Source organism: Rheinheimera sp. (assembly GCF_036782235.1).
Taxonomy (GTDB): Bacteria; Pseudomonadota; Gammaproteobacteria; order Enterobacterales; family Alteromonadaceae; genus Pararheinheimera.
Map to the genome: position 1 here is coordinate 1 of NZ_DAIPZL010000006.1, position 57,671 is coordinate 57,671.

The window sequence follows — 57,671 nt, forward strand, 5'->3', positions numbered from 1 at the left end:
CCGTCGGCATGGCGCGCATTATAGGGCGTTTTTGAAATGGCGCAAGCGTGAATTTGTAGTTTTTTGCAGATTTCAACTCGTTTGCTTATAAAACGCACGTTATGCGCATTTTTGCTGCAAAAACCATTGGTTTTTCTGAGTTTTATCTGTTGGCGAAGTGATAGTGACTGGTTAAGATAGCTTTTGACTACTATAAGTAGTTTGTTTTTCTCAGTATCTTTTCACTCTCATGTATTTAGGAATCACTTATGTCATCAAGTTTAAGCCGTTCTTTACCTTTTACCCTGGCACTTGCCATCCTTGTATACCTTGTTACTTATTTTCTTCCTGCTGATCTATTGCCCGCTGCCGGTGTAGCAATGACGATCGGTGTCATTATTGCCGGTATTCTGGTTCCCATCCTGGTTGAAACCAAACCTTTAGCTGCTACATCCGAAAACAAAACGAATAACAAAGCTGCTGTTGTAACCGCAACAGGCGACACTGCCACTTTATATGTAGGTAATTTACCTTACCGTGCAAATGAAGAAGCCGTGCGTGAGTTGTTTCAGCAATCAGGTCAGGTGGTCAATGTTCGTTTGATGAAAGACAGACAAACAGGCCGGCGCCGTGGTTTTGGTTTTGTTGAAGTGTCGGCGAAGGATGCCAACAAAATGATCCAAAAGCTGAATGACTTCGAATTTGAAGGCCGCACTTTAAAAGTGCGCGAAGCCAAAGAACGTCAGGATAACGAAGACGGCGAAGAATAAGCTACAACGAAATCGGCATTGGCCAGCACTGTTGCTGGTCAAAGCCGAGCTTTTTGAGCCTCTCGCTTTGCACTTCATTAAGCGCTCTGGTACTGATAAAACAATGCTGATACTGCGTATCGGCCAAAGACTGCCCCCCAACTAACTGCTTTACCCGTCTTGCTATCGCTTCACCTGTATCCAGCAACACTGTTGCGCGCGGCAAAGCCTGCTTAATTTCTTCCGCCAGAAAGGGAAAATGAGTACAACCTAACACCACAATGTCAGCCTCCTGATCGGCAATAGGGCTAACCGACAAAATGTCACTGACTTGCTGACTTACATCCTGCTGATACCAGACTTTGTCTTCGGCTAAACGCACCAGTTCACTGCTGCCAAATTTAATCACGCTGTCATTGGGGGCAAATTGACGGATCAAACCTGCCATATATTCCCCATTGGCCGTTGCCGGTGTGGCCAGTACTGCAAAACCTTTGCCCTGACTTAACACAGCCGCAGGTTTAATAGCGGGCACAACACCAACAAAAGGGATGGAAAAGTGTTGGCGCAGAAATTCAACTGCCTGAGTGGTTGCGGTATTACAGGCTATCACTATCAACTCAGCACCCAGCTCTATCAGATGTTGTGACAACTGATACAGACGCTGCTGAATAAAACTTTCGCTTTTTTCGCCATAGGGCAGATATTTGTTATCCATCAGATAGATGTAGTCGGCCGGCACCTGCTGCTGTACCTGCTGGTAAACACTTAAGCCACCAACACCACTATCGATAAAACCAATCCGCATTTGATCCCCTCCGGCTACAAGCCATTATTTTGCCAGAAGCCAGAGCGCAGAGCAGCAAATTAAATTGCGCCTGATGAAGCGGGACTACATATATATAGTGGCACTTCATTGGATCTTGAGGCAAAACCTCTTAGAATGGCCGCTTTTTTCAGCGAGGGGCATATTATGCAATTAGGCCAGGTTTTTCCGGAACAATATCAGACATTGCTGTCGGAGAAAGCAGATTCCATGCAACAGCTGTTCGCCCCTTTTGGTGTTGAGCAAGCCGAAGTTTTTCCCTCAGCGCCCGCGCATTACCGCTTAAGAGCTGAGTTCCGGATCTGGCACGAAGGCGATGACATGTTTCACATCATGTTTGATCCAGAGACCAAAACCAAACAACGGATTGATTATTTTCCGATAGCCTGTAACACCATTGCTGATTTTATGCCGGTGCTGCTTAAGGCATTAAAACAACGTCCCCTGTTGCGTAACCGTTTATACCAGATTGACTACCTGGCCACTTTAAGTGGTGAACTGGTGGTGTCACTTATTTATAAAAAGCCGATCCCGCCAGAATGGGCAGCCGAAGCTGCCGCACTGAAAGCTGAATTTGCTGCTTTATATAAGGTGGATTTTATTGGCAGAGCGCGAAAGCAAAAAATCCTGGTTGATCGTGACTTTGTGATTGAAAGCTTGCAGGTACAACAGCAACAACTGCACTACCAACAAATTGAAAACAGCTTTACCCAGCCCAACGGCGAAGTGAATCAGAAAATGCTGGGGTGGGCTTGTGATATTGCCAAAAACCTGCGCGGTGATTTACTGGAACTCTATTGTGGCAATGGCAATTTTTCGCTGGCGCTGGCTCCTTATTTTGATCAGGTGGTTGCCACTGAAATTGCCAGATCTTCCATTCGCTGCGCTGAATACAATATTGCACTCAACCAGATCAACAATGTGCGGGTGTTACAGATGTCTGCCGAAGATGTCAGTGCGGCCCTGTCTCAGGGGCTGCAGTTAAAAAACATCGATTTAGCAGGCCTGCAGCTTAATACCATTCTGGTGGACCCACCGCGCGCCGGTCTGGATCCGGCCACAGAGCAACTGGTCAGCCGTTTTGACGATATCCTGTATATTTCCTGCAACCCGGAAACGCTGGCGCACAATCTGCAAACTCTGTGTAAAACCCATCAGGTACAGAAGTTTGCGCTGTTTGACCAGTTCCCCTACACCCACCACATTGAATGTGGTGTCTGGCTTAGGAAAATTATTCTTTAGGCCTGCGGCCATAACCCGCTGCGCCGTGCGCCAGCCAGCGCAGTTGGGTTATGGTTTTATGGGTAATTTGCAAGCGTAAATCCGGGCTGGCATCCAGCGCATCTGCGCCGGCATGGAACACCAGCGTCACCATCGCCTCCGCCTGCACCTGGGCAAACTCATCCGGACAAGCTGTTTCCTTTCTAAGGTAATCCGCAAGTTCTGCACAAAAGTGCTGGATTTCGCGGGCAACAGCACGACGAAAGGGCGCTGAAGTCCCAGAGCGCTCGCGCAATAACAACCGGAACACATTACTGTTGCCGACCACAAACTCCATAAAAGTCTCAATAGAAGTGCGAATGACACTGCCATTTTTTTCGATACGATGCCTGGCCTGACGCAATAACTGCCGTAACATTAAACCGGCTTCATCAACCAGAGTTAAACCCAGCTCGTCCATATCGGCAAAATGACGGTAAAAAGAAGTTGGTGCTATACCGGCTTCGCGTGCAACTTCGCGTAAACTCAGGCTGGAAAAACCTTTATCCGGACTTAACTGCGCAAAAGCAGCATCAATAATAGCGCGGCGGGTGCGTTCTTTTTGTTGAGCTCTGGTCACAATGCCTCCCTGTATCTGATGTTTGGCATTTTATACCTTGACCCGCTGCAATTGCACAGTAAAATTAGCTTACAGATGTAAGCCAAATGTACCTATAAATGCAAAAACCACCTATTATCTGGACCAATGTCCTGCTGTTTAGTATTACTTTTTTAATTTCAGCTATTGCTGTGCCCTATTACGCCCTGACCGTTGGTTTTACCACCCTGGAAATAGTTGCCACTATTTTGTGCCTCGGTTACTGCGGTATGTCTATTACTGCCGGTTATCACAGGCTCTGGGCGCACAAAACTTATGAAGCCCATCCGGTTTTACAGTGGTTTTTTGCCATTGGCGGTGCTTTTGCACTGCAAAACAGCGCCTTACACTGGTCTTCCGATCACAGGGTGCATCATAAGTTTGTCGACCAGAATGACAAAGACCCCTACTCAGCCCAACGTGGTTTCTGGTTTAGTCATATCGGCTGGATGCTCAGGGAATATCAAAGCCAGCGTTACAGCGACTACAGCAATGTGCGGGACTTACAAAACAACAGCATCGTCATGTTTCAGCACAAACATTATTTATTACTGACTATTGTGACCAACTTTGGCATTCCGCTGTTGTTAGGTTTTTTAACCGACAGCTACCTCGGCATGTTGTTAAGTGTGGGTGTGCTGCGTTTGGTGCTGAGCCATCACTTTACGTTTTTTATTAATTCGTTGGCGCATATCTGGGGCAAACAGCCTTATACGGATGAAAACAGCGCCCGCGATAACGGTGTGTTGGCATTTTTAACTTATGGTGAGGGTTACCATAACTTCCACCATATTTTTGAATATGACTATCGCAATGGCATTCGCTGGTGGCAGTTTGACCCAACCAAGTGGCTGATTAAAAGTTGTTCCTGGCTGGGGTTAACCCGCAATCTGAAAGTTTGCCCTGAAGACCGTATTATGAAAGCAAAAGCACTGATGCAATTAAAAAGAGCCCAGGCCAAAGCCAAACTCTTGCCGGATGCAGAGCTGTTGCTGGCGAAAATGGAACAGGAATATGCTTTATTACTGGAGCGGATGCAGGCGTATTATTCAGTGCAAAAGCAGTTATACCAGCAGAAAAAAGATCAACTGCAACAGAAAAAGGCGCAACTGCTGCAACAATACAATGACTTTGATATCCGCCAGCAATACCAGGAAATGAAACAAAACTGGTTACAACAACAACGCCAGTGGCAAAGTTTTATTCAGCAATACGCATAAGTCGGCCAGAGCGCTGATTTTCCTGATGAAAAGGCAACGCAAGTTGCCTTTTCTGCTTCAACATCTGTAAACGATGCTGCTATCATCAAAGCTCAGATAATTAGACCAGAATAGGGATCTGCTGTGCCTGCCAAATCAAGCTCTGTCAAACCTCAAGCACAATATCAGTATGACGCCATCATTATCGGCACAGGCCCTGGTGGTGAAGGTGCAGCCATGAACCTGGCCAAAAGTGGTAAAAGAGTGGCGGTGGTGGAACGCCATGAACAAGTTGGCGGCGGCTGCACTCATTGGGGCACTATTCCTTCCAAAGCCCTGCGTCATTCGGTCAGCCGTTTTATTGAATACAATGAAAACCCGCTGTTTCAGATGGAAAATCAGTCCGCGAACCTGACTTTTCCACAAATATTAAAACATGCGGCTGGTGTCATTCGTAAACAGGTGCGGCTACGCAGCAGTTTTTATGATCGCAACAGAGTCGAAGTGTTTTCCGGTGAAGCTTCATTTATTGATACCCACACTATTAATATCAAACCAGCCAACGGCCCTGATCGGCAAATCACTGCCGAAACTATCATTCTGGCGACAGGTTCGAGACCCTACCGGCCAGCCAATGTAGACTTTAACCATCCGCATATTTTTGACAGCGATACCATTTTGTCGCTGAAAGACGACCCAAGGCACATCATTATTTTTGGTGCCGGTGTAATTGGTTGTGAATATGCCTCCATTTTCCGTGGTTTGGGCGTCCGGGTCGATTTGGTGAATACCCGCGACCGCCTGTTATCTTTTATGGATACCGAAATTTCTGATGCCCTGAGTTATCACTTCTGGAACTCAGGTGTGACCATTCGCCACGGTGAAGAGTTTGAATCTATTGAAGGTTTGGAAGATGGTGTGATTCTGCATTTACAGTCAGGTAAAAAGATGAAAGCGGACTGTATTTTGTTTGCTAATGGCCGCACCGGGAACACAGACACTCTGAACCTGGCCGCTGTTGGTTTAAAAGCCGACAGCCGTGGTCAGCTGAAAGTGAACCACAATTATCAGACTGAAGTGCCGAATATTTACGCTGTGGGTGATGTGATTGGTTATCCAAGCCTGGCCAGTGCCGCTTATGATCAGGGCCGAATTGCCGGTAACGCTATTATCCATGGCCATTGTCCGATGCAGCTGATAGAAGACATTCCGGTTGGCATTTACACCATACCGGAAATGAGCTCAGTGGGTAAAACCGAACAGCAACTGACTGCCGCCAGAATTCCTTATGAGGTGGGCCGCGCCCAGTTTAAACATCTGGCACGCGCGCAAATTGCCAACACTAATGTGGGCAGTTTGAAATTATTGTTTCACCGCGATACCAAAGAAATTCTCGGCATTCACTGTTTTGGTGAAAGAGCAGCCGAAATTGTCCACATTGGTCAGGCCATTATGATGCAAACCAATGGCGGCAATAATGTCGAGTATTTTGTACACACTACCTTTAACTACCCGACCATGGCAGAGGCTTACCGCGTGGCCGCAATGAACGGTTTAAACCGTTTGTTCTAAAACCATAGCTTTCAGCAACATATTGCTAAAAACGGCGCAAAATTGCGCCGTTTTTGTTTTGTTTTGTCGAATAAACCGTTGTACACTCGAAAAAAACACCATAAAAAATTCCAGGGAGTTCGGGCATGTTTCTGATGCGTTTATGCTGTTATCTGCTTGCTGTCGGGTTCAGTAGTTCAGCCCTCGCCGATTTTGGCAGTGCTTACAAACTGTTTCAGGATAAAAACTACGAACAGGCGATGCCACAGCTACAAGTTCTGGCGCAACTCGGCCATCCGCAGGCACAGCTTCTGCTGGCTCAATGTTATGAAGAAGGTTTAGGCACCGAAGCTGACTTAAATAAAGCTTATGCCTGGGCACTGACGGCCAAGGGGTTGTCTCAGCCTGGCGCTGCTGAAAAATATGTCGAACTGCGCGGTAAGTTAGAATCACGCCGTGCCGGTAAACAGGCTTTTACTGAGATTAACGGTCAGTACGGTGCTCTGGCACTCAAAAGTAACCTGTATCCAACTATCCACCAGGTGTATCGCCAGCCCACAGTGGTAAAGCCACTGAAGCAGGATAAACCAGATTATCCTAACCACTTCCCGCGCAGTGGTATTGCTGCCTGGTCTGTTGTCACTTACGACATTAATGAAAACGGCCGGGTTGAAAACGCCAAAGTTGCATTGTCTTTCCCGGCGGGCGCTATTGATAAATACGCACTGGATGCGATGAAAAACTGGACCTTTACCCCACCACGCAATTCATATGGGGATGCCATCCGGCTGGATCATCAAATTCATGTATTCAATCTGGATAAACTGGTCACAGCATCTCGTAAATTTGAACGCGAAAACAACGAATATATCGCTGCCATTCGGGAAGCCGCAGAAGCAGACTCAGCAGCCAACCAGTATAAATTTGGCCTGATCGCTCAGGCAGGACTGGTGAAAGGCCAGAAAGCACTGCCATGGTATTTAAAAGCCGCTATTAATGGATATGCACCGGCACAGTTTACCGTAGCCCAATGTCTGCTTACCGGCAGCCTGTGTGATAAAGACAGCAACAAAGCCATTAACTGGCTGACTTATGCAGCTGCAGACGGCGACCCGCAAGCCAGTTATTTGTTGTCGCACCAATTGCTCGACAGCGACAATATTCAGTTTGACCCGGAGCGCGCAGCCCGTTATCTGGAAAGCGCTGCTGCTAAAAATTATGTGCCCGCTATAGTGGAATACGCCTCCTTACTGGCCATGTCGGATAATCCTAAACTGCGTAATGCTGAGCGTGCTATTCAATTGGCAGAACAAGGGCTGGAACAAGACGAAGATAATCCAAAATTGCTGTCGACTATTGGTATCGCCCTGATTGAACAAGGCAAACAGGAACGTGGTGAAGAAATGCTGGAACAGGCCGTTGCTGCGGCAGAAGCACGGAACTGGGCCACTGAAAACTACCGTGAGTTGTTAAACGATTACCGGGGCCAGGTGCAAGCTGACACTAAATAAGCAGCACAATGACTAGTCCTGAAATAAGTTGACCCTTAGGTCATTAAAACGCCCGATGCACTTCATCGGGCGTTTTGTATTTTAGTACAAGGGGGTGGATACGAACGGACTCGTCGACCACTCGCATCGCTTGTTCAATATTTTCCGGTTTCACCAACAGATATTCGTTCTTCAGAATACTATTTATCCGCTATGCCAACACATTTTGATAACCATCATAACCATCCGCCATCGAACACGTGACGCCATAACGTGTGTGCAGCGCTTGATACGGGGACGAACAATACTGAATGCCGCGGTCTGCATGATGTATCAGTGGCTGTTGCTTTTGCTGTCGTTGTTTCGGTGCCTGGCGATATGCCTGCATCACGCTCTCTGCCTGAAGGTTGTTATGCACGTGATATCCGATGATTTTTCTCGAGCATACATCGGTAATTAAGCTCAGATAAGCTTCACCTTTGGCCACTGATAAATAGGTAATGTCCGCAACCCACACCTGCTCAGGTCCTGAAGGCGTGATTTTGTCCGGTCCGGCTTTGAATAACAGTGAAAGCGGTGATGCCTTTGGGTTGTTTTGTGATAAGCACCTTTAGTCGGAACCAACAGCCGGTGTTCTCTGAATAAGCTGAACAGTTTATCGCGGCCAATCTGAAGTTAATGGCATTGTTGCAACAGATATTGCAACTTGCACTTACCAATCCTCGGTTGCAACACCCGCTCCGCTTTTACTAACATCAGCACCTGATGTTCAGTCACGGCAACACACTTATCGCGCTATCGCTGCTGGTAATACGCCTGCTTACTCAGGTGCAAATACCGGCAACATGGTCTGGCTGTGAAGCCATCTAACCGTTTTTCTTCGATGACTTGCCTCGAGGCTTTTTTACCAGGCTGACTCCATATTCGCGTTTAAGCACTTCAACCACAGCTTCAAAGAACTCTGCATCTTGTTTTGTATCTGCAAGTTATTGTTCCAACTCTTTAATTCGCTGCTCTGACGTAAGTGGTGAAGGTTCTGACATAGAAATGCCCCAGGGATGAAAAGGCGATATACCTGCACTCCAATCTAACTTACCCCACTTACGAAGCCAAACCAACACGGTACTTTTACCCGGACTACCTTAACGGTCTTGTGCTTGTTTGTAGGTCAACTCGCCTTTTTTCAACTTGCATCACCATCGCTAATTTAAAGGCAAGGGAAGAATCTTTTTGTGTACGCTTTGTTGTTGAATTCATGACACTCTCCATGGTTCAGAATAAAAAGCGTCAACGTTATTTAGGGCGGGGCACAAACAACAATAAAGGCGCCGTTGGCGCCTTTATTTTTTTACTGTATGCACACTCAAATTAGCATCAGACAATATCAGTATTCATATGATAAGTACGGCTGAATGATTGCACAGCTTCAATAAAAATACCGGCTTTTTCCGGGTCTACGTCCGGCGTAATACCATGACCCAGGTTAAACACATGACCTGACCCCTGGCCATAGCCGTCCAGAATGGCCTGTACTTCCAGCCGGATACGTTCGGGTGAGCCCAACAGAATGGCGGGGTCCATATTGCCTTGCAGTGCAACTTTATCGCCAATGCGGTTACGCGCATGGCGAATATCGATGGTCCAATCCAAACCTACAGCGTCGCAGCCAGTGGCAGCAATATCTTCCAGCCACAAACCGCCGTTTTTGGTGAATAAAGTCACGGGCACAGGACGGCCATCGGCCTGACGGGTCAAACCTTCAACAATTTGCTGCATATAACTTAACGAATATTCGCGGTAGGCATTAGGTGTTAACACCCCACCCCAGGTGTCAAAAATCATCACCGACTGGGCACCGGCGGCAATTTGCGCATTCAGATACAACACCACACTTTGTGCCAGTTTATCGAGCAGAATGTGCACAACTTCAGGTTCGCTGTACATCAACTTTTTGATTTTTGAGAAGGTTTTGCTGCTGCCGCCTTCAATCATATAAGTGGCTAAAGTCCATGGGCTACCGGAGAAACCAATCAGCGGAACTTCACCTTTTAATTCACGGCGAATGGTGCGCACAGCATCCATTACATACTTTAATTCGACTTCAGGGTCCGGCACAGGCAACTGCACTACATCCATAAAATCGTTCAGCTGTTTGGTAAATTTAGGGCCTTCACCTTCACCAAAATACAACCCCATGCCCATCGCATCCGGAATGGTCAGAATATCGCTGAACAGAATGGCAGCGTCCAGCGGATAACGGCGCAGTGGTTGTAAAGTGACTTCACAAGCCAGCTCAGGGTTTTTACACAATGACATAAAATCGCCGGCTTTGGCTCTGATCTCCCGGTATTCAGGCAAATAACGGCCAGCCTGGCGCATCATCCAGATTGGGGTGCGGTCAACCGGTTGTTTTAACAGGGCGCGCAGGTAACGATCGTTTTTTAATTCCATCTTGGCTCTACCATTAAGCTGTGTTGAGTTATTTTAACAGCATAGTGAAGATGACACTATGTTTGCTGTTTAATGAATTTTTCTGCATTTATCTGCACATTTACTCTTGCGGCGTGAAAAAGCTTCTGTTATAAAATCGTCGCGCTAGTGAAGAAATCTAAAAATAAGAGCTCGCACCTACGGGCCCATAAACAACTACTTAAGCCACTTATGTGGCTTTTTTATTTGTTATTTTTCAGCTGTATTATTAGCCGCAAAATACCCGCATGCGCAGCCTATTGTGATTATTTATTCATCCGCTGAAGTTTCCGCCTGCAACTGACGAATCATCCGGCCAGACAAAGTTTGTACCGGCGGTATGTCCGGCAACGCAGCAAAATCAAACCAGCCCGCGTCTTCAATTTCATCTTCCTGACACACAATATCACCACTGTGATAATCGGCCAGAAAACCTGTCATCAATGAATGCGGAAAAGGCCAGGGCTGACTGCCAGCATAACGCAGATTATGGATCCGGATCCCCACTTCTTCATACACTTCGCGCATTGCAGCCTGTTCCAGCGTTTCACCGGATTCAACAAAACCGGCCAAAATGGAAAAAAAGCCCGGTTTATGCCGCTTTGAGCGTGCCAACAGAATTTGTTGTCCTTTACAGATAGCAACCAGCACACAAGGTGAAATCCGTGGATAACAACGATGGCCACATTTATGGCATAACATCGCAAGCTCCCAGCTCACCAGCTGCATTTTGCTGCCACACTGACCACAATACCTATGTGTCTGTAAAAACAGCGCTAATTGCACAGCTCTGGAAGCCAGCTCAAACCACACTGACTCTGGCTGCTCCAATAAAGCGCGGGGACTATGCCATTGTTCTGACTCTGGTTGCTGGTCGTTGCTGACCACCAGATAACAGGGTTGTTGTTGCCACTGCCCTATATGACAAATCATCTCAGGATCGTTCACCTGCTGCTGTTGCCAGGCGCCAAAGGGAATACTGAGGGACTCTGTGGTCAATTTCAGTTTGCCGCGATTCACCACAAACCAATAGCCCTGATCATGATGTTTCAGCTGCAGACTATGACTTTTCATTGTGCTTGTACCAATACAACTTCCGGATGCTGGCTGTCATCATAAAGGGAAATACTGAGCCGACCAATCAAAAAGTAGTTGATCTTTAGTGCGGAATTCTTTTTATTAGCGGTATAAGCCGAATTTAATTAAGCAAGGATATGGTTATGTATACCCGTCTGCAAACAGCTCGACAACAATGGGGCGGTACTTCAACCGCTATTGATAACTGGCTGGAAGAGCGGCAACAACTGATCGTATCTTATTGTAAATTGGCGGCTTTACCGCCCTTTGATAAACAGCAGGACAATCAGTTACCGTCTCAGGACGCTATTCTGGGGTTTTGTCAGTTGTTGATGGATTATCTTTCAGCTGGCCATTTTGAAGTATATGACCAGATAGTGTCACAATGTCAGGAAAACGGCAGCGACAGTAAATCACTGGCAAAAGCCTTATACCCGAAAATTGCTGCCTCTACAGATGTAGCGTTGGAATTTAATGACAAATATGCTGAAACTGGCTCAGACCATCACTTCAGTGGTTTTGATGCCGACCTGTCAACTTTGGGTCAGGCGTTGGAAGAACGCTTTGGTCTGGAAGACGAATTAATTCAAACCTTGCACAATAAACACAGCAAAGGTTCGGTATCGGCCTGAACAGCAGCAGATAGCCGATAAAAAAACCGCCGGTGAAGGCGGTTTTTTTTGTGTCTACTAATCCGTTTTATACGGGGTGGCAATCACTACTTTTTTGCAGCTTCGCCGGCTGGAGCAGCTTCGTCAGCCACAATGCCTAACAGCTCAACTTCAAATTGCAGAACGCTGTTTGCCGGGATAGGGCCAACATCACGGTCTCCGTAACCTAAAGCAGCAGGAATGGTAAATTTGAATTTAGAACCAACGCCCATTAACTGTACGCCTTCAGTCCAACCTGGAATCACCTGATTTAACTGGAACTCAACTGGCTCGCCGCCATTTGATTTGTCCGTGCTGTCAAATTCTGCGCCGTCAATAAAAGTACCTTTGTATTTCACCCGTACTTTTTCTTCAGCTTTTGGTTTTGGACCGTCAGCCGCAGTGATGACTTCATACTGCAGACCCGATTCAGTCACTTTGACGCCTTCTTTTTTGGCGTTCTCAGCCAGGAAAGCTTCACCTTTGGCAATAGTTTCAGCAGCTTTAGCTTTGGCTACTTCAGCTTGTTTTGCACGGAACTGTTCGTCCAGAGCAGTCATGATTTTCTGCACATCTTCATCAGTCAGCGCAGCTTTACCAGCCAGAGAGTCCTGTACACCACGAACCATAGTGTCAGCAGCTAATGGCAGGCCTAACTTTTTGTGTTCTTCTACAGCGCTGTTCAGGTACTTACCTACTGAAACACCCATAGCGTAAGATTGTTTTGCAGCGTCTGTATCCAGTACTGGTGCAGCTGGCGCAGCAGCTTCTTTCTGACAGGCAGACAGTGAAATCATGGCGGCGGCAATCAGCGACACCTTGGTCAATAAGCGCATTTGTTTCTCCAATAAACTGCAGACTTCGCTGCAAAAGTGTGTTGTTATAGTAATAAAGGACTAACCTTTAACCATGCCTATACTACAGATTTGTGCTGATGACGTTAACACATAGAATGAAATATCTAGGCATTTTTCTCAGCCTTTGGCTGGTCGCCTGCTCAGAAGTTCAAAACAAAGCCATTTCAAGCACTGAACATGCATCTCATGGCACTGTAGCTGCCGCTATCTCAACCTCAGCTGAACTGGCTGCAGTGTCCAGCCTGACCTCAGGTGTGGTGGTCTGGGATTTAACAACCCAAACAGCCAAATACCGCTTAAGTCAGCAAAGTCCAACTGAAAACTTTATCAGTTATCTGGCGTTCAGCCCGGATGGCCAGCATCTGCTTACCGCAGACGACAAAAACCTGTCGTTGTGGCAAATGACGGATGGAAAAAACATCGGTTTCTGGTCCTTACCTACCTCTATAGTGCGGGATATTGCGGTTTCTCAGGGCGGCACTCAGCTGTTAATTGCCCAGAGCGACAGCAAAGTACAACACATCACATTAAAAACCGGTCGCCGGCTGGAGTTTTTAGGCCATAGCGAAAAAGTAAATACTGTGGCCTTATCACCGAATGGCCGTTATGCACTGACCGGCGGCAACGATTTAAAAGCTTATTTGTGGGACACCCAGACTGCACAAATTCTGCAGACTTTTGTCCATCCAACCCGTGTAACTAAAGTGGCGCTGGACCAGAAGGGCACCCTGGCTTTTACCGCCGACAGCCAAAAACAAGCCAGTATCTGGGACTTAACCACCGGCAAACTAAAACAAAAACTGGAACTGGGCCGAGGCCGGGTTTTTACCACAGCCCGTTTTAGCGACGACGGTCGTTATCTGGTCGCAGGCTCGGCGTCTCGCCGTGTTACTGTCTGGGATGTCAACACCGGCAAAGTGGTGAAAGATTGGCAAGTCAGCGCTTTTCCGGGTAGCAAACCACCCAGCGCCGTGGTATATGATGCCGTTTTTATGGCACCCGACCGGATCCTGACGGAAAGTTCCAGTGGTCTGGCGGAACTATGGGAGTTTTAACCATGAGTGCACTGACACCCACTGAACAACAACTGCAAACGCAAATTTTTGATTTAGAGAGCAAACTGGCGTTTCAGGATGATGCATTACATCAACTGCATACCGAATTATTAGAACACCAGAAGCGGATAGAAAAACTGCAGCGGCAGGTGCTGATGCTGGCGGAAAAACTGCAGGGCGGCCCGGACAGCGGTATATTAAGACCACACGAAGAGCCACCACCACCACACTATTAATTGGCGCAGCTAATGGATGCAGCCCACAATGGAGGTAGCGCCTTGCAGGCTATTAAAGCCGCCGGGCGCCCGCTGCGGCCACCCAGAGCGAACTGGCCGGTAGCACTTTATTCAGGTTTAAACACCCCAATTACAGTTTCATTTTCCCGCGCCAGCCGTTCCACCTGAGATTCAGGCTGCGCCATCTGATAACCACAGCTGACACATTCCACTTTTTCCACATTATGCTCAAGAAACAGCGACATGGTATCCACTGCCTTACATTTGGGGCAGGTGGCTCCTGCGATAAAACGTTTTTTCTTCCGGGTGGTCATGGTTTTTACATCCTCGAAACAGGCAAAAATCAGCGAAACTCTTGGTTTGTGTGGCCGATCGGATTACATTAGCAGCCCAAATCGTCTGGCCTGATGTCCGGGCCACACTGCTACAGGTACTGCTATCAATGATCCAACTGCAACAAGTCGAATTACGCCGCGGCATTTTATGTTTGCTGCAACAGGCCGATCTTACCGTATTCCCGGGCCAAAAGGTCGGAATTATCGGTGCCAACGGCTGTGGCAAATCGACTTTGTTTGCCTTGTTGCAGGGCAAACTGCAAGCCGACGCCGGTACTGTCAGCATTCCGGCCAGCTGGACCATTGCCACTGTTGCGCAGGAAACCCCAGCCGTTGAAATCAGCGCTATGGATTATGTGCTGCAGGGCGACGAAGCTTTATATCCGCTGCTGATGCAGGTGCGTCAGGCCCATGAAGACACCGACCTGATTGCCGTGCATCACCAGATTGAAGCGCTGGACGGTTACCGCGCCGAAGCCAAAGCTGGTACCTTGCTGGACGGTCTGGGTTTTACCGGTGCCATGCAGCAACAACAGGTGAAATCATTTTCCGGTGGCTGGCGTATGCGCCTTAATCTGGCGCGCGCTTTAATGCAAAGAGCCGAATTATTACTGCTGGACGAACCGACCAACCACCTCGATTTAGACGCGGTGTTATGGCTGGAAAAATACCTCGCCAACTTCGAAGGCACCATGCTGCTGATCAGCCACGACCGCGATTTCCTTGACGCCGTGGTCGATAATATAGTGCATATCGAAAATCAGCAGCTGACGCTTTACCGCGGCAACTACAGCCAGTTTGAACGCCAGCGTGCCGAACATCTGGCGCAGCAACAGTCCACTTATGAAAAACAACAACGCCAGGTCGCCCACCTGCAGAAATTTATCGACAGGTTCCGCGCCCAGGCCACCAAAGCCAAACAAGCGCAAAGCCGGATTAAAGCATTAGAACGGATGACTTTATTGGCGCCAGCTCATGTTGATTCGCCCTTTCAGTTTGAGTTTCTCGAGCCACGGGCTTTACCCAACCCACTGCTGAAAATGGAAAACGTGCGCGCCGGTTATGGCGATCACAGTATTTTGCAACAAATTAACTTTCAGCTGCTACCAGGCAGCCGTATTGGTTTACTTGGCCGTAACGGTGCCGGTAAATCCACACTAATCAAACTGTTATCCGGCAGTCTGCAACCACAAAGTGGTGACATCTGGTACGCCGCTGGTGTGGCTATTGGTTATTTTGCCCAGCATCAGCTGGAAACCTTAAGACCGGAAGACTCACCACTGCAGCATATGGTGCGGCTGGCACCACAGGCCACTGAACAAAGCCTGCGCGACTTTTTAGGTGGTTTTGGTTTTCATGGTGACAAAGCTTTAGCCGCCTGTGCGCCCTTTTCCGGCGGTGAAAAAGCGCGGCTGGTGCTGGCACTGCTGGTGTATCAACGTCCTAACCTGCTGTTACTGGACGAACCAACCAACCACCTCGACTTAGAAATGCGCGAAGCCATAGTGATGGCGCTGCAAAGTTTTGAAGGTGCCATAGTGGTGGTGTCGCACGATCGGCATTTATTATCCAGCACCACAGACGAGTTTTATCTGGTGGCCCATGGCAAAGTGGCGCCTTTTGCCGGTGATTTAAATGATTATTACCAGTGGCTGCAAAATGACAGCAAAGCGCAGCAGATCAGCACCGAGCCCGCCAGCAGTGGTGCTAATGTGCGTAAAGATCAAAAACGCTTAGAAGCAGATTTACGCAACTTAACGCGCAAATTAAAACAAAACATCGAAAAGCTGGAACAACAGCAGCAACAACTGGAAGCCAAACTGGCGCAACTGGAAGAAAAACTCACCGACACCGGCTTGTATGATCAAAGCCGCAAAGCTGAGCTGACGCAGGTGCTGGCAGAACAAACTCAATTCAAAGCTGAGCTGGCCACAGTGGAAGAGCAGTGGTTTGAAGCGCAGGAACAGCTGGAACAACAAACCAACGATTTCTGGCAGAAAAATGGCGGTTAACAGCAAAACGCTGCCGGATGCGGCCTTATTCTGGCAATTTAGCCTGGCGCTCTACCCCGGCATCCAACCTTTGTGCCTGCAATGGCAAGACAGTTATGGTGCCAATGTAAACCTGTTGCTGCTGCTGTTGTATCTGCAAAAACAGCAGCTGCAGTGTGAACTCAGCGATATCAGGCTGCTGCAACAAAGTCTGAATGCAGAGCAGCAGTTTACGCTGGCGCTCAGACAACTTAGAAAAAGCTTACCGGCTGGCCTCAATGCCAAAGCTGCTGCACAAATGAAACAGGCGCTGCTCAAGGCTGAACTTTGTGCCGAGCAACTGGAACAAGAACAGCTGATAGCCACTTTGCCACAATGCCGCCTGAGTCAGGTGCAGCCCGCCATCAAAGCGGCCAGTTTATTAACTTTGTATCTGCAGTTGCTTGGTGTGGCACTCACCGACAAGCTGCAGGCGCAGATCCTTGATCTGGATCAACAGGCTATGCAACAGGATTTCCCCCCCTCCAAAAGCTTGATCTAAGTCAGGATCCAGCCGCCGGCACCAACCTACACTGCCTTTATCAACCAGATGGAGGCAACACCATGAACCTGTGGCAAGAATTTTTAAATGACCCGGTAATTTTTATTTCTTTTACTGGCCTGGCAATTGTGATTGGCCTCTGCCTGTTTTACGCCGTGTATTTCTTTTACAAAATTGGCCATGACGACGTGAAAAACTAACAGCTTTTTTGTTTATTGTTCCTGTCAATTGTTCCTGTATGGGTTGCTGCCGGGTAAACCGCCAGAAGGTAGCAACCAACTTGCTGTGTAAGTGCCTGCTGATACCGTATTGGTATAACCGCCGGAAGCCTTAGGCTACCGGCTTTTTTATCTGTCTGTTTTTTGGCTCTTGTTGATTGGGGTTTGCTGCTTTTGGCTTTGCTTAACCACGCAGCCGCGCCGCCAGTAAATCGCTGTTACGCCAGGCCAGCGCATACAGCGTTAATTGTGGGTTAGCACCTAGGCTGCTTGGCAGTACTGAACCATCAATCACCGATAAATTTTGCAGCTGATAATGACTGCCATTGGCATCTACCACCCCTTTGGCCGCATCGGCACTCATATTACAACCGCCCATCACATGAGCCGATGCCAGCGCCGCGCGGTAGGTTTTGAGCGGTAAACCGGCAATAGCGGTTTTAGCCTGTTGCCAGCTGCTGTATAACATGGCGTCCTGATGCACCGGCATCACGGCCTCGGCTCCGGCGGCAAATTGTAACTCGGCCATGGCCAGATAAGCCTGTTGCACACCCCGCCATAAATAATCGGTCAACGGATAATCCAGCACAGGCTCACCATGGGCATCCAGCTGCACCTCCCCGCCCTGAGCATCCGGGTGAAAACCATCGCGCAGCAGCGCAATCATCACCTGCAAATGATTAAATTTTTGCATCATACCGGCATGCAGCTCGGCCATACCTGTGAGTTTGGACGCCATTAATACCGGATGCACCGGCGGCACTTCCAGTTTAAAACCGGCTTCATCGCCTTTTGACCAGACAAACTGGTCGGAATAAATCGACTGCGGCGCACCGGCATGGCCCGACACTGCATCGTGAAACAAAGCACCGGAAATCACACTGGGGTGCAGATACGTATGTTTACCCAAGCGGCCTGACGGGTTGGGCACCTTAGAGCGCAACAACAAAGCCGGCGAGTTAATAGCCCCGCCCGCCAGCACATAATGCCGTGCTTTAAACCGCAGTTTTATCGAAGGGGTTGGCTGATAATGCTGATCAACAGGCACAGCATCCAGCTGCAGAATGTGCTCACCCCGCCACTGAAACTGCCGGGCCGACACTCTGCTCACCAACAAGGCACCGGCCTCAAGCGCAGCCGGAATAGTGGTCACCAGCATCGACTGTTTGGCATTAAGTGGACATCCCATGCCGCAATAACCCAAATTGGCACAGCCATGCACATTGCGTTCAATCACAGTGTATTGCCAGCCCAGGTTTTCGCAGCCGCGTTTTAACGCCGCGTTATTGGGGTTTGGTGGCACCTGCCACTCGGAAATATGCAGCCGGCCGGCTGCTTTGGCAAAATAAGGGTCAAGGCTGTGTTCAGCGCTAAAATCTAGGCCAAACTCAGCTTGCCAATAATCCAGTGTTGGTTTGGGCGTGCGGATAGAAGTGGTCCAGTTAACGGTGGTAGAGCCGCCCACAGTGCGGCCCTGCAAAATGGCAATAGCCTGATCTTTGGTTTTACGGCCGGCACCATCCTGATATAAATGTGGATAAGCCCAGCGTTCCTGCTGGCGAAAATCGCTGCTGCTCCACAGTGCCCCCTGCTCCAGCATAATCACCGACAAACCCGCCTGGGTCAGAATTTCGGCTGTCATGCCACCACCGGCACCAGTGCCAATAATGACTACGTCCGCCTCAAACTGCTGATCTTCCGTTAGAGTTGCAGCATCAATATGGTGCCAGCCGTTGGCCAGGCCGGTTTTAATCGGATCATTCATAAGCGCGAAACTCCGGCGCCGTATAAGCAAGCGCCTGCCAATGGGCCGGTTGGCCATAATAAGCCGCCAGCAATAATTCCCGCAGGCCGTGATAAGCTTGTTGTAACAACTGAAGATAACTGTCGCGCCAGCTGCTGAGTAGCTGCAGCCGCTGCTCCAGCGACAATTCACCGAGCGTCAGCACATGGCCGGTCAGCGCCAGCCGCGTCAGCTGCTGTGACAATAAAAAAAACAGCTGTTGTAATTCCGCCTGCTGGCGTTTTGGTAAAAAGGGTAAATAGTCCAGCACCGCCTGACGGGTGCTTCGCAGCGCTTGTTGTTGCTCTGCTTCGGCTGTGGGCAAAGCACCAAGCAAAATGGCCGGTAACAAGGCATCCAGTACCAGACGGGCGTCCTGCTGCTGTTGGTTTTTATCGGCTCCGGCCAACATCGGATACAACGTCAGGCCTGTGGCTAAAGTAGCACCAGCGGCCAGGCCAAGCATGATAAACTGTCGTCTTTGCATCTGCGGTACACTCCGCCTGCTGATTCTGGCAAGCCGGCTCTGATTAGACCAGTAGTAAAAAGCATTGTTAATGAGGAACTTCTAAATTGCAAGCACGGCAAAAATCAGAGCAAATCGCTGATTTACCTGAATTTAAACCAGCCTGGTGGCTGAAAAACTGCCATCTGCAAACCATTATGGCGAAATACCTGGCGCCGAAACAGCCACTGCCACACAGTACCGAGCTGCTGGCGCTGCCAGATGGTGACGAGCTGATGTTATGTTTTGGCCAAACCCCACCTGCCAAAGCGCAGGCGCTGGTGGTGCTGCTGCATGGCCTGGAAGGCAATATTCACAGCCATTATGTGCGCGGTATGCTGCACAGTTTGCAGCAACAGGGTTTTGCCGCTGTGTTAATGCATTTTCGCGGTTGCCATGGGCAGGCTAATAAACTGCCACGGGCTTATCATTCGGGCGACACCGAAGATTTACGTTTTGTGCTGCATACTTTAAAGGCACGTTATCCAAACCTGCCACTGGCCGCAGTCGGCTTTTCGCTGGGGGGGAATGTGCTGATGAAATATTGTGGTGAAACTGCAAAGCAGTGCCCGCTTTATGCCGCTGCAGCTGTGTCGGCACCGCTGCAGTTATCCGCCAGCGCCGATCGTATTAACCGTGGTTTTAGCAAAGTGTATCAGCGTTATTTATTAAACCGGCTGAAAGCCACCATGCAGCGCAAACTAGACCACTATACCGACTTCCCGCTCGCTATCAAAGCAGATGATATTCAGCGCCTGCAAAGCATCCGCGAATTTGACCAGCAGCTGACAGCGCCCTTACATGGTTTTACCGACGCCGAAGATTATTACCGCCGCTCCAGCGCCAAGGCTTATTTGCGCACTATTGCACGGCCACATCTGCTGATCCACGCCAAAGATGACCCATTTCTGGCTGCTGAAGCCATCCCAACGGCTGACGAGCTTGGCCCTTATAGCAGGCTGCTGCTCAGTGAACATGGGGGTCATGTTGGTTTTGTCAGCGGGGCTATACCAGGGCAACCACGTTATTGGCTGGATCAGGTGATACCGGCATTTTTCCAACAACATTTACCTTAAGGATTTTCTCAGATGCTGATCCCTTATCAACAACTGAACCCCGACACACTGCAGGCGCTGGTGGAGGCTTTTGTGCTGCGCGAAGGCACCGACTATGGCGACTTTGAAACCAGCCTGGCCGACAAAGTGGCCATGGTGTTGACGCAAATCCAGCAGGGCAAGGTGCTTATTGTGTATTCTGAGCAGGAAGAATCCGTCGATTTAGTGACAGAGCGGGATTATCGCCAGCTGCTGGCCGCCGGGCAAAGCTGACAGCCGTTATAACTGCGGCAACTCACGGCCGGAATGATGGGCAGTGATCAACTGGGGCCAGCCAACACTGGACTGGCCTATTACCATAAAATCAGGATTGGCCAGAGTTTCACGCTGGTTATAACTTAGCGGATAAAACTGGCTGTCGAGAATTTTGCCGCCGGCTTCTTCCACAATAATATGCACGGCACCCGTGTCCCACTCGCCGGTGGGGCCAAGGCGCAAATAACAGTCGGCGCCCCCTTCGGCCACTAAACAGCTTTTTAAACTGCAGCTGCCAAGGGGCACAAATTCCACATCCTGACCTGTAGCCAGCAAAGCATGAATACGTTCCAGCGGCTGGCGACGGCTCACCGCAATACGCAGCGGCAAACCGGCATGATGCTGGCGCACCTTGATATGGTTAATTAAATTGCGTTGTTGTTTAAAAGCGCCGTGGCCGCGGGTGGCGTAATAACAAATTTGCTCTTTGGGCCAATAAATCACGCCAAGTGCCGGCCAGCCATGTTCAACCAGCGCGATACTGACGGCAAAGTCGCCGCTTCTGGCAACAAATTCCTGGGTGCCGTCCATTGGGTCAATCAGCCAATAACGCGGCCAGTGCTGACGCTGCGCCAGCGGCACTAAATTGCTTTCTTCAGAGATAATAGGAATGTCCGGCGTCAGGCTGCTGAGCCGGTCGATAATGATCTGGTTAGCGGCATAATCTGCACTGGTCACAGGGCTGTTGTCGTCTTTGGCGTTATGCTCGTAGTCACCACTTTGGTACATCTGCCAGAGCACAGCGCCGGCTTCAGCAGCAGCTGCTTTGACCGGTTCTAACAGTTTACTTAAAAACATCCTGATGACTTTCCAGATACTTTTTCGCCAGAAACAAGGCCGCAATACTGCGGGCTTCGGTAAAATCGGCTTGTAGTAATAACTCGTCGAAGTCCTGCCAGCGCCATTTCACCAGTTCAAGCGGCTCAGGCTCGTCGCCCGGCAGGCTTTGCGGGTAAAGACCAGTGGCAAGAACTATCTGCATTGTAGCATTAAAATATCCCGGAGCCAGCGCCACACTTTTCAGTGGTACTAAAGTATTAGCACCAAAACCTGCTTCTTCTTTCAGCTCACGGTTGGCGGCGTCCAGCACTTCCTCACCCGGGTCGACTAAACCTTTGGGAAAACCCAGCTGATAGTCGTGGGTGCCGGCGCTGTATTCACGGATCAGGTAAAAATGTTCCGCATCAGGGCAAGCCACCACCATCACGGCGCCACGGCCCGAACCGCGCATCCGTTCAAATAAACGTTGTTCACCATTACTAAATTGCAGCTGGATTTGCTCAATTTTAAACAAGCGGCTTTGCGCCACTATTTCCTGACTGAGAATTTGCGGTTTTTGTTTGTCGTCCTGACGTTCAGCCATACCACTGCCTCTGCTACAATGCCTGTTCTGCGCTCTACTATAAATCGAACAGATGGAAAAACCTATGCTGGACTGGGCGAATATCGACACTGTGTTACTGGATATGGACGGCACCCTGCTGGACCTACATTTTGACAATTATTTCTGGCTGGAACATTTGCCGAAGCGCTGGAGTGAAATCAGCGGCATTAGCACTGAAGAGGCCAAAGCACAACTCAAAGCCGAGTATGATGTGCTGCAGGGCAAGCTGGAGTGGTATTGCCTGGATTATTGGGGCAAAAGGCTACAACTGCCTATTACCGAATTAAAACGTGAAGTGATGCACAAAATTGCCATGCGTGCCGACGTGCCTGACTTTTTAACGGCGCTGAAAAAAAGTGGCCGCAGCATTGTGCTAGTGACCAATGCGCACCCTGGTAGTTTGTCGTTAAAAATTGAGCGTACTGAGCTCAGTAACTATATCAGCGAGCTGATTTCGACCCACGAATTTGGCGTGACCAAAGAAAGTCAGGCGCTGTGGCATAAACTGCAAGCCCGCCTGGGTTTTGACCCCAAACGCACTTTGTTTGTTGACGACAGCCTGCCCATTTTGCACGCCGCCAAAGAGTTTGGTATTGCACATTTGCTGGCTGTTGCCAACCCCGACAGCCAGCTGCCGGTGCGCAGTATTACCGAATTCCCGGCTATTACCGACTATACGGTATTGGAGGATGAAATTTTGTTAGCCAGCCGGCTGGCCTAACTAAGCTCAGGCCAGCAAATAACCCACACTTATCGGTTTTGTTGTGACTAAAGCCCTACAAAAGCCTGCACCCTTGATGTTGCAGGCTTTTTTATGCCCACTTACATATGCTGTTTCAGCACACTCAACACTTTGCGGGTAAGTAGCGCCACGGCCAAAGCCAGAATGGCGGCGGCCGGCACTATCCACCAGCCCATCACCTCGGGCATCGCCATAGGCGGCACCGACACAAAACCCACCACTATGCTGTTGCCATGGGGCGTAGACCAAACCCCCACCGACTCTGGCAGCAGAAATTTGGCACCGGCGACAAACAGCAAACACATGGCCGTGCTAAAACCAAACACTGCCATGGCAAAATACAGCGTGGCCGTCACACTTTTTTTCATACTTTGAATGGCTTTAAAACCCCGTGGCGGCGGCGCCCCTTCTTCAATATGGGCAATATATTGTGCCGCCAGCTGCCGCGGTTCACCAAAACCTCGCAAAATAGCCGCAACATCAGCGCTGTTGCCAGTGGCTTCCTGCTGCTCTATCACATCAAACAAATGGCTTTCAATTTCGCGGATCACTTCCTGGCTTTCATGGGGAGCGAGGCGTGCCAGATAACGGCGTAAATCATTCAGGTAACGATGAATGCTGTCGTTGTTGTTTAATGCTGACTGTTGCATCTCAGACTCCTTTCATTTGCAGGGGTTGTGGGCCGGGGTTGGCCAGCAAAAATTCAATATCGGTGACCGACTGACGCCAAAGCTGGGTTAAATCTGTCAGCTTTTGTGCACCCAAGGCCGTCAGCTGGTAATACTTGCGCGGCCTGCTGTCACCTTCCTGCACCCACTGTGCGTCCACCAGTTCGTCACGTTTGAGCCTGTCCATCAGCGGATACAGCGTACCTTCGGTAATGGTGGTCGACGGCAGGCTTTGTAATAACTTCAGCAGTTCCAGCCCATATAAAGTGCGCTGTTGTAAAGCCGCCAGAATGGCCAGTTCCAGGGTGCCTTTGCGCAGCTGCACTTCCCATTTTTCCATCAGAGCGTCGTTCGGGTTCATCTGTCACCTTATGAGGCCAGGGGGCTGGCCTTGCTATGTATTGAATTATACCTTGTAATACAAGGTATAATGTTGAGCATAGTGATGGGGGTTTAAAAGATCAAGTTTATTTTTTAAGCAGCACTGCTTTTTAGTTTTCAGCTTGCAGCAGAGCGGGCTGCTCATACTGATAGGTGACGCTTTTATTCAATCACATAGGTAACACTTTTTGTGTTTGTGTTCTTTATGGCTTGGTTTTTTGATTGATGCTTTCGGCTTGGCATATTGTGGTTTTCAGCTTGCAGCTGAGGGTGTTATGCCGGGTTTCGCCCCGGCAGGCGAGTCACTTTTTGTGTCGACAAAAAGTGACGGAAAAAACGACCCCGGGATCGTTCGAAAGCCCGCTGTTTTGACTCGCTTTTGAGGCACCGCCAAAACTCGACGGCTGCTAGCGTCAGCCGTCTCAAACAGTTGGCGGCTTAAAACCTCAAAACCGGCCAAAACAACGGCTCACTAAACGGGGGAGAAAAGCGCTGGCTTGGGGAATTGGTTTTTGGTTCGGATGCCTTTGGTTGGCAAAACTGAAATTTTGCAGAACTTATTGTTAGCCGTGTTTTTAGTTCCCAAAAAGTGCTTGGTGTTTTATCAAAGCTGATTTAACTTAGGTAAAAACAAGGTACTACAGTACCAAGGTTGCCAGAAAAGGATGTTTGGTACTTGAGTTTTATTTGGTTTCTATGCCATCAAAAATCCAGTTGACGACCATTTTCTTTGCTTTGCAACTTCAGAGTTATGGGGGGAAAATAGGAAGACTTGACCCTCAGCGAAGTAGCGAAGTAGCGAAGTATTTTGTTGTTTCACTCAAATATTCAGGTTATAACTTTATTTATAGTTCCATCGTGCTGTGCTTGCCGCGCTAGTTTATTAAAGCGTGGTCAGTTGCTCAGGCCGCGTTGGAAATCATAATATAAATAATTTTTATTAAATAGATGGATTGAAATTACCATATAATATAATTTTTATAAGGAAGTGGTTGCAATGAATACAGATATGGCTGGGTTTAATAAAAATCACGAAGAGGAATTTTTAATTTCTTTCCCCATAGCAAAAAAAGATTTGGGAAACTTTGTTTCAAACCTTCTAGGACAAAAACAATCCTTAGAAAGAACTTATCCTATTGATTTTGAGATGGATCACACCTGGCTGATTAACTTGCATGATTGTATAGAACAAAGGATTTCTCAACAATCTCATTCACAATTATTAAATTTCAGGGCCGTTATCTACTTTGACAATGGCGCTAAGAGAACTATTACAACATTCGAAAGTTTTCGTTCTTATATTGAAACAAAACCATTAATATCAATTGGTGTTAAAATTGTTTGGGAATATTTGGTGAGCTTCCCTAATAAATCTCATCCTGAGAAACAGCAAATATCACTTTCAGCTTATACGCATGCAGAGCGTAAAGAAAAGTTGAAGTCAATATTTGATATTATTTTTGACTCACGTCGAGACTCAAATGGTTCTTTTTTAAATATTCAAATAGATCACACAGAAAGAACTTGGGGCGATGACATAGAAAATATTATATCATCTAATGTTGATGAAGTTTGCATCAGAAAGACAATTAAATCGAAAATTATTAATATTTCAAGGGTGTTGTTTTTTTTAGGTTCTTTGTTGTCGGTGATTGTGCTCACTGTCTATTACTCAGCGGTAACTAATTATCATTTATCTCTATCTATAAGTGAAATGTATAATCCGCTAAAAAATGAGTCAGTTATAAGTTTAGATTTAATAAATAATAAACTTGACCTAATTTATGAGGCTGTGTCATCTTTTGAACAAAATAGGAATGATAAAGTTTTGTTGTCACTGCTTGGAGCTTTTTTTGTTCCAATAGCTCTTGTGTTCTTTTTGTTTTTCACAAGAAACACAACGAGATCATATGTTCTTCTCACCAAGAAAACGTATGATCTAAAGAGGGAAAATGACAACAAATCGAAGAGAAAGGTTGTAATTATTATCGTATCGTATTTGGCAAGTATATCAGCCGGCATTTTCGCTACATATGGTTTTAATTTTATAAACGGAATTTAATGAGCCGATAGAGTCAGGTCTTTTTCCAGCAAACCAACACCGTGAACTGCGCAGTGAGCATTTAAGAGTGAGCGCGGGAGGCGCGAACGGGCGAACGCAGTAGTTGCCGGTGGTGGTTCGTGCCCTGCCCGCCTAACCGCAGCTGTGCTAGGACAAGCCACTTAAACCTACCAGCGCCGTAGAGCCAAAAGGGTCAGGTCTTGTTTTTTGCCTTTGAGCTAAATTGCTATTTGGTACTCAAAGTCTGGCGTTTTACCTGAAAATGATTTAAATCTAGGCAAAACGCAAGACGTGCCCCCGATATGCAATACAAGACCTAGCCCCGATATGCGTGCTACCGAATGAAATTAGTAAATGAAGGCTGTTTCATTTGTGTCTTGCGGGTGCTTTTCTTTGGAAAAGAACGTTACATTAAAAGGATTTTCAATTAAGTATGAACGTTATTAATAAGTTATCTCCTACTGTTTTGCTCCTTGTCGTTGTTTATTTATTTTTTGCATATTACACACCTACAATTTCGTCGAAAGATACCGAGCCTACAAAATCCTCAAATCATGAGGAAATAGACCATAACAATACAGCCTTAGATAAAAATGATTCCCATAAAAACAAAAAAACTACAAATATAGTTTACCACCAAGGGGATAGCATTGATTTGGCAGATCTCAATAATTCCAAAAATGAAAATAATTTAGATGAGTTAATTGGTAGTTGGTCTCCGTATTTAGACAAGAATTCTGAGAAATATAAACACCTCTTGGATAAATACAAAGATTCAGAAGATAACGTAATTGTCGATGGCAACAATGCCTATATCGCAAACAAAATCAATGAAAATATTGAATTTGTGATAATAACAAAGAAATATAGAGATTTAACTATGCATGAACCACTTCATGTGCATGGCGCTCTTTTAGAGCAACTAAATAATTTGAAAGGGTATGGAGATTGGTCTTATAGGGCAGAGGTGACTGCAAGGAACATATTTTCAGAATATTTCAAACAAGGCAACTATTCAATCAATACAATACAGTGCCGTGAAAAGACATGTCTTATAGAGTTCAGTTTCAGCGATTTTAATTTTGCAGTTGACTTTGTAGACGAACTCAGAGCAAATCGAAATAAATGCCAATGTATACCCGCCGAAACTATTTGGCCTGATCTCAAACTGGCTGTACTTAAACTAGATTTGATATAACAAGCGCCATCAAAAATTTGCACATTGAGGGGCACCTTGCGAAGCTTCCTCGACTCGCAACAAGATGCTCGTGTTTTTGACGGGCATTATTTCTGCAATTTGCTCAAAACAAACACTACCCCCAAACCAACACCGGCGGCTGCGCAGTGAGCATTCAAGAGTGAGCGCGGGAGGCGCGAACGGGCGAACGGGCGAACGCAGTAGTTGCCGGTGGTGGTTCGTGCAGTACCGGCTTAACCGCAGCTGTGCCAGGACAAGCCACTTAACCAAACAGCGCAACACCATCACCCAACAGCAACAACACCAGCGCTGCCCTTATCCGGCAGCGCCAGCAAGAAACTTTATTGCCCGCCTATCCGGCCTTGCAGCTTTAACGGGAAACGGCCTTCGGCGTCGGGCTGACCGACAAACTGCATGGCCTGGTGTACTTCTTTGGGCATAGAGGCCGCTGGTTTGAGCGTGCCGGCTATCTGGTAACTGCCCTGTAATACATCGGCTTTTACCAATAAACCCAGTGGGTTATCGGCTTTGGTAGTTAAACTCAGGTTACCGTTGTCACAGCTCAGTGTGCTGTCGATGGCCTGTAAATCAATCCAGCCGGTGGGGGCTTTAAATTTGGCCTGTTGCCAGCTGGCGGTGCCAACAAGCTCAGTGCAATAAGGTTGACCTAAGTCAAACTGTTGTAAAGTCAGCACTATGGCGCCGCTGGCATCCACCGGCATCGGCAGTTGTAATTGCGACATGATAGGCGCCACCGGCAGGCGGATGGTGGATTGTTGCAAGCTGATTTGGCCAAGTCCCAGTTCGGCCTGAACCGCCAGATAAGGCAGACTGGCATCACGCAGGTTACCACCCTGCAGCTTCAGGCCAAGTTTGCCGCGCCATAACAAAGAAGGTTGCAGCTGCCAGCTTAATTGCGGCAGGTAAAAGGGTGCTTGTTGCACGCCGGCCACCTGACCTTGCCATAAAGTGCCGGTTACCGGGCCTAACTGCAGATCGGCCGGTAAAGTCACCAGTTTTAACCACAGACTGGCCGGTGTCAGCACCAGCATAAACAGCAGATAAGCCAGTAAACCCAGCAGCCACCACATCGATTTTTTCATCTACTACAACCTGTTTCCGGGGCGCCCACTGTTATTGGGCGCCACCTGCTTTGTGGCACCCGCTGTTTGCGGACACCCGTTGTTTATTTAATAAATGCCGTGCTGTTATTCCAGCACCATACGGCGTACCCGCACCTGGCCTGGTATGTCACTTCTGGCAATATCCAGCTGCACCAGAGTGACGCCCTGCTGATACTGCAACTCGTGCAGCCAGCGTAATAACTGATCAAAAGGCAAATCATTCAGCGACAACTGCAGCTGATCGTTTTGTGGTTGCATCCGGCTGACCTGCACCTGATAACGGCCGGCGGTTTGTGACACCACATCCGTCAGGCTGCCCTGAGTTTTTGGGCTGACCGCAGAGCTCCCCAGCCTGGGCAACTGGTTTTGCAGCCATTGTAATTGTTCGGCCGCACCTTTGGCCGCCAGCTGCTGATCAATACGCGCCTGATGCAGCGGCTGCCAAATCAGGCCGTAAAATAGGGCGATCACAACCACCACCCCAGCACCTGTTAACAGCTGCTGCTCACGTTGTTGCAAAGACGCCCACCAGAGTTGAAATTGTTTCATGCTTTGCTCCGCATCGTGATGGTGCCCTGCACTTTACCGGCAATATTACTCAGTGCGCCTTGTTCCACGGTAAAACCCTGTTGTTGTAACTGGGTTTTTAACTGCTCAAAACTCTGAAAACCATCGGCAGTGGCCTGAAACCTCAGTTCCGCTTTTTTGCTGTCATACCGCAGGTTATCCAGACTTAAGCCAGGTTGTTGCGCCAACAGCGGCTGTAACTGCAATAACAAACCGGCCAGACTCTGGTTCGGGTCGCCGCCACCTGTGGCCGCCAATTTACGCTCTACCTGGCGTTTTAAGTTCACAATACGCTCGTTCGGGTATTTGCTTTTATACAGTTCTGTTGCCGCCATCCGGGCGTTGTTGGCAGCACGCTGATACTGCCAGCCTTCGATGGCCACCGTCAGCAGATACACCACCAGCACAGCAGAAGTTAACAGCGCAGTGCTGCGCCACTGCTGCCAGTATTTGTTTTGTGGTTTTTTCGGGGCGTATTCACCCTGCAGCAGGGTAAAAGACGTTTTGCCAAGCTGGCGCGCCAACAACGCCAATGGTAACTCAGCCGGTGCCAGCTGGTGTGGTTGTAACACAGTTTCTGGCCAGGGGCTGTAGCTCAGCACCAACGGCAGTTCCAGCAGCGCCAGATAATCCGGCCACCAGCTGCTGTCAATACAACTTAATTGCCAGGGGCCTTGTTTTAATAACCATTGGCCCGACAGTTCAATAGCCACTGGTACTTCTGCATCCGGCAACAACAGAGCGTCGGGTAACATGCGCTGCACTAAAAAACCGGCTTGCTGCAAAACATCCAGCCATTGTTCCAGCATGGCGCGGCGTACCACTGCCACCTGCTGACTATACTGGCCGTCCTGTTGCAAGGTCTGGCCGTTAATCAACAGCAGCTGTTCAATATCTTCGGCCTGATCTTCTTCCAGCATAAAAGGCAGCGCCTGCAATAGCTGACGGTTCGGTTTGCCAGGCAGCGGCACTGTTTTAAGTACCACGTCACAAGCCGGCACCAAAGCCACCACAGGGCGGGCACCCAAACGTTCGGCCAAAGTCGGCAATTCTGCTGCCGTGGTTAAACGGCCGCTGGCAATAATTTCTTCCGTCAGCGCCGACCACACCAGCCAGTCCACCGGTGCGCTGGCGACACTGCCAAGCCGGATTATCAGTTGTTCATTCACCCTGGGCCTCCAAAGCGCCGAGCGACCACTTGTACTGCTTGATTGTCATCAACTTTAAATACCGAGGTCAATTTAAAACTGCTGTCTGCCAACTGTACTGTCAGCTCAGCCTGGAAAAAACGCGATTTCACACTAAACATGGTTTTGACATCGTCCGGTATCACCAGCCCGCTGAACTGACTGCTGGCCCAAAACTGGTCCAGACTATCAAAACCTTTTTCTGGCCTGCCGGCAATCAGCGACTGCGCATCATCCAGCGCCAGCCCAGGGATCATGCCTGCAAGCACAGCCGCCTGCGCTTCGGTCACGGTATTTACATTCAACTGCAACAACGACTGCTGCGGAATAACACAGACCAAAGGCGCCACCAGCGCATAATCGGCCGGTGTCACATCCAGAATTTGCCGCAGCTCCGACTTACTGACCATCAGGCTGTTGGCGCTGTAATACGGAAACTCCAGCGCGGCGTAGTCGTTTTCTTCAGCACCGCCAGCACTTTGCAGCTGGTTGTCGGCATCCAGCCAGTCGGTCAGCCGCGCCACCAGATATTCAGCCGGCATCGTCAAATCGCTGGCTGACTGTTCCAGCAGCCTTTGCATCGCCTGCTGCGCCGGTGTGGCTTGTTGCCCTGTTCTGTTGTTGCGTGAGGCCAGCTGCGGATTATTCTGGTTCTGCTGCGGGTTATTATCAGCCGCGCCGTTTTGGCCTTCGCCGTTCGCGTTTTGTTCGCCTTCTCTGTTGCGTTCAGCGTCGCTGTTACGGCCATTCTGCCCTGAGCCATTTTTGGCCGGCAACTGTAGCGCATTCAAGTTAAAACAACCTTGTAAGTCAGTTATTTTGCCGCTGATACTGCCCTGCTCCACTGGAAAAGTGGCGCCTTCAGCCGCCCAGGGCTGGCTTAAATTCACGGTTTCTTTGCCGGCAATAGAGGTTTTCAGCAACTGCCGGCTGAATTCTTCAGCGCCCAATGCCAACCACAAGGCTTGCTGGCGCTCCATCAGATTCAGCTGACGCTGTAACTGCAGCTGCAACCGGCCACTCATACTAACGGCAATCACTACCACCAGCGCCACCACCATCATCACGGCGATGAGCGCCACACCGCTTTGCCGCCGCACGCCGCTGCTGCGTTGTATCATGATGCACGGCTTTGGCCTGGTGTTTAATCTGGCCATCATTGGGTCAGTCCGGCCGGTAAAGTAAAAATACGTTCAAGCTCCCCGGTATTTTGCTGAGTAATCACCATTCGCAGCGCTTTGGGCATGGTTTCCTGCATCCAGCTGTCCTGCCAGATCCCTTCCTGATCCAGATAAGTCAGTTTAAAACTGTCGATTTCCTCTAACAGCACCTGCACCTGAGGTTCGGTGCCAGTTACCGCATCCGGATACAAATAAAACAGCCGCTCCAGTTTATTTTCTTTTAAGCGGTAACCCACCAGCTGCACTTCACTGCGCGGCAATACCATGCCAGGGTTGGTCCAGCCGGCATGGCTGAATGACAGGCCGTCGTCGTCACTTTCCAGCCAGTTAGGCGCACCGCCCATCATCACCTTGCTTGGCGCTTCACCACTGACGCGGATCTGCCTTGGGGTAATTTGCCAAAGGTCGCGCTCCATTAACATCATCACCTGTTGTAACTTTTGCAGCCTGGCCAAAGCAGCCTGTGACGCCGTGTCGCTGCGGGTGACACTGTCGAGCACTGCCACAGACGCCAAGCCCACCAGCGCAAAAATGGCGGTGGCCAGCAGCATTTCAATAAAAGTAAAACCACGCTGGCCTGCCAGCTGCTGCCTGATCATTCTTTGGCAAGCTCAGGTTTAGCGACAAAAGTCTGCAGGCTGTAAATTACCCGATCCGGCTCTTCTGCCGGGCTGACACTGACTTTGAGCTGGCGAAAATTGGCATCGGCGGTTTCCAGGCTGCTTTGTTGCCACAGCCAGGTCCGGTTGGCCATTTTCACTTCACCCTGTTTTTTTGCTTCCGGCGGCCACTTTTGTTCCAATCTGTTCAGCTGTAACTGATTTTCGGCAATAAAACTGGCCAAAGTCATTTCTTCCAGCTGAGTCACAGCGCGGATATGTTCTGTGGTAGCCCGCATCACAGCAACACCGGCAATGGCAAAAATGGCCATAGCCACCAACAGCTCAATCAGGGTAAAACCCTGTTGTGTTGCACTGTGGCATTTTTGGCCAACTGGCTCGGTTTTGCCATAGGGTTTGACCAAGCCGGTGCGTTGCAGCAGTGCTGACTTAGCGGTCAAGTTCCACCTCACCACGCTCCAGCGGAATACTAAACACCGCTTTAAGTTGTTGCCGCCAGGCCGGGTTTTCACTTTGTTCTTTAAGCGTCAGCAAAAAGGGCGTGATTTCACCGGACGACAAAATAAAAATTTGTGGTTGTGCCGGGTCCCCTTGTTTACGCGGTTCGGTCACAAAACCAGTCCGAAGGGGAGCCTGCGTTTTTTTATTTGGGTCTTTGCTGTCTTCCAGTTCTTTGTCGCGTTTTTTGGCCGCGTCCAGCTCATCAAAACTGTTTTCTTCAAACAGTTTGTCTTCTTCCTGCCATTCAACCTGACTGAGCAAATTACCTTCGCTCCATTCCAGGCCTTCCAGTTCCAGCTCAAACTCTATCCCTTCGGCAAACTTGTAACTTCGCAGGGCTTTAGGCTCGCGGATGCTGTGCCACTTTTCGTCTTTAAACAACATAAAACGATAGCCTTCATCATCCAGATACAAACCCAGCTCCTGCTGTTTCAGCATGGCAGTTTCAGACGCCAGCTGAATCAGCAGCTGCAGCTGCTCTGTTTGTTTGGCCAGCTTTTTATCCCGGCTTTCGCCGGTAAAACTAATGACCACAGAGGCCGCCAACAGTCCAATCAGCAGGATCACTAACAGGATTTCAACCAGGGTAAAACCCGGTGTCAGCGGCTTTTGTTTCATTAGTTCTGTTGATCGGCGCTGTCGCCGTCCAGGTTCCAGTTACCAATGTCGTCTTCAGTACCGGCGGTACGGTCCGGCCCCATCGAATACACGTCAATTTTGCCCATTTCGCCGGGGCTTGCCAGCTGATATTCACCATCCCATGGATCTTTTGGCAGGCGTTTGACAAAACCACCTTCAGGGAAAGAACGTGGCACAGGCTCAGTGGTTGCCTGAGTCACTAATGCCTGCAACCCCTGCTCAGTGGTTGGGTAAAAACCGTTGTTGAGCTTGTATAAATCCAGCGCGTTTTCCAGCTGCTGAATATCCACCACCACTTTTTGCTGGTCGGCTTTTTCTTTATTTCCCATCAGGTTAGGCACCACCATACTGGCAATAATACCCAGGATGACAATCACCACCATCACTTCCAACAGGGTAAAACCACGTTGTTGTTGCATCTTTCTAACCCCCTCCGACTAAATTATTTAACGCTAAAATTGGCTGCAAAATCGCCAATACAATAAACAGCACCATGCCGGCCATCACCGACACCAGCACAGGTTCAAATACCTTCAGTGACACTGTCACCAAAGTTTCAAATTCACGATCCTGAGTATTGGCGGCGCGCTCCAGCATGCCGTCAAGCTGCCCGCTTTTTTCACCACTGGCAATCATATGAAGCATCATAGGTGGGAACAGTTTGGTTTGATCCAAAGCTGCTCTGAGCGACGTGCCTTCACGCACCCTCAAGGTGGCTTCGCCAATCGCTTGTTTCATATAGGTATTGTCCAGCACGTCAGCGCTAATGCGCATCGCCTCCAATAAAGGCACGGCGCTGGCATTTAAAATACTTAGAGTGCGGGCAAAACGGGCTGTGTTCAGGCCACGACTGACTTTGCCGAGCATACCGGCTTTGAGCAACATCCGGTCGTACTTCAACCGCAGCGCAGGTTTAAGCAAGGCCTTTTTCAGTGCCACCACCGCCAGCAACAAAGCCAGCAGCACAAAGATGCCGTAAGAGCGGATAAAGTCGCTGGCCGCGATTAAAAACAAGGTAGCGCCCGGCAGGCTCTGCCCCATATGCTCAAACTGATCGACAATTTTTGGCACCACGGCTGCCAGCAAGATGCTAATCACCGCTATGGCAAAAAAGGTCAAAATGGCCGGATACAACAGCGCCTGCATTATCTGGCTGCGCATATGCTGACGCTGCTCTGTGTAGTCGGCTAAACGGTTGAGCACTGCATCCAGATGACCGGATTTTTCACCGGCTGCCACCATAGAGCGGTACAAATGATCAAACACATGCGGAAACTCGGCCAAACCTTCGGCCAGGCTGTAACCTTCCACCACTTTGGAACGCACAGTCATCATCATGCTCTGCAAACGCGGTTTTTCACATTGCTCCGCCACCGCCTGCAGCGCGTTTTCAATTGGCAGCGCTGCTTCGACTAAAGTGGCGATCTGACGGGTGATCAAAGCTAAATCGCTGGCGCTGATGCCACTTTGAAACCACTTTTTGCCGCTGGCCAGCATTTTTTCCTGCTGCGATGCCAGCTCCAGACTCAGCGGTGTTAACTTTTGCTCACGCAATAGCTGGCGGGCGTGACGGGCATTATCTGCCTCCATCACTCCTTTGCTTTTGCGGCCTCTGGCGTCAAGCGCCTGATATTCAAATGCCGCCACTATGCATCCTCACGGGTGACCCGCAGCACTTCTTCCAGTGTGGTATGGCCTGCCAATACTTTGGAAAAACCGTCCTGACGAATGCTCGGGCTTTGGCTTCTGACATATTTTTCAATGGCTTGTTCGCCTTTACCGTTGTGAATCAGCTCACGGCAATGTTCATCCACCACGATGAGTTCATGAATACCGGTCCGGCCGCGATAGCCGGTCTGGTTGCATTGTTCACAACCCACAGCACGGAAAATCTGCTGACCGTCTTTTTTACTGATGCCAAGCAAGGCCCGCTCTTCTTTGTCGGGTTCGTGTGCTTCTTTACAATGCGGGCACAGGGTACGCACCAGCCGCTGCGCTAACACGCCGAGTAAACTGGAAGATAATAAAAAGGGTTCAACACCCATATCTTCCAACCTTGTAATAGCGCCTGACGCTGTATTGGTGTGCAATGTGCTGAGTACTAAGTGACCGGTGAGACTTGCCTGCACCGCAATTTGCGCGGTTTCTAAGTCGCGGATTTCACCGACCATCACTACGTCAGGGTCTTGCCGCAAAATAGCCCTCAGGCCACGGGCGAAGGTCATGTTCACCTTGGTATTGACCTGAGTCTGGCCTATGCCTTCCAGCTCGTATTCAATGGGGTCTTCGACGGTCAGAATGTTGCGATCTTTGGTGTTAATGTCGGTAAGGCCGGCATACAAAGTAGTGGACTTACCCGAACCTGTAGGGCCTGTGACCAGAATGATACCGTGCGGTTTTAAAATCAGTTTGGCAAAACTGTCCTGCACTGATGGTGTCATGCCCAAATCAGCCAGGTTCAGATGTGAATTGTTTTTGTCCAGTAACCGTAATACCACCCGCTCACCGTGGCTGGATGGCATGGTTGACACCCGCACGTCTACGGCCCGGCCAGCAATACGCAAACTGATACGGCCATCCTGTGGCACGCGTTTTTCGGCGATATCCAGTTTCGCCATAACCTTAATGCGCGACACCAGCAAACTGGATAACTTGCGGTTGGGCCTGAGCATTTCACGTAAAATGCCGTCGATGCGAAACCGCACCACCAGCGCTTTTTCAAAAGTTTCAACGTGAATATCGGAGGCACCCAGTTTAATAGCTTCACCCAGCATGGCGTTGATTAGCTTAATAATGGGCGCGTCGTCTTCGTTTTCTAATAAGTCTTCAGTTTCCGGAATTTCATCGGCCAAAGACGCCAGATTCACCTCGTTGCCAATGTCCTGCATAATTTGTTGCGCTTCGCTGGAGTCGCGCTGATAGGCCGCTTCCAGCATGGCTTCAAATTCTACGGTACTGAGTTTTTGTACCACAAAAGGCAACGACAGCACCCGCCGAACTTCCAGCATGGCAGCGGCATTGGTATTAGGGTTGATCAGCAACAACCAACCATCGCCCTGCGGTTGCAGCAACACACCATGACGCTTGGCAAAACCAAAAGGCAAACGAACCCGGCTTGGGCTCACGGCCTCCAGTTCAACACCGGCCATTTAGTTTTGCTCCTCTGCGGCGTCCGGCTGTTTCAGTGGATCAATAGCGTCCAGTTTTTGCTGAATTTCCGGTGGCAATTCACGGTCCTGACCCCACACCGGCATTTGTGGTTTGTCGGTGTTTGGCATCAGCTTAATGCCGTCATCCTGGGCACTGAGCTGTTGGGCACGCATATAGTTGTATTTGCGCTGGCTGACTTCATTCATCACACCACCTTCCCGCATAATGGTGGGGCGGATAAATACCATCAGGTTGCGTTTTTTCTTCTCAGATTTATTCGAGCGGAATAACTGGCCAATCAGCGGAATATCGCCAAGCAAAGGAACCTTGGACTCACTTTCCTGCACGTCTTCGTCAATCAGACCACCCAGCACCACAGTAGCGCCATCTTCGGCCATCACAGTGGTTTTAATTTCCCTTTTACTGACAATAGGGTTGCCTTCAATTTCACCGGCACGGCCTGACACTTCCTGCTCTATGGTCAGTTTTACCGCATTACCTTCGTTAATTTGTGGGGTCACTTTGAGCTTGATACCAATTTCCAGCCGATCCAGCGTGGTAAAGGGGTTGGTGCCGCCTTGTCCTGGGCTGGTGGTGGTTTTAATCGGAATTTCTTCACCGACAATAAAATAAGATTCCTGGTTATCCAGGGTGGTGAGGTGAGGTGTTGCCAGAATATTGGAATTACTGTCGCTGGAAACGGCTTGTAAAATCGCGCCCCAGTCGTTTTTGATAATGCCAAGCATAGCGCCATTCAGGCCACCCAAAGCTTCACCCAGTTTGCTGTAATCACCAGGTGTCGCCGGATCCTGTACTGTGGTGCTTGGCACCCCAGGGATAGTGGATTGCACCACGCGTGGCGGTGGTGTGATCTTACGTGCTGCGGCAGCACCTGCAGCAACAGAAGTCACAGGCACACCACTATTGGTAAATTGCTGGATACCACCTTCAGCGCTGATCCACTGCACCCCCAGGTTAATACCTGAAGTCTCGCCAATTTCCACAATAATGGCTTCAACCAGTACCTGAGCACGGCGCACGTCAATCTGGCGGATCACATCTTCCAGGCTTCTGAGCATATCCGGCTGGGCTGTCACCACTATTGAGTTACTTTCGGTGTGGCTTTCAATACTGACATCACCCCGGCTGCTGCCGCGCGCTGCACCCTGACCTGCCGCCTGACCTGCGTTTTGGCCGGCAGCTGCTGCCACCATCGAATTACTAACACCCTGCAGCACTTTGACTAAGTCTTCGGCTTTGGCATATTTCAGGTAATACACTCTGGTATTGCCCTGATTTTCCTGCTGCGCGTCCAGACGTTTGACAATTTCGGCCACCCGCTGGCGTGCCTGTAATTCGCCTGAAACAATGACACTGTTGGTGCGCTCGTCAGCAACAATTTTTGGAATTAAAAACTCAGGCTGGTCGCCTTGCCCTTGTTTTTTATAGATATTGTCCAGAATGCGCACCACTTCACCGGCGGAGGCAAAACTGAGTTTAATAATTTCAATATCCTGGTTACCGGCTTTGTCCACCCGCTGGATAATGTCGACCAGACGATTGACCACTTCGGCCTGGCCCGTCATCATAATGACGTTGGACGGGTCATAGTTCACCACATGGCCACCACCGGCCTGGTCGGTAAACTGGCGTAACAAAGGTGCTAATTCACGCACTGACACGTTTTTCACCTGCACTACGCGGGTCACCATTTCATCGCCAATACCGCCGTTGGAGTCGCCCACCACCGGAATATTTGACATTTTGGCGTCTTTTTGCCGCACAACTTTCAGTACACCACTTTTCATCTCCACCACTGAGAAGTCGTACACTTCCAGCACGTTCAGGAAAAACTGGTAATACTGCTGTTCATTCAGCATTTCATAAGAGCGCACATTAATGCGGCCACGCACCTGTGGGTCGACAATAATGGTTTTGTTCAGGTTTTTGCCGACAATATTAATAAACTCATTAATTTCAGTGCCTTTAAAATTGGGCTGATATTCAACCGCAGCACTGAAAAAGCTCAGCAGGGCCAGCGCACCTGCGCCCAGCCACGACAACAAAGCCGGACGACGGATAGACTTTAAATTCATTGGGTGTGAACCATTATTAGCTGATTGTTATTGTGACAGACTAAACAAAACATCTTTAATCTCACCGTCACGTTCCACTTTAATCGAGGCTTCTTTGGCCTCACGTAATTCGTTGATCAGGCCATAAGCCTGTTGCATATCGTTCAGCCGCACGCCGTTAATTTCGATGGCTACGTCGTTGGGCATCAGACCCATGCGGGCAAATAATTCCGGATCTTTGCCTGGTGTTAAGGCATACCCATACATCTGGCCATTACGATGGCGCGGTGTGATCCGAATATAATCAAAAAGTTTGGCAGGTTCGGCCAGCATCTCGCGGCGCATGGCAGCAATATCCTGCTGCGCCGGGCCATATTCCATCGGCTCTGGCATGGCCTGTACTTCCTGGATACCTTCGTTAAAAGCAGCGTTTTCAGCACTGAGCTGCTGATACTCCAGACCATCCAGCATCAGGGTTTCAAAACGACCTGACACCTGCAACAACACTCTGTCTTCCAACACCTGTTTTAAGCTGGCATTGGTACCTTCAATTTGTTCATCCACAGCATAAACCTGCTCAACACCGTTACTTTCAATAATAGCGGTGCCTTGCTCCGGCTTATTTTTGGTGGCCACCACACCAGTCAGTTTTAAATTCAGACTGGTTTTAGGTGCATCCGTTGGGTTAGGTGCTGGCGCGACCACCGGCTCTTCGGCTTTGGCCTGGTACTGGCCAAATAAATGGGCGGCCAAAAGGGGTTCAATAGTGACAGATTGGGCGTTTGTGTTCTCTGCTGTACTCACGGCCTGCAGCGGCGCTGCAGTTTCAGTTGGCCACAACATCCAGCTCAGTCTGGCGGCCAGCCAGGCCAACAGCAGTACCAGCACCAGAGTACACAGCAAATTCAGCTGTTTGACCGGCAACCGCTGGTAAAGGCGTATCAGCTCAGCAGGAAGTTCATGTCGGGAGAGAGAGGGCCAATTCATCTTTTTCTAATTCTTTTTTTAACCAAAATTCATCTTACTCAGTTGCTCTGGTATCAACAAGAGCGGGCTGAAAATTTACCAAATGATAACAAGTGCCGGCTAGAGGCCAACTAAGCTTTATGTTAAGGTCGCGCCTGCTTTTTTGGGAGACTCCGATGTCACACTCTAACGCAGATCAGAACAATACCACAGCCGTGTTACGTTTAGATAAATGGTTGTGGGCTTGCCGTTTTTATAAAACCCGTAGTCTGGCAAAAGACATGATTGATGGCGGTAAAGTTCAGTATAATGGCCAACGTTGTAAAGCCAGCAAAAACGTTGAAATTGGTGCCACCATCAGATTAACCCAGGGCACAGATGAAAAAACTGTGGTGGTGCGGGCTTTATCCGAACAACGTCTGGCCGCGCCACTGGCACAACAACTGTATGAAGAAACTGCCGAAAGTGTGCAGCAGCGCGCCGAGCGGGCCGAACTTCGCAAACTGAATTTGTTGTTTGCGCCTCATCCGGACAGCAAACCAGACAAAAAAATGCGGCGGCAATTATTGCTGCTCAAATCGCAACAATGAGGGTGTTATGAGTCAATCTGATCAACTGGTTCGTTTTTTATTCCGCGAAAAAGACGTACGTGGAGAAATAGTCCAGGTGGCTGCCAGCCTGGATCTGATGCTGCAGAATCACCAATATGCCCAGCCGGTGAAAAAATTACTGGCTGAACTGGTGGCCGCCACCAGTTTATTAACCGCCACCTTAAAATTTGAAGGCCAGATTGCGGTGCAAATTCAGGGTGATGGCCCGGTAAAATTTGCCGCTGTCAACGGCAATAATAAACAGCAGTTCCGTGGTGTGGTGCGGATGCAAAGTGAAGTGACAGGCGACAGTTTCCTAGAGCTGATTGGTCAGGGTTTTTTACTGGTGACAATCACGCCGGATCAGGGCGAGCGGTATCAGGGCGTGATCCCTGTCACCGGCAACAGCCTGTCTGAAACACTGGAAGCTTATTTTAACCAGTCTGAGCAGTTGCCCACCCGCATTTATCTGCACACCGATATTGGCGAAGTGCATAACAAAGCCGCAGGTTTGCTGTTGCAGGTACTGCCGGTGGATCAGGACAAAGCCAAGCATGACTTTGCTGAGCTGGAACAGCTGACCGATACCATCACAGCCGAAGAACTGCTGACACTGCCGCCGGAAGATATGTTGTACCGTTTATTCCATCAGGAAGTGGTGGAGTTATTCCCGGCACAAAAGGTGGAGTTTGTCTGTGGTTGTTCACGCGACAAATGTGAAGCAGCCATTATCAGCCTGGGCCAGGCCGCTATTGAAGAACATATTGCCGAAGGCAAACTGGATATCAGCTGCGAATATTGCAACACCACTTATCATTTTGACAGCAATGCGCTGATCCAGCTGGCGAGAAAATTCTAAGCCACAACTGTGAAGTCTGTATCTGCTGTGTTGTGTTCAGCATCAGGCAGAAAAAAAGCCAGTCAGATGACTGGCTTTTTTATAGCTGACAAAAATGTCAGTGTTTTATCTTAACGCTGGCGACGACGTAACAGCGCCAGTGGCAGTAACAATAAGCTGAACCAACCCATAGAGCCACTTGATTTCTTCTCGATGGTGACACTGCTGGTGGCTGCATCAGAAGTTAACCCGGCAGAGTCAGTCGCTGTCACTGTCAGATTCACTGTACCTGCATCACCTTTGATCAGGGTACGGGTCAGTACAATCTTACCGTCCGCATAAGCAAAGATGGATGGAGATACGGTAAAGCTGCGGACAGTTGCACCTGCTTCACGCACCTGAGTTACCACGTTGGCAACCACAGTACCTGCTGTGCTGCCTTGTGGCAGTGTTGCATTCACGGTTTGCAGTTGAACTGTTGGTTTTTCATCGGCAACGTTGGTGATGTTTACAGTTACGCTGGTTGGTGCTGAAGTAGCGCCCTGGCTATTGATAGCAACAACTTCCAGCACTGCACTGGTGGCACCTGTGTCATAGTTCAGACCAGCAGTATTTTTCACCACAATACGGCCATCTTTTTCCAGATGAATTGCCGAGTTGTTGCTGCCAGCCAGATAGAACTCAACTACAGGTGCGTTGTAATCAAACTCTGTCGTCAGCTGACCAATCACAGTACCAACAGCGGCATTTTCAGCCACGCTGAAAGTGCGGTTGGCGATCACCGGCGCTTTACCTGTAGCACTGGTGTCACCGGCAAACAGGGCGTCACCCACGTCTGATAACAGCGCAAAACCAGTTACACCATTTTCAACTTTCACATCCAGTGCCACTTCAGCGCCTGCCGGCACAACGCTGACAGCTTTACCACCTGAAGTCATCACTGCATCAACAGCACCCACTGTCAGTTTAGCTTTAGCAACAACCATATCATCTGCCGGCACGCCTGAACCCAGACCAATGGCAAAACCGTTGTTGATAGTACGGTAACGCAGTGTCACATTCTGACCAATGCTGCTGGCTGTTAAACCTACATGATCAAAACAGGCACTTAAAGTGACATTACGCTGGCCTGTAGCATGGAACATATTGCCAACATAACCACTCTGGGTTGGGTAAGGTGTGGCAAAAGTTACCATTAAACCCGCCGGGTTATTGGCATTCAGGCGGCTATATAACAGCGAGTCCATTTTATAGTCGTAGACACCGTCGTTGTTCACATCCAGATCCACACCGGTGTTAGCCTGTAACAGGTGGTTCAGGCCGTTCTCCAGCGTCAGGGTTGGCGCCAGTAAATAACCTGAAGGACATAAGCTGGTTGGTACTTCCAGCACATCTAAGGATGCAGCACGGATATCGTGTGTCACGTTTTCTTTGGCATCAGTGGCAACTAACTGGGTGGCATACACTTCAGCATCTTTGCTGCTGCTGTTTTTCACGACCAGCGTTGACTTACCACCGACAATTTTATTTTCAACGGACAGCTGTGCTACAGCTTTTGGCAGCACGTGGTAAACCAGATGCAGGTCATAATCACCTGTCACTGTCGGATCATCAAAGACCAGAGCGCCGTCATATTCTACTTTGGTTAAGGCCGCATCTTTTTCCAGTGTTGGTGTGGTGTTTTCCAGGCCCCATGCTGGTAACTTTTGCGGGTTGATAGTCAGGCTGACGTCAAACTTGGTCACTTGGCCTGGCTGCACTGTGACAGAAGCAGGGAAAGACCAGCTCAGTGCACCTGTGGCTGTATCTTCCGCAAAACGGTCTTTGATACGCAGGTTATAGGTTCTGGCTGTGGTACTGAAGTTTTTCAGCGTCACGGTTTTTTTCAGGGTGGTGGTTTTGGTTAAATTCACCAGACCAAAAGACAAGGCCGCCTGTTGGGTATCAAAGGCGGTGTCGTCAACCCAGGCTGCAACCGGCAGTTTCACTGCTTTGTCTACATCCACTAAACCAGCACCAATGGCTGAAATAGGCGCCAGTTTGGCTTCCGGATGTTTGGCCGGCAGGTTGTAAACCTCCGGGTTTGCCGTGTTCATCAGGGTTGCTTTGACTTCCTGGGCAGTACGGTTTGGTAATGCCTGACGTAACAACGCAGCAGCACCGGCCGTAATTGGGCCTGAGAACGAAGTCCCTGAGTTTGGAGCCGTTTTATCACCTGTACCTACGGCCGCCATAATGATGTTGGTGCCTGGTGCGGTAATTTCAGGTTTTAATAAACCTTGCATTGAAGGGCCGCGCGACGTGAAAGTTGCAATACCACCGGCAGATGGGAATGACACAGTAGACACACTGTAAGTGACCGCACCTTTTGCCAGCTCGGCTTTCACCGCATTACCGTCTTCCAACGAAATACCCACTGAAGGAATGGTCACCAGCGGATCGGAACCACCGGCATTGGTTGGGCCTGCGCCAGCCGCATTGTTGGCAATAATGACAAATTTAGCGCCGGCATTTTGTGCATTCAGCACTTTTTGTGTGAAGTTACAGGTACCACGGTCTACCAGGACCGCTTTGCCTTCTAATGACTTTTCAGCAAATGGGTCGCAGCCAAGCGGATTGGCATCAACCCTTACCAGCGGCGCTGAAGTTTGATCAAAGCTGAACACCGCATCTTTGTTAAAGCCTGAAGCGACCATCGCAATTTTTTTACCAGCAATAGTGTTGTTGGTAAAAGCTGTGCCAACGCCGGTCGGGTGTGTCATAGCGCCAACAGACAATGCATTTGGTGTGGTGCTCGGACCACCAACACGGAATGGGTTCGGGCCGTCATTACCGGCAGAAATCACCATATTTACGCCAAGTTTGGCGGCTTGCTGAATTGCAAGCTGGGTACCGCTGACTGCTGTGGCAGAACCAAACTGGCCACCTAAAGACATATTCACCACATTGACGCGGTCGCTGATATCACCATCACCGTTCGGGTCCATCGACGCATCTAACGCAGCTAACTGCGCCGCACCAGGGCAGGTACCGGTACAAACGGTATAAGCATAAAGTTCGGCTTCAGGCGCTACCGCCAGCACTGAACTGGCTACAAAGGTACCGTGGCCACCTGTTCTTGGGTCTAATGGGTTACCGTCATTGTTGATAAAGTCATAACCACCTAACACCCGACCCTGTGGCCAACTTGGTGCTACGGCAAGATTCTGCGCATCATAAGCTGCCACAGTACCTGCGCCGCCCATGGCTTTATGGGTGTAATCCACACCGCTGTCTAACACGGCAACACGTACACCTTTACCTGTCACTGTGCCGGCGCTGATTAAGGCTTTGGCTTTAATGTAGTCAACACTGGGGGCCAGCATTGGCTTGCTGTCGAAGACCGGATAAATAGCTTCAACCTGAGGATTTTGCTGCAGTGCATCTAATGCAGATTGTGAAGCGCGAACCACTATACCTGCCGCCAGGTTACGGGTAGAAGCCAGTACTTCAGCATCGCGGTCCAGTTGTTGTAATTCAGCTGTTACTTGTTGCTGCGCATCAGCAATAGATAACTGGGCTGTTTGCAGCCCTGCTGCGTCCACGCCTTTTGACGCTAAGTCAGCCAGACCGGCTGAACGTAACACCACATAATAAGAAGAAGGCTGAACCTGCTGATCATCGACCAACAACTGCTGAGGTGCAGTTTGTTCACCAATCAGGTCCGTCGCCAGCGCCGTTCCCATCCGATATTGTTCAAGCGTTGCAGCAGACAGGCCGCTGGATACGGCCAGCCCGACCGCTGTCGCCAGCGCTGTTTTATAGATTTGTTTCATGTTTCCTCCAGAAGGATTTTTTGGACTTTTGTTGCATTCGCCAGGTCTTTGCCTGGGTGTTATTTTTTATGTAAAACGAAAATTTGTTTGTCAGGCCAATGGCAAATACCATCAACCTGATGAATAAGCTCACTATTGTTATTGCCTCAGCGGGAACAAACATGCAGTAGCTGATTAAATGTAAAGGAAGGCAGAGCGGTCATCCCTCACATTTATAAATTCATTTAGTAAATAAATGACAAAAACTTTACACATGTATTCTTGCTGGCGTCAATGATGCGCCGGGCAGACCAGCCACCGCTCATCTCATTTTTTTACTGACTGTCGCAAGCCAGCAGCTGTATGCTTGCCGGAAATTGCCAGCAAATAAAGCAGAGTCATAGTCACATCGCCAGTTATTGTGTGCATAAAGAGGCTGAAAGTGCTGTGATTGCTGCCGGTTGGCAGGAAATAGCGTTATAAACCAAGAGCGTTGCCTGGCCGACAGCTGATGTACATAATTATGTGCAGTTTCTGCTATTTTATCTGCTTTAGATTTTTTCATTCAGCACTTTTCCATCAGTCTGCTGAATTTGTAAGTCAGGCTGTAATAAAAAACAACAACATTCAGCCGTGCCCAACAAGAATGCATAAAAATGCAGATGAATATTCAAGATCACGCTATTTTTTGCCAGCATAGGCATATTCTAGTCGTACCATTCAAATTTTCTGTCGCCGAAACTGTCCAGTTACAGTAGAATAGCCTGAAATCATTTACTGCCTACAACACAAACTCTGTACCCCCAAGGAGTCAGCTGATAATGACCGCTCAAACTGTTCGTCACGTCGATTTAACTGTGGCCGATCTGGTCGAACACGCCATTCGCCGTCAGGAAGGAATTTTGGCCGATAACGGCGCTTTAGTTGTGAAAACAGGTGCCCGCACCGGTCGTTCACCAAAAGACCGTTATATTGTTAAAGAAGCGACCACTGAACAAGATATTCAGTGGGGTAACGTCAATCAGCCAATAGCGCCGGAAGTGTTTAACGCGCTGTGGGACAAAGCAGCTCATTATATTTCTGACCGTGAACATTTTGTGTCGCACCTGGAAGTAGGTGCAGATCCGGAGCATTACCTGCCAGTGGTCGTGACCACAGAAACTGCATGGCAACACATTTTTGCCAAAAACCTGTTTATCACCCCAGCAAGCTGGAATGCTGCCAACAAAGCACAATGGCAAATTCTGAACGTACCAGGTTTTGTTTGTGATCCAGCCCGTGACGGAACCAACTCAGACGGCACTGTGATGATCAACTTTGCTGATCGCAAAGTGTTGTTAGCAGGCATGCGTTATGCCGGCGAAATGAAAAAAGCGATGTTCTCGGTACAAAACTTCCTGTTACCGGCCAAAGGTGTATTACCAATGCACTGTTCAGCCAACGTTGGTGACGAAGGTGATGTGACTTTATTCTTTGGTTTGTCAGGCACTGGTAAAACAACTTTATCTGCCGATCCAAAACGCAACCTGATTGGCGACGACGAACACGGTTGGGCACCAGGCAGCGTGTTTAATATCGAAGGCGGTTGTTACGCTAAATGTATCGACCTGTCGAAGAAAAACGAACCTGTGATTTGGGATGCCATCCGTTTTGGTACCATTCTGGAAAACGTCGTACTGGACGCTAACCGCACGCCAGACTACAAAGACGCCAGCCTGACACAAAACAGCCGCGCTGCTTACCCGTTGGCCCACGTAGAAAAACGTGTACTGGCGAACCGCGCTGGTGAACCACGCGCTGTGGTTTTCCTGACTTGTGACGTTTCTGGTGTGTTACCACCGGTGTCTGTGTTGTCAGAAGAAGCGGCCGCTTACCACTTCTTAAGTGGGTACACAGCCAAAGTAGGTTCAACTGAAATTGGTTCTACTGCTGCTATCGAGTCCACCTTCTCTACTTGTTTTGGTGCACCATTCTTCCCACGTCCGGCCGGTGTTTACGCTGAGCTGCTGATCAAACGTGTCCGTGAATTTGGTAGCAAAGTGTACCTGGTGAACACGGGCTGGACTGGCGGTCCACACGGTGTAGGTAAACGTTTTGACATCCCAACCACCCGCGCCATCATTGACGCTATCGTGTCTGGCGAGCTGGCAAATGTTGAAACTATTCACCTGCCACAGCTGAACCTGAACGTGCCTGTTGCTATTCCAGGTGTCGACAGCAAGCTGTTAAACCCACGTGATACCTGGGCGGACAAAGCACAATACGACCAATACGCGGCCAAACTGGCTGCTGAATTTGCCAATAACTTCAAGAAATACGACGTTTCTGAAGCCATCCGCAATGCAGGTCCAAAAGCTTAATTGATAAGCTGATAAAGCCGGTTCACCGGCTTTGATAAAAAAACCGCCAAGTGGCGGTTTTTTTATTGGTATAAACCCAACAGCAGCATAGCTGTGGTTTATTGCTGAGCCGTCAGCTGAAAACACCTCACAGCAATAGCATTTTTGCTGTTATCCCGTCTTTTTGGTTTTGCCGGCCGCTTCAGTTTTATTTTTCAGCGGTAAATACACTGTGGCCACCAAACCGCCATAAGCATGGTTATGTAAGGTCACTTCGCCTCTGTGCATATCGACAATTTTTTTGATAATGGCAAGCCCCAGGCCAGAGCCGGCACTGCCACGGGCGCTGTCGCCCTGGGTAAAAGGTTCGAACATCTGCGCCATCTGACTTTCCGGAATACCGGGGCCGTGATCGCGCACCTGCACATACACCCGCTGGCTGCCTTTTTCAAAACCTGTACGTACTTCAATAGCACCGTCGGAGTATTTAAAGGCGTTTTCAATCAGGTTGGTCAGCACCCTTTTAATGGCGATACGCCGCAGCGGCACCAAAGGTAAATTTGCCGCGAGTTCAGTTTGAATATCTCTTTGTTGCAGCCGCTCTGCACTGATTTGCTCGTTGACCAGCAGATTGAGATCTTCCTCACTTAAAGCTTCTTCTTTATGGTGACGGATGTAGTCAATAAACTGGTCGATAATAGCGTTCATATCATCGATGTCGTTGGCAATGCCATCCCTAATCCAACTGTCGGCTTCACTCATCATTTCACTGGCAAGGCGGATGCGGGTCAGCGGCGTGCGCAAATCGTGCGACACACCTGCCATTAACAAAGCCCGGTCTTTTTCCAGCTGTTTAATGCCTTTGGCCATATGGTTAAAAGCCCGGGTTACCGCAATAATTTCGCTGGAACCCACTTCAGGCAAAGGCTCGGGTATATCACCCCGTCCTACCCTGAGCGCCGCTTGTTGCAAGCCCTGCAAAGGCCGGTTCAGCTGCCGGGCAAACCACCAACCACCAGCCACACTTAAAAAGCCAATCAACAGAATATAAATCTGCAGAGGTTTAAAGTCGGTTTCATTGAGACCACTGAGCGGAATACGCACCCAATAATCCGGTGCCTGGGGTGGGCGCACCCAAAACGCAAAACTTAAACTTTGTTCAATGCGCACTTCAGCAGGGCCACCCAGCTCACGCGACATTTGATCCGAGATGTACTGGTAATAAGTGGCATCGGCCAGACCATTGAGCATAGCGTCATGCTGACGGTATACCTCAATGCCGGTTGCCTGCTGGAATCTTTCGGTAATTTCAGCCGACAACGTTGGATTGGCATGACCCACATCGATAAAAACCACCTTAATTTGTTTAGCAATCAGGTGGTTGGTTTGCTGTAAGCTGGGCTGGATCACATAAACAGCCACCAGAAAATACGACACCAGCTGGTTAATTAATAATAAAAAACCAATCAGAAAAACCGTTTTTCCAAAAGCACTGCGGGGCAACAATCGCATTTAACCGGCAACACCATCTGGCACAAACACATAACCCAGACCCCAGACCGTCTGGATATAACGTGGATTGGTCGGATCGTCTTCAATCATGCGGCGCAGTCTCGACACCTGCACATCAATACTACGCTCCATCGCCGAATAGTCGCGGCCGCGCGCCATATTCATCAGTTTGTCGCGTGACAAGGGTTCACGGGCATGGCTGACCAGCACCTTGAGCACGGCAAATTCGCCGCTGGTAAGCGGCATCAGCTCATCGCCCCGGCGCATTTCGCGGGTGGCCAGGTTAAAACTAAAAGGCCCGAATTTGACCAGGGTTTCTTCCTGTGTTGGTGCACCCGGCAATTCTTTGGATTTACGGCGTAACACAGCACGAATACGCGCTAATAATTCCCGCGGGTTAAAAGGTTTAGGCAGATAATCATCAGCGCCCATTTCCAGACCAATAATACGGTCAACTTCGTCACCTTTGGCCGTCAGCATAATGATAGGGATTTCGTTTTCCTGCTGACGTAACTTGCGGCAGATCGACAAACCGTCTTCACCAGGCAACATTAAATCCAGTACCAGTAAATGGAAGTTTTCCCGCTCCATCAGCCTTGTCATTTGTTCAAAATTGGCCGAAGTACGAACAATATATCCTTGTTCTACCAGATAACGTTCTAACAAAGAACGCAATCTCATATCGTCATCGACCACCAGAATTTTGGTTGTTTCCTGAGTCTGCATAGTGAGTTACCTTGGCTAGGGTTTTTCCCACTATAAACGAAAAACCCGCAAGGTCGGAAACACATTGCGGGTTTTGGTGTTACAAATCGTTTCTGATAAAACAGTTGTCACTCAGGGTTTTGGCAGATCGGCACTACTGACTTTTTTCAGCGGCGGATTAACCCAGACCACATGCGCCACCTGGCGATGCTGGCGTTGTGAGTTTTCCGCTTTATTCACCTGCTCCTGATCCACCACATAAGCATAATTTTGATCAAGCGTGCTGCAACCGGTAAGCATCAAAGCCAAAGTCGCCACGCCAACTAACACTGTATTTTTTTTCATCTTTTTACCCTCTGGCTTGGTCTGTACCCTGACTATAGCCAACAGCACGGCAAATTCGCTAGCAGATTTTTGTTACACGTAGATGACAATAAGTTGTGATGCACAAAATATTTTTATCTATATGATTTTAAATAATTTTTATTTTATAAAGTCATGCTCGGCAGCACAGGCCTTTAATACATCAGGCACCACTTCGGCCAATTCAACCTCAGCTAAATGTTGTAACACACATTGGTGGAATGCTTTTTTGTCTGGCGTGACCACCAGCTCAAGGTGCAGCATATGACAGGATTGTTTCACTTTGTGCCAGACTTGCGGCAATTGTGCTTTGGGTGCATAGGTTAATAAACATTGATGGTACAAGGCGTTTTTGTCGGCTGCTGCCGCACTGCCTGACAGCAATAACAGCAATAACAGCAATAACAGCAATAACAGCAAAATGTGCAGTTTTTTCATGACAAGCTCCTTGGTCCTGCTTTGAATCTAACAACAATAAGTAACAGCGCGCTGAACAAAAGCCCGCTGCTGTGTTTTAACAGCAGATTTCACTGTGCATTTTTGCTAAGGTAACCAGAGTTTTTTGGCGGTGAATAAACTATTTATGAGCAACTTTTTTGACACTCTGTGGCGCAGTACCCAAAGCTTTTTAGCCCAGCCTAACTTCCTGATGCAACTTGCCGTGATTGCCGTTTTTACCGGCTTGGGCTGGTGGCTGAATCACTGGTTACAACGACGGCTGATTGATGATGGCCGCAGCCATTTGCGCCATGTTGCCATCCGCAGTTCTCAACGGATTTTTTTCCCGTTTTTTATGGCGTTGTGCTTGTGGCTTGCCGCCGAAGTGATGCTGAATTTTGCGTTTGAGGTTGCCCTACTGCAGCTGTTACAACCTGTTGCGCTGGCACTTGGCGTGATCCGCTTGTTGGTCTATATGCTGCGCAAGGCGTTTTTATCCAGCCCGCTGCTAAAAACGCTGGAACCCATCATTTCAACCCTGATTTGGCTGGTGCTGGTGTTGCATCTGGCCGGTTGGTTAACTGCAGCCCGCGATTTGATTGATCAGATAGCGCTGACGGTTGGCACCACAAGGATCTCACTGCTGATGGTGCTTGAGCTGATTATGCTGGTCACTGCGGCTTTTACGGTGTCTTTGTGGTTGTCGGAAATCATCAGCCAACGACTAAAAAACTCCCGCAGTATCAGCCCCAGCATGCAGGTTGGACTGGTCAAGTTCAGCAAGTTTTTCCTGGTGACAGTAGCCTTTTTAGTGGCGCTAAATGCCGCCGGCATCAGTATGAGTTCGCTGGCGGTGTTTGGTGGTGCTCTGGGTGTTGGTTTGGGCCTGGGCTTACAACGTATCGCATCAAATTTTATCAGTGGCTTTATTCTGGTGCTGGACAGGTCGGTTAAACCGGGTGACCTCATTACTGTCGGTGAAAACTTCGGCCGGGTAGAACAACTGAATGCCCGTTATGTGGTGCTGCGCAACCGTCAGGGTGTGGATTCGTTAATTCCCAACGAACATCTGATTATTAATGAAGTCACTAACTGGAGTTATGCCGACCCTAATGTGCGGCTGGAAATTGATGTACAGGTCAGCTACAACGACGACCCTGAACAAGCCATGGCATTAATGCTGGAATCTGCTTACGCCTCCCCCAGAGTGTTAACAACACCGGAGCCGACCGTCAGACTGCTGAATTTTGCGGACAATGGTATTCACCTGCAGCTCAGAGTCTGGATTGCCGATCTGGAAAATGGCCGTGGTGCCGTCAAATCTGATATCAACAGAGCCATTTGGCACAAATTTAAACAACAGGGCATCAGTTTCCCTTACCCGCAACGGGATCTGCATTTAAAAAGTGGCTGGCCACCAGCTGCAGCCTCAGGCCAACAAGACGTAAAGGTTTAATATGCACAAGCTTGAAGATATTGTGATCCTCAGTGGCAGCCGCACTGCGATTGGCAGTTTTGGCGGCAGCCTGTCTGCTTTCAGTCCGGCAGAGCTTGGCAGTTTTGCTGCCCGCGCTGCCATCAGTCAGGCCGGAGTGGATGCTGCAGCCATCGACCATGCGGTGTTTGGCCACATTATTACCACTGCACCACAGGATGCTTATCTGGCACGCCATATTGCACTGAATGTTGGTTTGACACCAACCTCGGCCGCCTTTAATGTGAACCGGCTTTGTGGTTCAGCGGTGCAGTCGGTGATTTCAGCGGCGCAAATGTTGATGCTCGGCGACAGTCAGCTGGCGCTGGCCGGTGGTGCTGAAAGTATGAGTCGTGGCGCTTATTTATTGCCTGGCCTGCGCAGTGGTTTACGGATGGGCTCGGCGCCTGTTACAGATTTAACTTTAGGTATTCTGAGCGACCCTTTTGGCAGTGGTCATATGGGTTTAACAGCGGAGCGGATTGCCGCTCAATACCAGCTAAGCCGGCAGGATCTTGACGAGTTTGCGCTGCACAGCCAGCAAAAAGCCGCTGCCGCTATAACAGCCGGTTATTTTGTCAGCCAGATCACACCAGTGACTGTCACTCAAGGCAAACAGATCCGCCAGTTTGTACAGGATGAACATCCAAGGCCAGAGACCAGCCTGCAAAGTCTGGCCGCACTCAAACCTGCTTTTAGTAACGAAGGCATAGTCACAGCAGGCAATAGTTCTGGCCTGAATGACGGTGCTGCCGCTTTAATGCTGAGCAACCGCCAGTTTGCCTCAAGCCATGGCCTTAGAGTCAGAGCCAGACTCAGAGGTTATAGTTTTGCCGGCGTTGCACCAGAGGTGATGGGGCTGGGCCCGATACCGGCCGTGCAACAACTGCTGAAAAAAACCGGTTTGTCTGTGACAGATTTGGCGGTGATAGAATCCAACGAAGCTTTTGCTGCGCAGGCTATTGCTGTGAATCGCAGCCTGGGTTTGGATGAAACCAGAGTAAACCCTCATGGCGGTGCTATCGCCTTAGGACATCCGGTTGGTGCCACTGGCTCGATATTAATAATAAAAGCTTTATATGAACTGGAACGTATTGATGGCCAGTTTGCTCTGGTCACTATGTGTATCGGCGGTGGTCAGGGGGTGGCTTTGCTGCTGGAGCGCTGCAGTTAACTCAGCACTTGGGCTTAGCCAAGCCCAAGCGGGTGAACTGGCATCTGATAAAAAGCTGGCGCCGGTAACACCTCAGCCCGGGTTTTCGTCATTGTCATCAAGTTCAGACGCATCCAGCTCGTCGAGTGAGCGCGCCGTCCAGTCCGGCGCCAGTTCAGCACCAGCTTTGGGGTAATAAATCTGGCAGACCAGCCACTCTTTGCTGCCGGCCGGGGTTTGCACCACAAAAGAGTCATCCACCTGTTTTTTTAACAAAGCCCGCGCCATAGGGGCATCAATTGAAATGTAATCTTTGCGGCCATAAATTTCATCGGGCCCGACAATCCGGAATTTCAGGCAGGCACCGGCTTCATCTTCAATTTCTACCCAGGCACCAAAAAACACTTTGCCTTCCTGCTCAGGTGCATAATCAACAATTTTTAAGTCATCAAGCCGCTTACGCAGGTATCTGATCCTGCTGTCTATTTGCCGTAAAAGTCTTTTATTGAACTGATAATCGGCGTTCTCTGACCTGTCGCCCAAGCTGGCCGCCCAGCTGACGATACGGGTCACTTCCGGTCTTTTTTTAAACCACAGATGGTCATGTTCCGCTTTTAATGCGTTATAACCCTCGCGGGTCACTAACTTGGTTTTCACCTGATGAATAATCGGTGTTTTTGCCACTCTGCTTCACTCTATTCAAGGTTGCTAATACCACAAAAACTGGCCTGCCGCTGCCCCGGTATCGGTAACAACAATGGATTTTTTGCCGCTGAAGATAGACAATACCGGCCATCTGCATTGTTAGCCAGCCCGCACTTAGTTTTTACCGGTGCAGGACTTGAGGAATATAAGAATATGTCGTTGATTGTCAAACAAATTGCCACGGAAATTTCTGCACGCGCTGAACAGGTTGCCGCCGCCATTGCTTTATTGGACGAAGGCGCCACAGTGCCTTTTATCGCCCGTTACCGTAAAGAAGTGACAGGCGGGCTGGATGATAACCAATTACGTGCCTTAGAGCAGCGCTTAACTTATTTGCGTGAGCTGGAAGACAGGCGTCAGGTAATTTTAAAAACCATTCAGGAACAAGGCAAACTGACCGCTGAGCTGGAACGAGATATTCTGGCCGCCGACAATAAAACCCGGTTAGAAGATTTATACCTGCCATACAAAGCTAAACGCCGCACCAAAGGCCAAATTGCCATAGAAGCAGGTTTATTACCGCTGGCGGATGCCTTGTTGGCCGACCCGGATCTGGCGCCGGAAAGCGCCGCTCAGCCTTATATCAACAGCGAAGCCGGTTTTGCCGATGTCAAAGCAGTATTGGACGGTGCCAAGTATATTCTGATGGAACGTTTTGCTGAAGACGCTGATTTGCTGGCCAAATTGCGTCGCCATCTGGCGCAGCATGCGGTATTAAAAAGCAGCATGGTGGCAGGTAAAGAAACCGAAGGCGCAAAATTCCGCGATTATTTTGCCCATCAGGAAGCCTGGAAAAACGTACCGTCGCATCGTGCCCTGGCCATGTTCCGTGGCCGCAACGAAGGGGTATTGAATCTGCAGTTACTGCCTGATGCCGACGAAGAAAACGCCCACGCCAACTGCGAGCAAATGATTGCCAGCCATTTTAATTTGCGTCAGCAAAACCGCGCCGGCGACGCTTTTATGCGCACTGTGGTGCAGTGGACCTGGAAAGTAAAACTTCATCTGCAGCTGGAAAATGACCTGCTCGGTGAATTACGCGAAAAAGCTGAAGTGGAAGCCATCGCCGTATTTGCCCGTAATATGAAAGACTTATTAATGGCAGCTCCTGCCGGTATGCGTGCCACTCTGGGTCTGGACCCTGGTCTTCGCACTGGGGTGAAAGTCATAGTGGTGGATGAAACCGGTAAGCTGGTGGCACATACCACTGTATTCCCGCATGCCCCACAAAACCTGTGGGACAAATCGGTGAAAACCCTGGCCGCTTATTGCAAACAATACAAAGTTGAACTGATTGCCATTGGTAATGGCACCGCCTCCAGAGAAACCGACAAACTGGCCGGTGACGTGATTAAAATGCTGCCGGAAATGCGCCTGACCAAAGTGATGGTGTCAGAGGCCGGTGCTTCAGTGTATTCCGCTTCTGAACTGGCGGCGCAGGAGTTCCCGGAGTTAGACGTATCATTGCGTGGTGCTGTTTCTATTGGCCGTCGCCTGCAAGATCCGCTGGCCGAACTGGTAAAAATTGAGCCTAAAGCTATCGGCGTTGGCCAGTATCAGCACGATGTTAACCAGAGTTTGTTAACCAAATCACTGGATGCGGTAGTGGAAGACTGTGTAAACGCCGTTGGGGTGGATCTCAACACCGCCTCAGTACCGCTGTTGGCGCGGGTTGCCGGTCTGAATAAAACGCTGGCGCAAAATATTGTGTTATACCGCGACAGCAACGGCCGTTTTATGCAGCGCAAAGATTTATTAAAAGTGCCGCGCCTTGGCCCTAAAGCTTATGAACAAGCCGCCGGCTTTTTACGTATCAGCAACGGCAGCAACCCGCTGGATGCCTCAGCGGTGCACCCTGAAGCTTATCCTTTGGTGGAAAAGATTGTCAGCAAACACCAGAAGTCGGTGACTGACATTATCGGTAACAGCAGCTTTTTAAAGTCGATTAACCCTGCCGAATTTGCCGATGATACCTTTGGTATTCCAACCATCAGCGACATTTTAAAAGAGCTGGATAAACCGGGCCGCGACCCTCGTCCAGAGTTTAAAACCGCTAACTTTAAAGACGGTGTGGAAAAACTGTCGGACTTAACACCTGGCATGTTACTCGAAGGCGTGATCACCAATGTCACTAACTTTGGCGCTTTTGTGGATATCGGCGTGCATCAGGACGGTTTGGTGCATATTTCATCATTAACCGACAAATTTGTCAGCGACCCCCATCAAGTGGTCAAAGCCGGCGATATTGTGAAAGTGAAAGTGCTGGAAGTTGAAGCCGACCGTAAGCGTATTGCACTGACGATGCGGATGGATGAACAACCACAACAGCGCGGTGCGGCCAAAGAAAACATTAAAACACAAAACTCAGGTGGTTACGCTGGCAAAACAGCACCAAAAGCGGTCAAAGCAGTTGATCAGGGCAATGCCGCTATGGGCAATGCTTTTGCCGCAGCGCTCGCCAAACTGAAAAAATAGTTCCGCAAACTTATCAGTTTTTTTATAAGGAACGCCGTCTTTAAGACGGCGTTTTATTTGAATCGCTGTAACACAGAGCGGCTAAGTGTTAAATCAGCCGAGCTGTTGCCCGGCACTGTGGCTACATCAACCTTGAATACTTTAAATACTTTGAATCAGTGGCCGTTCAGCAGGAATGGTGGCACGGGCATAAAAACCGGCGATCACTTCACTACGCAGTTGCATCTGCGGATCGCGGGCAAAAGAGCGGGTTTCAGGAGCCACATAACGACTGGCGTTTTCTTTTATTGCATTGTATTGCTGTTGCCGCTCTTGCTGCATATCGCTGACAACATCTTCTTCCTGCCGGGCAGCGGCCCTGCTCTGGTCAGAAAACATATCCTGCTCAGCTTCAATGTCTGCAAGTTCAACCCGGCCTGTCATTTCAGCAAAAGCTGCGGCGGCGTCGTAGTCACCATCCGACGCTGGCGGGTCGTTTAATGGTAATAATTCCTGCGCCAGTTCAATCTGAGCTTCAACAATACGGCGACTGGCTTCTGCGGCAATTTGTTGATCCGTGGAGGAAGGGTCGGCTGGCGCCAATGCAGCCGCCTTGACCTGCTGCATTTTGATAATAGTGGCCTGAGGATCACCAGGCACTTCCGCCAGGTCGATGTTCACCTCACCACCAACGGCATATTTCTGACCGTCAGGGCCTGTCTGATAACTGTAACTTGGGCTACCGGCTAACTGACCACCGACTGATGCATGCGCCTGTTCGTGCGCTCTGACTTCAGCATCACGTTTTTTCAGTTCGGCAATTTCACGTTGTTCTGCAGCTTGCTGACGTTGTTCTGACGGACTACCGTTCCGACTATCCTGATCTTGTCCGCCCTGCTGACCACTGTTTTCGCCCTGTTGCTCACGGCCAGAGCTTTCTTCACCACGCCCTTCAATCGCTTGTTTTAGTTCGGTGCCGCGGTTTTTAATGTCATCGCTATAGGTGTAACCATTGCTGGCATTGTGATTGCGGCTTTTATCTTCGGAAATGACCCCTTTTTCAGCGGCACCACGCTCAGCCTGAGTCACAGGTTCAATAATGTCGCGTTTTAAATTTTCCCGGCGCGCCAAATCAACGGCAGGATTGCCGGGATAAGGGTTGATATTGGTAAAGGCCGGAGGGGTGATGATCATTTTGTGTTACTCACACCCGGATATCGATCACAGAACCAAGCACTTCATCTGCCGTCTGAATAGAACGCACATTGGCCTCTGCGTTAATCTGTTCTGTGGTCAATTGCACCAGGCTTTGTGTCAGACCCGGGGTTTGAGCTTCTGAGCTTAAAGTTACTCTATCGGTTTCAGTACGGCTTTGCTGAGCTGCAGCATCTTCGCGGGCATTTTGCAGCCGCTGCTGATTGGCGGTTTCGCGGTTGATATTCACTGTGGCTTCGGTAATGCCATAAGACGCACTTTGCAGGCCCTGAGTGCCTGAAGCAAAAGCTGATTGAATGTCCATGGTAGATCTCCGGCGTTTAGCGAACTTGATTAAATTCTAATCAAGAACACTGCCAGACTCAAGCTAAAGCCGGCAAAAGCGGCAAATATTTGCCGCTTTTGCCGGTATTTATGGCCAGTTATGCTGACATCAGCTGCAACCTGAGGATGCTTGTGCCGCCCATTGCCGCAGCCATTGCATAAACTCGGCCTGGTGCGAGATAAAGGGGGCGTGGGAAGCCTTTGGCAACAGCGTCACTTCAGCCGCAGGACAGATTTGACTGAGTGTATCCAGCATCGCAACAGGGACCAGCGAATCGAGCCGGCCAAAACAATAAGCAAGCGGCATTTGTAGCTCTGTCAGCCTTGGCCTTAAATCACCATCGGCCAGCAGCTGTAAACCGCCAGCCAATGCTTCGGAACTGGGTAACGGTAAACTTAATACCGCCTGTTTTAGTGCCTTGATATCCTGCCTTGCGGTTTCACTGCCAAGGGCCTGAATTGCCAGAAACCGCTCAACCGTCAACGCCAGATCTTTTGATAAAGCACCGGCAAACTGACTAAGTACCCGTTCGTCCATGCCTGGCCAGCCTGCTTTGGCTAAAAAACAGGGTGAACTGGCCAC

General features: G+C 49.3%; 56 protein-coding genes and 1 pseudogene (1 of these 57 running past the window's edge). 22 read left to right on the forward strand and 35 right to left on the reverse strand.

The genetic code is table 11. The annotated features are described in order from the left end of the window. Positions 1-248: 248 nt before the first annotated feature. Positions 249-749 (forward strand): RNA recognition motif domain-containing protein, encoded by a 501-nt coding sequence (locus tag V7P87_RS08560; RefSeq protein ID WP_333797069.1) that lies wholly within the window; start codon positions 249-251, stop codon positions 747-749. A 1-nt stretch (position 750) separates the two neighbouring features. Here the strand turns inward: V7P87_RS08560 and murI are convergent, their stop codons facing one another. After that, positions 751-1,536, reverse strand: a complete 786-nt coding sequence (gene murI / locus V7P87_RS08565; protein ID WP_333797070.1) for a glutamate racemase — start codon at positions 1,534-1,536, stop codon at positions 751-753. A 165-nt stretch (positions 1,537-1,701) separates the two neighbouring features. Here murI and trmA point away from each other — a divergent pair, with 165 nt between their 5' ends. After that, positions 1,702-2,796, forward strand: a complete 1,095-nt coding sequence (trmA, locus tag V7P87_RS08570) for a tRNA (uridine(54)-C5)-methyltransferase TrmA (protein WP_333797071.1) — start codon at positions 1,702-1,704, stop codon at positions 2,794-2,796. Here trmA and fabR read toward each other — a convergent pair. Next, entirely contained in the window at positions 2,786-3,394 is a 609-nt protein-coding gene (fabR, locus tag V7P87_RS08575; protein ID WP_296297948.1) for an HTH-type transcriptional repressor FabR, read from the reverse strand. The two genes, trmA and fabR, sit on opposite strands and share 11 nt — an antisense overlap. Before the next feature lie 98 nt (positions 3,395-3,492). Between fabR and V7P87_RS08580 the strand changes: the two genes are divergently transcribed. The 3 genes from V7P87_RS08580 (at position 3,493) to V7P87_RS08590 (ending at position 7,673) form a co-directional block, all read left to right on the forward strand. Beyond that, the gene (locus tag V7P87_RS08580) at positions 3,493-4,632 is read left to right on the forward strand and encodes an acyl-CoA desaturase (protein WP_333797072.1); all 1,140 of its coding nucleotides are present in this window, start codon (positions 3,493-3,495) and stop codon (positions 4,630-4,632) included. Between the two features lie 123 nt (positions 4,633-4,755). After that, a complete protein-coding gene (sthA, locus tag V7P87_RS08585; RefSeq protein WP_333797073.1) occupies positions 4,756-6,183 on the forward strand; it encodes a Si-specific NAD(P)(+) transhydrogenase in 1,428 nt (475 codons plus the stop codon). A gap of 125 nt (positions 6,184-6,308) precedes the next feature. Next, positions 6,309-7,673: a TonB family protein gene (locus V7P87_RS08590; protein WP_333797074.1), complete on the forward strand. Its 1,365-nt coding sequence runs from the start codon at positions 6,309-6,311 to the stop codon at positions 7,671-7,673. 43 nt (positions 7,674-7,716) lie between these two features. Here the strand turns inward: V7P87_RS08590 and V7P87_RS08595 are convergent. The 3 genes and pseudogenes from V7P87_RS08595 to nudC form a co-directional block, all read right to left on the reverse strand. Next, positions 7,717-8,909, reverse strand: a pseudogene (locus tag V7P87_RS08595) (IS3 family transposase). Between the two features lie 117 nt (positions 8,910-9,026). Continuing rightward, complete coding sequence (hemE, locus tag V7P87_RS08600; protein ID WP_333797075.1) at positions 9,027-10,103, reverse strand: uroporphyrinogen decarboxylase; 1,077 nt, start codon at positions 10,101-10,103, stop codon at positions 9,027-9,029. A gap of 288 nt (positions 10,104-10,391) precedes the next feature. Next, entirely contained in the window at positions 10,392-11,195 is an 804-nt protein-coding gene (nudC, locus tag V7P87_RS08605) for an NAD(+) diphosphatase (protein WP_333797076.1), read from the reverse strand. Between the two features lie 146 nt (positions 11,196-11,341). On the opposite strand from nudC, the gene rsd reads away from it, so the two are divergent. Next, positions 11,342-11,830 (forward strand): sigma D regulator, encoded by a 489-nt coding sequence (gene rsd / locus V7P87_RS08610; protein WP_296297961.1) that lies wholly within the window; start codon positions 11,342-11,344, stop codon positions 11,828-11,830. 86 nt (positions 11,831-11,916) lie between these two features. On the opposite strand, the gene V7P87_RS08615 is transcribed toward rsd, so the two are convergent. After that, positions 11,917-12,684, reverse strand: coding sequence for an FKBP-type peptidyl-prolyl cis-trans isomerase (locus tag V7P87_RS08615; protein WP_333797077.1), 768 nt, complete (start codon positions 12,682-12,684; stop codon positions 11,917-11,919). 98 nt (positions 12,685-12,782) lie between these two features. Between V7P87_RS08615 and V7P87_RS08620 the strand changes: the two genes are divergently transcribed. Further along, entirely contained in the window at positions 12,783-13,760 is a 978-nt protein-coding gene (locus tag V7P87_RS08620; RefSeq protein ID WP_333797078.1) for a WD40 repeat domain-containing protein, read from the forward strand. Positions 13,761-13,762: 2 nt separating this feature from the next. After that, complete coding sequence (locus V7P87_RS08625; protein ID WP_296297967.1) at positions 13,763-13,996, forward strand: SlyX family protein; 234 nt, start codon at positions 13,763-13,765, stop codon at positions 13,994-13,996. Positions 13,997-14,103: 107 nt separating this feature from the next. On the opposite strand, the gene V7P87_RS08630 is transcribed toward V7P87_RS08625, so the two are convergent. Beyond that, the gene (locus V7P87_RS08630; RefSeq protein WP_260658376.1) at positions 14,104-14,310 is read right to left on the reverse strand and encodes a YheV family putative zinc ribbon protein; all 207 of its coding nucleotides are present in this window, start codon (positions 14,308-14,310) and stop codon (positions 14,104-14,106) included. Positions 14,311-14,438: 128 nt separating this feature from the next. On the opposite strand from V7P87_RS08630, the gene V7P87_RS08635 reads away from it, so the two are divergent. From V7P87_RS08635 to V7P87_RS08645, 3 genes are all read left to right on the forward strand, one after another. Further along, a complete protein-coding gene (locus tag V7P87_RS08635; protein ID WP_333797079.1) occupies positions 14,439-16,343 on the forward strand; it encodes an ABC transporter ATP-binding protein in 1,905 nt (634 codons plus the stop codon). Then, complete coding sequence (locus V7P87_RS08640; RefSeq protein WP_333797080.1) at positions 16,333-16,863, forward strand: TIGR02444 family protein; 531 nt, start codon at positions 16,333-16,335, stop codon at positions 16,861-16,863. Before V7P87_RS08635 ends, V7P87_RS08640 begins: the two co-directional genes overlap by 11 nt. A 62-nt stretch (positions 16,864-16,925) precedes the next feature. Then, on the forward strand, positions 16,926-17,063 hold the full coding sequence (locus V7P87_RS08645) for a DUF3149 domain-containing protein (protein WP_260658379.1): 138 nt from the start codon (positions 16,926-16,928) through the stop codon (positions 17,061-17,063). A gap of 202 nt (positions 17,064-17,265) precedes the next feature. Here the strand turns inward: V7P87_RS08645 and V7P87_RS08650 are convergent, their stop codons facing one another. Both V7P87_RS08650 and V7P87_RS08655 read right to left on the reverse strand, forming a co-directional pair. Next, positions 17,266-18,846, reverse strand: coding sequence for a GMC family oxidoreductase (locus V7P87_RS08650; RefSeq protein ID WP_333797081.1), 1,581 nt, complete (start codon positions 18,844-18,846; stop codon positions 17,266-17,268). Next, positions 18,839-19,351, reverse strand: a complete 513-nt coding sequence (locus tag V7P87_RS08655) for a hypothetical protein (RefSeq protein WP_333797082.1) — start codon at positions 19,349-19,351, stop codon at positions 18,839-18,841. The genes V7P87_RS08650 and V7P87_RS08655 overlap by 8 nt, the downstream gene beginning before the upstream one ends. Positions 19,352-19,437: 86 nt before the next feature. On the opposite strand from V7P87_RS08655, the gene V7P87_RS08660 reads away from it, so the two are divergent. Both V7P87_RS08660 and V7P87_RS08665 read left to right on the forward strand, forming a co-directional pair. After that, positions 19,438-20,445, forward strand: coding sequence for a hydrolase (locus tag V7P87_RS08660; RefSeq protein WP_333797083.1), 1,008 nt, complete (start codon positions 19,438-19,440; stop codon positions 20,443-20,445). 12 nt (positions 20,446-20,457) lie between these two features. Further along, on the forward strand, positions 20,458-20,697 hold the full coding sequence (locus V7P87_RS08665) for a YheU family protein (protein ID WP_260658383.1): 240 nt from the start codon (positions 20,458-20,460) through the stop codon (positions 20,695-20,697). A 6-nt stretch (positions 20,698-20,703) separates the two neighbouring features. On the opposite strand, the gene cysQ is transcribed toward V7P87_RS08665, so the two are convergent. Together cysQ and nudE are read right to left on the reverse strand one after the other, a co-directional pair. Next, a complete protein-coding gene (gene cysQ / locus V7P87_RS08670) occupies positions 20,704-21,537 on the reverse strand; it encodes a 3'(2'),5'-bisphosphate nucleotidase CysQ (protein WP_260658384.1) in 834 nt (277 codons plus the stop codon). After that, entirely contained in the window at positions 21,524-22,102 is a 579-nt protein-coding gene (nudE, locus tag V7P87_RS08675; protein ID WP_296297982.1) for an ADP compounds hydrolase NudE, read from the reverse strand. Before nudE ends, cysQ begins: the two co-directional genes overlap by 14 nt. 64 nt (positions 22,103-22,166) lie before the next feature. On the opposite strand from nudE, the gene yrfG reads away from it, so the two are divergent. Continuing rightward, positions 22,167-22,844, forward strand: a complete 678-nt coding sequence (yrfG, locus tag V7P87_RS08680; RefSeq protein ID WP_333797084.1) for a GMP/IMP nucleotidase — start codon at positions 22,167-22,169, stop codon at positions 22,842-22,844. A 101-nt stretch (positions 22,845-22,945) separates the two neighbouring features. Here the strand turns inward: yrfG and V7P87_RS08685 are convergent, their stop codons facing one another. Next, positions 22,946-23,515: an HAAS signaling domain-containing protein gene (locus V7P87_RS08685; protein ID WP_333797085.1), complete on the reverse strand. Its 570-nt coding sequence runs from the start codon at positions 23,513-23,515 to the stop codon at positions 22,946-22,948. Between the two features lies 1 nt (position 23,516). After that, positions 23,517-23,894, reverse strand: a complete 378-nt coding sequence (locus tag V7P87_RS08690; protein ID WP_296297988.1) for a PadR family transcriptional regulator — start codon at positions 23,892-23,894, stop codon at positions 23,517-23,519. A gap of 1,017 nt (positions 23,895-24,911) precedes the next feature. Between V7P87_RS08690 and V7P87_RS08695 the strand changes: the two genes are divergently transcribed. Beyond that, the gene (locus V7P87_RS08695; RefSeq protein WP_333797086.1) at positions 24,912-25,976 is read left to right on the forward strand and encodes a hypothetical protein; all 1,065 of its coding nucleotides are present in this window, start codon (positions 24,912-24,914) and stop codon (positions 25,974-25,976) included. A gap of 433 nt (positions 25,977-26,409) precedes the next feature. Beyond that, positions 26,410-27,174 carry a hypothetical protein gene (locus tag V7P87_RS08700; RefSeq protein WP_333797087.1) on the forward strand — a complete coding sequence of 255 codons (765 nt, stop codon included), beginning with the start codon at positions 26,410-26,412 and terminating at the stop codon, positions 27,172-27,174. Positions 27,175-27,515: 341 nt separating this feature from the next. Here V7P87_RS08700 and V7P87_RS08705 read toward each other — a convergent pair whose 3' ends face one another. The 12 genes from V7P87_RS08705 to gspC all read right to left on the reverse strand — a co-directional run bounded on the left by V7P87_RS08705 (position 27,516) and on the right by gspC (position 39,205). Continuing rightward, positions 27,516-28,277 carry a type II secretion system protein N gene (locus V7P87_RS08705; RefSeq protein WP_333797088.1) on the reverse strand — a complete coding sequence of 254 codons (762 nt, stop codon included), beginning with the start codon at positions 28,275-28,277 and terminating at the stop codon, positions 27,516-27,518. A gap of 105 nt (positions 28,278-28,382) precedes the next feature. After that, entirely contained in the window at positions 28,383-28,847 is a 465-nt protein-coding gene (locus V7P87_RS08710; protein WP_333797089.1) for a type II secretion system protein M, read from the reverse strand. Then, positions 28,844-30,034, reverse strand: coding sequence for a type II secretion system protein GspL (gspL, locus tag V7P87_RS08715; RefSeq protein ID WP_333797090.1), 1,191 nt, complete (start codon positions 30,032-30,034; stop codon positions 28,844-28,846). The genes V7P87_RS08710 and gspL overlap by 4 nt, the downstream gene beginning before the upstream one ends. Next, positions 30,031-31,173, reverse strand: coding sequence for a type II secretion system minor pseudopilin GspK (gene gspK, locus V7P87_RS08720; protein WP_333797091.1), 1,143 nt, complete (start codon positions 31,171-31,173; stop codon positions 30,031-30,033). Before gspK ends, gspL begins: the two co-directional genes overlap by 4 nt. Positions 31,174-31,208: 35 nt before the next feature. After that, complete coding sequence (gene gspJ / locus V7P87_RS08725; RefSeq protein WP_333797092.1) at positions 31,209-31,832, reverse strand: type II secretion system minor pseudopilin GspJ; 624 nt, start codon at positions 31,830-31,832, stop codon at positions 31,209-31,211. Further along, positions 31,829-32,293, reverse strand: a complete 465-nt coding sequence (gene gspI / locus V7P87_RS08730) for a type II secretion system minor pseudopilin GspI (RefSeq protein ID WP_333797093.1) — start codon at positions 32,291-32,293, stop codon at positions 31,829-31,831. The genes gspJ and gspI overlap by 4 nt, the downstream gene beginning before the upstream one ends. Then, complete coding sequence (locus V7P87_RS08735) at positions 32,283-32,972, reverse strand: prepilin-type N-terminal cleavage/methylation domain-containing protein (RefSeq protein ID WP_296298008.1); 690 nt, start codon at positions 32,970-32,972, stop codon at positions 32,283-32,285. Before V7P87_RS08735 ends, gspI begins: the two co-directional genes overlap by 11 nt. Beyond that, positions 32,972-33,412: a type II secretion system major pseudopilin GspG gene (gene gspG, locus V7P87_RS08740; protein WP_260658398.1), complete on the reverse strand. Its 441-nt coding sequence runs from the start codon at positions 33,410-33,412 to the stop codon at positions 32,972-32,974. Before gspG ends, V7P87_RS08735 begins: the two co-directional genes overlap by 1 nt. Positions 33,413-33,416: 4 nt before the next feature. Beyond that, positions 33,417-34,640, reverse strand: coding sequence for a type II secretion system inner membrane protein GspF (gspF, locus tag V7P87_RS08745; protein WP_296298010.1), 1,224 nt, complete (start codon positions 34,638-34,640; stop codon positions 33,417-33,419). Then, positions 34,640-36,142, reverse strand: coding sequence for a type II secretion system ATPase GspE (gspE, locus tag V7P87_RS08750; protein WP_333797094.1), 1,503 nt, complete (start codon positions 36,140-36,142; stop codon positions 34,640-34,642). Before gspE ends, gspF begins: the two co-directional genes overlap by 1 nt. Beyond that, complete coding sequence (gspD, locus tag V7P87_RS08755; protein WP_333797095.1) at positions 36,143-38,239, reverse strand: type II secretion system secretin GspD; 2,097 nt, start codon at positions 38,237-38,239, stop codon at positions 36,143-36,145. Between the two features lie 27 nt (positions 38,240-38,266). Beyond that, positions 38,267-39,205, reverse strand: coding sequence for a type II secretion system protein GspC (gene gspC, locus V7P87_RS08760; protein WP_333797096.1), 939 nt, complete (start codon positions 39,203-39,205; stop codon positions 38,267-38,269). A gap of 155 nt (positions 39,206-39,360) precedes the next feature. On the opposite strand from gspC, the gene hslR reads away from it, so the two are divergent. Both hslR and hslO read left to right on the forward strand, forming a co-directional pair. After that, positions 39,361-39,774 (forward strand): ribosome-associated heat shock protein Hsp15, encoded by a 414-nt coding sequence (hslR, locus tag V7P87_RS08765; protein ID WP_333797097.1) that lies wholly within the window; start codon positions 39,361-39,363, stop codon positions 39,772-39,774. Between the two features lie 7 nt (positions 39,775-39,781). After that, the gene (hslO, locus tag V7P87_RS08770; protein WP_333797098.1) at positions 39,782-40,633 is read left to right on the forward strand and encodes an Hsp33 family molecular chaperone HslO; all 852 of its coding nucleotides are present in this window, start codon (positions 39,782-39,784) and stop codon (positions 40,631-40,633) included. A gap of 110 nt (positions 40,634-40,743) precedes the next feature. On the opposite strand, the gene V7P87_RS08775 is transcribed toward hslO, so the two are convergent. Further along, entirely contained in the window at positions 40,744-44,427 is a 3,684-nt protein-coding gene (locus V7P87_RS08775; RefSeq protein ID WP_333797099.1) for a S8 family serine peptidase, read from the reverse strand. Between the two features lie 301 nt (positions 44,428-44,728). After that, positions 44,729-44,971, reverse strand: a complete 243-nt coding sequence (locus tag V7P87_RS08780) for a hypothetical protein (protein WP_333797100.1) — start codon at positions 44,969-44,971, stop codon at positions 44,729-44,731. 256 nt (positions 44,972-45,227) lie between these two features. Here V7P87_RS08780 and V7P87_RS08785 point away from each other — a divergent pair, with 256 nt between their 5' ends. Next, positions 45,228-46,766: a phosphoenolpyruvate carboxykinase gene (locus V7P87_RS08785; protein ID WP_296298023.1), complete on the forward strand. Its 1,539-nt coding sequence runs from the start codon at positions 45,228-45,230 to the stop codon at positions 46,764-46,766. 150 nt (positions 46,767-46,916) lie between these two features. On the opposite strand, the gene envZ is transcribed toward V7P87_RS08785, so the two are convergent. The 4 genes from envZ to V7P87_RS08805 all read right to left on the reverse strand — a co-directional run bounded on the left by envZ (position 46,917) and on the right by V7P87_RS08805 (position 49,763). Further along, the gene (gene envZ / locus V7P87_RS08790; RefSeq protein WP_333797101.1) at positions 46,917-48,257 is read right to left on the reverse strand and encodes a two-component system sensor histidine kinase EnvZ; all 1,341 of its coding nucleotides are present in this window, start codon (positions 48,255-48,257) and stop codon (positions 46,917-46,919) included. Continuing rightward, complete coding sequence (ompR, locus tag V7P87_RS08795; protein WP_296298027.1) at positions 48,258-48,983, reverse strand: osmolarity response regulator transcription factor OmpR; 726 nt, start codon at positions 48,981-48,983, stop codon at positions 48,258-48,260. 111 nt (positions 48,984-49,094) lie between these two features. Next, positions 49,095-49,307 (reverse strand): hypothetical protein, encoded by a 213-nt coding sequence (locus V7P87_RS08800; protein WP_296298030.1) that lies wholly within the window; start codon positions 49,305-49,307, stop codon positions 49,095-49,097. A gap of 138 nt (positions 49,308-49,445) precedes the next feature. Then, positions 49,446-49,763: a hypothetical protein gene (locus V7P87_RS08805; protein ID WP_333797102.1), complete on the reverse strand. Its 318-nt coding sequence runs from the start codon at positions 49,761-49,763 to the stop codon at positions 49,446-49,448. A gap of 145 nt (positions 49,764-49,908) precedes the next feature. On the opposite strand from V7P87_RS08805, the gene V7P87_RS08810 reads away from it, so the two are divergent. Together V7P87_RS08810 and V7P87_RS08815 are read left to right on the forward strand one after the other, a co-directional pair. Then, positions 49,909-51,219, forward strand: coding sequence for a mechanosensitive ion channel family protein (locus V7P87_RS08810; RefSeq protein WP_333797103.1), 1,311 nt, complete (start codon positions 49,909-49,911; stop codon positions 51,217-51,219). Position 51,220: 1 nt separating this feature from the next. Beyond that, a complete protein-coding gene (locus tag V7P87_RS08815; RefSeq protein WP_333797104.1) occupies positions 51,221-52,411 on the forward strand; it encodes an acetyl-CoA C-acyltransferase in 1,191 nt (396 codons plus the stop codon). Positions 52,412-52,483: 72 nt separating this feature from the next. Here the strand turns inward: V7P87_RS08815 and greB are convergent, their stop codons facing one another. After that, the gene (greB, locus tag V7P87_RS08820) at positions 52,484-53,074 is read right to left on the reverse strand and encodes a transcription elongation factor GreB (protein ID WP_442967949.1); all 591 of its coding nucleotides are present in this window, start codon (positions 53,072-53,074) and stop codon (positions 52,484-52,486) included. A 174-nt stretch (positions 53,075-53,248) separates the two neighbouring features. On the opposite strand from greB, the gene V7P87_RS08825 reads away from it, so the two are divergent. Then, complete coding sequence (locus tag V7P87_RS08825) at positions 53,249-55,570, forward strand: Tex family protein (protein ID WP_333797105.1); 2,322 nt, start codon at positions 53,249-53,251, stop codon at positions 55,568-55,570. Between the two features lie 141 nt (positions 55,571-55,711). Here the strand turns inward: V7P87_RS08825 and V7P87_RS08830 are convergent, their stop codons facing one another. The 3 genes from V7P87_RS08830 to bioH all read right to left on the reverse strand — a co-directional run. Then, entirely contained in the window at positions 55,712-56,743 is a 1,032-nt protein-coding gene (locus V7P87_RS08830; RefSeq protein ID WP_333797106.1) for a putative metalloprotease CJM1_0395 family protein, read from the reverse strand. A 10-nt stretch (positions 56,744-56,753) separates the two neighbouring features. Next, positions 56,754-57,068, reverse strand: coding sequence for an excinuclease ATPase subunit (locus V7P87_RS08835; protein WP_333797107.1), 315 nt, complete (start codon positions 57,066-57,068; stop codon positions 56,754-56,756). A gap of 129 nt (positions 57,069-57,197) precedes the next feature. Further along, positions 57,198-57,671, reverse strand: the 3' portion of a protein-coding gene (gene bioH / locus V7P87_RS08840) for a pimeloyl-ACP methyl ester esterase BioH (protein WP_333797108.1). It continues 303 nt past the right edge of the window; only the last 474 of its 777 coding nucleotides appear in the window; the start codon falls outside the window, past its right edge; it ends in the stop codon at positions 57,198-57,200.

Excerpts from the sequence above, each read along its gene's own strand:
- V7P87_RS08805 (WP_333797102.1), bottom strand. The coding sequence starts at position 49,763 with ATGAAAAAACTGCACATTTTGCTGTTATTGCTGTTATTGCTGTTATTG.
- V7P87_RS08560 (WP_333797069.1), top strand. The coding sequence starts at position 249 with ATGTCATCAAGTTTAAGCCGTTCTTTACCTTTTACCCTGGCACTTGCC.
- V7P87_RS08640 (WP_333797080.1), top strand. The coding sequence starts at position 16,333 with ATGGCGGTTAACAGCAAAACGCTGCCGGATGCGGCCTTATTCTGGCAA.
- V7P87_RS08815 (WP_333797104.1), top strand. The coding sequence starts at position 51,221 with ATGCACAAGCTTGAAGATATTGTGATCCTCAGTGGCAGCCGCACTGCG.
- trmA (WP_333797071.1), top strand. The coding sequence starts at position 1,702 with ATGCAATTAGGCCAGGTTTTTCCGGAACAATATCAGACATTGCTGTCG.
- hslO (WP_333797098.1), top strand. The coding sequence starts at position 39,782 with ATGAGTCAATCTGATCAACTGGTTCGTTTTTTATTCCGCGAAAAAGAC.
- V7P87_RS08700 (WP_333797087.1), top strand. The coding sequence starts at position 26,410 with ATGAACGTTATTAATAAGTTATCTCCTACTGTTTTGCTCCTTGTCGTT.
- V7P87_RS08625 (WP_296297967.1), top strand. The coding sequence starts at position 13,763 with ATGAGTGCACTGACACCCACTGAACAACAACTGCAAACGCAAATTTTT.
- hemE (WP_333797075.1), bottom strand. The coding sequence starts at position 10,103 with ATGGAATTAAAAAACGATCGTTACCTGCGCGCCCTGTTAAAACAACCG.
- V7P87_RS08775 (WP_333797099.1), bottom strand. The coding sequence starts at position 44,427 with ATGAAACAAATCTATAAAACAGCGCTGGCGACAGCGGTCGGGCTGGCC.
- V7P87_RS08830 (WP_333797106.1), bottom strand. The coding sequence starts at position 56,743 with ATGATCATCACCCCTCCGGCCTTTACCAATATCAACCCTTATCCCGGC.
- gspC (WP_333797096.1), bottom strand. The coding sequence starts at position 39,205 with ATGAATTGGCCCTCTCTCTCCCGACATGAACTTCCTGCTGAGCTGATA.
- V7P87_RS08580 (WP_333797072.1), top strand. The coding sequence starts at position 3,493 with ATGCAAAAACCACCTATTATCTGGACCAATGTCCTGCTGTTTAGTATT.
- rsd (WP_296297961.1), top strand. The coding sequence starts at position 11,342 with ATGTATACCCGTCTGCAAACAGCTCGACAACAATGGGGCGGTACTTCA.
- gspE (WP_333797094.1), bottom strand. The coding sequence starts at position 36,142 with ATGGCCGGTGTTGAACTGGAGGCCGTGAGCCCAAGCCGGGTTCGTTTG.
- V7P87_RS08590 (WP_333797074.1), top strand. The coding sequence starts at position 6,309 with ATGTTTCTGATGCGTTTATGCTGTTATCTGCTTGCTGTCGGGTTCAGT.
- V7P87_RS08780 (WP_333797100.1), bottom strand. The coding sequence starts at position 44,971 with ATGAAAAAATCTAAAGCAGATAAAATAGCAGAAACTGCACATAATTAT.
- V7P87_RS08690 (WP_296297988.1), bottom strand. The coding sequence starts at position 23,894 with ATGAACCCGAACGACGCTCTGATGGAAAAATGGGAAGTGCAGCTGCGC.
- yrfG (WP_333797084.1), top strand. The coding sequence starts at position 22,167 with ATGCTGGACTGGGCGAATATCGACACTGTGTTACTGGATATGGACGGC.
- V7P87_RS08835 (WP_333797107.1), bottom strand. The coding sequence starts at position 57,068 with ATGGACATTCAATCAGCTTTTGCTTCAGGCACTCAGGGCCTGCAAAGT.
- V7P87_RS08685 (WP_333797085.1), bottom strand. The coding sequence starts at position 23,515 with ATGCAACAGTCAGCATTAAACAACAACGACAGCATTCATCGTTACCTG.
- V7P87_RS08705 (WP_333797088.1), bottom strand. The coding sequence starts at position 28,277 with ATGAAAAAATCGATGTGGTGGCTGCTGGGTTTACTGGCTTATCTGCTG.
- gspG (WP_260658398.1), bottom strand. The coding sequence starts at position 33,412 with ATGCAACAACAACGTGGTTTTACCCTGTTGGAAGTGATGGTGGTGATT.
- V7P87_RS08630 (WP_260658376.1), bottom strand. The coding sequence starts at position 14,310 with ATGACCACCCGGAAGAAAAAACGTTTTATCGCAGGAGCCACCTGCCCC.
- V7P87_RS08650 (WP_333797081.1), bottom strand. The coding sequence starts at position 18,846 with ATGAATGATCCGATTAAAACCGGCCTGGCCAACGGCTGGCACCATATT.
- V7P87_RS08785 (WP_296298023.1), top strand. The coding sequence starts at position 45,228 with ATGACCGCTCAAACTGTTCGTCACGTCGATTTAACTGTGGCCGATCTG.
- gspK (WP_333797091.1), bottom strand. The coding sequence starts at position 31,173 with ATGATACAACGCAGCAGCGGCGTGCGGCGGCAAAGCGGTGTGGCGCTC.
- V7P87_RS08800 (WP_296298030.1), bottom strand. The coding sequence starts at position 49,307 with ATGAAAAAAAATACAGTGTTAGTTGGCGTGGCGACTTTGGCTTTGATG.
- V7P87_RS08735 (WP_296298008.1), bottom strand. The coding sequence starts at position 32,972 with ATGAAACAAAAGCCGCTGACACCGGGTTTTACCCTGGTTGAAATCCTG.
- V7P87_RS08710 (WP_333797089.1), bottom strand. The coding sequence starts at position 28,847 with ATGAAACAATTTCAACTCTGGTGGGCGTCTTTGCAACAACGTGAGCAG.
- hslR (WP_333797097.1), top strand. The coding sequence starts at position 39,361 with ATGTCACACTCTAACGCAGATCAGAACAATACCACAGCCGTGTTACGT.
- V7P87_RS08655 (WP_333797082.1), bottom strand. The coding sequence starts at position 19,351 with ATGCAAAGACGACAGTTTATCATGCTTGGCCTGGCCGCTGGTGCTACT.
- V7P87_RS08645 (WP_260658379.1), top strand. The coding sequence starts at position 16,926 with ATGAACCTGTGGCAAGAATTTTTAAATGACCCGGTAATTTTTATTTCT.
- V7P87_RS08825 (WP_333797105.1), top strand. The coding sequence starts at position 53,249 with ATGTCGTTGATTGTCAAACAAATTGCCACGGAAATTTCTGCACGCGCT.
- V7P87_RS08810 (WP_333797103.1), top strand. The coding sequence starts at position 49,909 with ATGAGCAACTTTTTTGACACTCTGTGGCGCAGTACCCAAAGCTTTTTA.
- V7P87_RS08635 (WP_333797079.1), top strand. The coding sequence starts at position 14,439 with ATGATCCAACTGCAACAAGTCGAATTACGCCGCGGCATTTTATGTTTG.
- ompR (WP_296298027.1), bottom strand. The coding sequence starts at position 48,983 with ATGCAGACTCAGGAAACAACCAAAATTCTGGTGGTCGATGACGATATG.
- nudC (WP_333797076.1), bottom strand. The coding sequence starts at position 11,195 with ATGAAAAGTCATAGTCTGCAGCTGAAACATCATGATCAGGGCTATTGG.
- V7P87_RS08620 (WP_333797078.1), top strand. The coding sequence starts at position 12,783 with ATGACGTTAACACATAGAATGAAATATCTAGGCATTTTTCTCAGCCTT.
- V7P87_RS08615 (WP_333797077.1), bottom strand. The coding sequence starts at position 12,684 with ATGCGCTTATTGACCAAGGTGTCGCTGATTGCCGCCGCCATGATTTCA.
- envZ (WP_333797101.1), bottom strand. The coding sequence starts at position 48,257 with ATGCGATTGTTGCCCCGCAGTGCTTTTGGAAAAACGGTTTTTCTGATT.
- murI (WP_333797070.1), bottom strand. The coding sequence starts at position 1,536 with ATGCGGATTGGTTTTATCGATAGTGGTGTTGGTGGCTTAAGTGTTTAC.
- gspD (WP_333797095.1), bottom strand. The coding sequence starts at position 38,239 with ATGAATTTAAAGTCTATCCGTCGTCCGGCTTTGTTGTCGTGGCTGGGC.
- cysQ (WP_260658384.1), bottom strand. The coding sequence starts at position 21,537 with ATGTTTTTAAGTAAACTGTTAGAACCGGTCAAAGCAGCTGCTGCTGAA.
- V7P87_RS08695 (WP_333797086.1), top strand. The coding sequence starts at position 24,912 with ATGAATACAGATATGGCTGGGTTTAATAAAAATCACGAAGAGGAATTT.
- gspJ (WP_333797092.1), bottom strand. The coding sequence starts at position 31,832 with ATGATCAGGCAGCAGCTGGCAGGCCAGCGTGGTTTTACTTTTATTGAA.
- V7P87_RS08665 (WP_260658383.1), top strand. The coding sequence starts at position 20,458 with ATGCTGATCCCTTATCAACAACTGAACCCCGACACACTGCAGGCGCTG.
- nudE (WP_296297982.1), bottom strand. The coding sequence starts at position 22,102 with ATGGCTGAACGTCAGGACGACAAACAAAAACCGCAAATTCTCAGTCAG.